Below are 55,791 nucleotides of genomic sequence, written 5' to 3'. Positions count from 1 at the left end.
CCTGCTCACCGAGCACGGCATCTATCTGCGCGAGCGCTACCTCGGCTACCGCAGCGGCGAACAGCGCTGGCCCGTCAAGGCGTTCATGCTCGGCTTCTACCGCGAGCTGAACTCCCTGGGATACCGGGCGGCCGACCTGATCACCCCGTGCAACCAGTACAACCGCCGCTGGGAGGAGCGCGGCGGCGCCGACGCCGACAGGATCCGCACGGTCTACAACGGCGTCGACCCGCACGCCTTCCCGCACGCGGGCCCCGAACCCGAGGTGCCGACCCTCACCTGGTGCGGCCGCGTCGACCCGATCAAGGACTTGGAGACCCTGCTGCACGCGTACCGCATGGTGCGCGCCGAACTGCCCGAGACCAGGCTGCGGTTGTTCGGCCCGGTACCGCCCGGCGGAGAGGCGTACCGCACCCGCCTGGAGAAGCTCGCCGCCGAGCTGGGTGTCACGGACGGGCTGACCTTCGAGGGCCGCATCAGCGAGGTGTGGCGCGCGTACGCGGCCGGACACGTGGTGATGCTCTCCTCGATCTCCGAGGGCTTCCCCTTCTCGATCATCGAGGCGATGTCCTGCGGCCGTACGACGGTGTCGACCGACGTCGGCGGAGTGCGCGAGGCGGTCGGCGACACGGGCATCGTCGTACCGCCGCGCGAACCGGAGAAGATGGCCGCGGCGGCACTGACGCTGCTGCGCGACGACGAACGGCGCCTGACTTTGGGTGAGTTGTCCCGCCAGCGGGTCATCGACCGCTTCACACTGCGCCGTTCCGTAGACGCTTTTCGGACGATCTACCAGGAGCTGGCGGGCCTGCCCGAGGTGTACGAGCCCACGCTCGAGACCGTCGCCGACTGGACCCTGGAACTGCGCGATCCCTGGTACCAGGCGGTCGCCACGGACGGGACCGACTGGTGAGCGGTTCGCTCCGGATGCCGCCCGGCACGGACGAGGACACGCTCCCGCTCGTGCCGCGGCAGCGCCAACCGCCGAGCTGGGCACAGCCGGACCCCATCGACGAACTCGCCGATCGCCTGGGTGACTTCATAGCGGCGGCCGTCCACCCCGACGAGATAGCCGCGCTCCTCGAATCCGACGGCATGTCGGACGACCGGATACGCGAGCGCTACGGCGTGAAGAACTCCTTCGCCCTCGCGCAGGAGCTGTACGAACGGGTCGAGCGCCACTACCCCGAGCCGGAGGGGCCGGTCCACGACCCATGGCAACTCGGCCTGCTCGGCTGCCTTTTGCGGGGCGTCGTCTTCGCCCTGCCGGGGCTCGGATACGTCCTGGGGGCGCCGCTCCTCGCGGGTCCGAAGGAAGACTTCGGGCTCCCGGCCGGGACGGTCCCGCTGCTCGCGGGGGCGCTGTGCGGCTGGACCTGGAACCAGGGGCTCGCCCACCGGGCGTACTCCTGGCTGGGCCTCGGCGACCGCGCGGCGGCCCGCCGCGCGCTGCTCGTCGGGGCTCCGGTGGGCGTGCTGCTCGGCTCCCTTGTCGCCCTGGCCGCGGCGGGTACGGCCCACCTCGGCGCGGTCGCCTTCGCCGCCGGACAGTCCTGCTATCTGGGCGCCGCCACCGTGCTGCTGGTCATGGGCCGCGAACGGGCCCTGCTCGCCGCCCTGCTGCCCATGGCGGCGGGCGCGGTGCCGGCTCTGGTCCACCCGGTTCCGGACCCGGCGAGAGCGGCCCTGCTGCTGGGTTCGCTGGCCGCGGTCGCACTCATCGCCCTGCTCGAAGTGGCGCCCGCGGTGCGGGGGTCGGGGGACGGGAGCTGGACGGCCGCCTTCGCGGCGCTGCTGCCGTTCGGGATGCTCGGGTCCACCCCCGAGCGCGGGCCCCGTACCGCCGCACCCTGGCTCGCCGGATCCCTGCCGTACGCCCTCTTCGGGCTCGGCAGCGGTGTCCTGGTGCTGTACGCGGCGCTCGGGGACGTACTGGCGGGCGCGCACACCACAGTGGCCGCGCCCGCCGCGGTGGCACTGACGCTCAGCATGGGCCCGGCCGAGTGGCTGCTCTTCCGGTTCCGCAGCGGCAGCCTCGCCGGACTGCGCTCCAGCAGCACGTCGAGGGACTTCTGGCGGACCACCGCGGTCACCCTCGTCCAGTGCCTCACCGGCTACCTCGCCGCACTGCTCGCGCTCAGCCTCGCCACGTCCGCGCTGTGGCCGCACGCGCCGGCGATCACCGGCGGCGTACGGCTCGCCGGGCTGCTCCTGCTGGGGGTGGTCCTGTGGACCGGGCTGCTGCTCCAGTCCTTCGGCGCCGTCACCAGCGCCGCCGTGGTCTGCGGTGTCGCCGCCCTCGCCCAGACCGTGGCACTGGCGACCCGCGCGGGCAGCCCGCACTGGGTGGGCCTGATCGTGTACGGGGCGGCGGCAGGGGTCCAGGCCGGGCTCGTCTGCGGTCTGCTGGGGAGGGCGACGGCCCACCGATGACCACACAGGGTGCCCTTTTGGTGCCGTACTACGAGCATCCGTCCGTCCGCCCCGCCGAATGGGAGGCCCTCCTCGCCGCCGCGCCCCGCCTCTACGGGGTCGTGCTGAACCCGGCCAGCGGTCCGGGCGAGCGCCCCGATCCGGCGTTCGCCGCGGTTGCCGAGCGGCTGCGCGCGGCGGACGTACGGGTGCTCGGGTACGTCGACACCGACTACGGCCGCAGACCGCGCGCCGACGTCGTACGCGAGCTGTCCCTCCACCGCGCCTGGTACGGGGCAGACGGCGCGTTCCTCGACCAAGTCGCCTCGGGAATCGCCGAGTTCGCGTACTACCAGCGGCTCGCGACGGCCGCCTGGGGCCTGGGCTGCGGCACCCTCGCCCTCAACCACGGCACGGCGCCGCACCCCTCGTACGCCCGTATCGCCGACGTGCTCGTCACGTTCGAGGGCAGCTGGGAGACGTATCGCCGACCGAGTCCTCCGCCGCGGACGGGCGCGGGTGCGCGGCTGTGCCACCTCGTCTACGGGGTGCCGGTGGGCGTCGGTGCGGCAGCTTGGGCACGAGAGCGGGGAGCCACCCTGCACTGTGCGGTGCCGGGCGTGGGCGATCATCCTTGGGGTACGTTGCCGCACGGCCTGGAGCCCGCCCCATGAAGCCAGATGCTCAAAAAGTAGGAGTGGGGGGCGTGGCGCCGGACGTGCTGAGCCCCAGGCCCGTGACCGCCGTTCCGGCGAGGCGGTCGGCCAGGGAGCGGCGGCTCGGCGAGAGTACGGGCAGCGCGTTGACGAAGAACATCACGACGGCGACGGCCCACACCAGCACCGACAGCAGGAACTGGCCCTCGATGAGCAGGACGCAGGCCACCGCGTAGACCGCGACGTCCGCCGCCGTGGTGACCGCGGCGCGCAGGGCGGCCCGGCGCGGGGCGGCCGGTGTGACCTTCAGACCCAGCAGGCCCTTGCCGATCGTGCGGCCGGCGAGAGCCAGGCACGCCCACTGGTAGAGGAAGGTGACCACGATCAGCAGCCCGAAGGCCTCCTCCACGTACAGCACCGCCTTGTTCCACAGCGAGAGCCCCAGGTGCTCCGAGGCGTTGATGACATCGCCGCGCGAGGTCAGCAGGTCGAAGCCGCTCCTCGTGGCGAGGTCGGGCACGTCGGTGACGAGCGCGGATATGCGGTGGAAGGTGAGCACGGCGAGCACCGAGGCCCCCGAGAGCACCAACGCGAAGTCGATGAACCAGGCCACGGCACGGCGAAGCTTCGGCACGGACATCCCCCGATGACGATCATGAGTTGGGCGTTCGGCGGCTCAGATTAGTCACGGGGCGGGTGCGACCGGTGAGTTCACCGGGGATCGTTTCAACCCAGTGACAGAACCACGAGTGCCGTCGTCGCCGCCGTCTCGGCGAGCCCGCCGAAGACATCGCCCGTGACCCCGCCGAAGCGGCGCGTGCAGTGCCGCAGCAGCAGTTCGGCGATCGCGCAGGCGGCGAGCACCGCCACCGCGGCGCGCACGATGTCGTACGTCCCCAGGAGCGCGCCCGCGCCCGCGGCCACGCCGACCACGGCGGCCGTCACCAGCAGGGCGCCGCGCACCGGCACGGTGCCCGCGACCGTCGCGCCCAGACCCTCGGGGCGGGCCGGGGGCACCCCGGCGCGGGCGGCCAGCGTGAGGGCCAGACGGGCCGCGGTCGCCGAGACGACGGCCGCGAGCGCGCCCCGGGCCCACGAGGTGTCGTATGCCTGGAAGAGTGCGGCCACTTGGGCGAGCAGCACGAAGAGCAGGGTGATCACGCCGAACGGGCCGATGTCCGACTGCTTCATGATCCGCAGCGCGTCCTCGGCGGGCTTGCCGCTGCCGAGTCCGTCCGCGGTGTCGGCGAGCCCGTCCAGGTGCAGGCCCCGGGTGAGCGCGGCCGGTACGGCGGCGGAGGCCACGGCCGCGAGCAGCGGGCCCGCGCCCATCGCGAGCAGCGCCACGCCCACGAGGGCCGCGCCCGCCCCGACGACCAGCCCGGCCACGGGCGCGCACAGCATCCCGCCGCGCGCGGCGTCGCGGTCCCAGCGGGTCACCTTCACGGGGAGCACGGTGAGGGTGCCGAAGGCGAAGCGGAGGCTGTCGGGCAGGGGGGTCTTGGACACCGGCGCAGAGTACCCGGGTGCCCGGAGGGCGGATACAGCGGCTGTGGATGCTGCGTTCTCCCGGGGGACAACCCCCGGACCCCCGGCCGGAGAAGCAGGTTGGCCCGACGCGACCGGCGCGAACATCGCTCGGCATACCTGGATAAAGTTCGCACATGGGTCATTGGTTGCACCGGAACATCGTCGAGCCGGGAAAGCTGCCGCTGTTGCTGGCGCTCGCCTCCTTCGTGCTGACCTTCGTGATCACCCGCGTCATCGTCCGGCTCATCCGTGCGGGCAAGGGCCCCTTCGGCAATGTGAAGGCCGGTGACCTGCACATCCACCATGTCGTCCCCGGCGTCGTGCTGACCGTGATCGGCGGCTTCGGGGCGGTGGCCAGCAGCCGGTACGGCTTCGGCGCGGCCGCGTTCGCTGTGATCTTCGGGATCGGCGCGGGTCTGGTGCTCGACGAGTTCGCGCTGATCCTGCACCTCCACGACGTCTACTGGACCGAGGAGGGGCGCAAGAGCGTCGAGGTCGTGATGGTCACGGCGGCAATCGTCGGTCTGGTGCTCGGCGGATTCGCCCCGTTCGGCGTCAACGACCTCAGCCAGGAGGAACTCCAGGACCGTGGCGGCGTGATCCTGAGCGTGTCTCTGAACTTCTTCTTCTCGCTCGTCGCCCTGAGCAAGGGCAAGGCGCGCACCGCGATCTTCGGGGTGATCGTCCCGTTCCTCGCCCTGGTCGGCGCGATCCGGCTGGCCCGCCCCGGCTCGCCGTGGGCCAAGCGCTTCTACCGCCGCCGGCCGCGCGCCCGGGCCAAGTCGAGACTGCGGTCCTACCACCACGACCGCCGCTGGGCGGGCCCCCGCCGCACGCTTCAGGACTGGATCGGCGGCAAACCGGATCCCGTCCCCGCCCGGACCCTGCCCGGCCGCCGGTGACGCACCGCGGAGATCCAGCACACCACCACGACGGCGGAGATCGCGGCGAGGTGCTCCTTGCCCGCGAGGTTCTCCTTGAGCAGCACCTCGATCACCATGGCCCCGACGACCACACCCGCGGTCAGGTACGCGCCATAGCGCCAGCCGAGGAACACGGCGAGGCCCACCACGGCCGCCGACGGGCCGGTGTCGACGACCTGCGCGTCCGACGCGGGCAGCCCCAGCGGGTTGTGCGGGCCCAGCGCGATGCCCACGCGCGCGTAGAGCGTCCCGGCCAGTGTGGCGACGTACGCGATGACGAGCGTCCGCCACCAGCCCAGACAGATCTCGGCGATCCCGAACACGAGCAGGATCTGCACGAGCGCACCCCACACCGGGAGGTCCAGCGCCGGGACGAACAGGGAGAGCGGGGTGCGCAGAAGGGCCAGCCAGAGCGGGTCCTCCGTGCGGACGGCGCCGACGTTCTGCACGAACTGATAGCCCCAGGACTGGTTCTGCACGAACTGGAAGGCGGCCGTCAGACAGACCGCCCCGATGGTCATGGGGATCGCCCGCCAGTGCCTCTTCATGAGCGCCTCGCGCGCGGTGACGTGCAGCAGTCCCCATTCCGTGCGGGCCCAGCGGGCGAGGGTACTCATCTGTGCGACTCCAGGTGCTTGCGGTGCAGCCACTTCGGCAGGCCCGGCGCCTCCAGGAACCCCTCGGCGCGCGCGGCGGCGACACCGATGCGCAGCAGGTCCGCGCTCTTCTCGAAGAGCAGGAACCGGGGCTCCCAGATGGGCCGGTACTTGGCGTTGGCGCGATACAGCGACTCGATCTGCCACCAGCGCGAGAAGAAGCTGAGGAGCGACCTCCACAGCCGCAGCACCGGTCCCGCACCGAGGCGCGCGCCACGTTCGAAGACGGATCGGAACATGGCGAAGTTGAGCGAGACCTGAGTGATTCTGATCTCCTGGGCGCGCCGAAGGAGTTCGATCACCATGAACTCCATCAGCCCGTTCTCGGAGTCGCGGTCGCGCCGCATGAGGTCGAGGGAGAGCCCGTGCGGCCCCCACGGCACGAAGGAGAGCACCGCCCTCAACTTCCCCTGGGCGTCGGTGCATTCGAGCATCACGCACTGCCCGTCGTCCGGGTCGCCGAGCCGCCCGAGCGCCATGCTGAACCCGCGCTCCGTCGCCCCGTCCCGCCAGTCGTCGGCGCGCTTGAGCAGATACGCCATCCTCTCGGCCGGAATATCCTCGTGGCGCCGGATGCGCACCTTGTACCCCGCGCGCTTGACCCGGTTGTAGGCCTGCCGGACGGTGCGCATGGCCCGTCCTTCGAGGGTGAACTCGGCGGTCTCGACGATCGCTTCGTCACCGAGCTCCAGCGCGTCCAGCCCATGCCGGGAGTAGACCGTGCCCGCCTCCTCGCTCGCGCCCATCACCGCCGGGATCCAGCCGTGCGCGCGGGCCTCGGAGAGCCAGGGGTCGATGGCGCCGGGCCACGCCTCGGGATCGCCGATCGGGTCGCCGGAGGCCAGCGAGACCCCGCCGACGACGCGGTACGCGACCGCCGCCTTGCCGGTCGGCGACCAGACCACGCTCTTCTCCCGGCGCAGCGCGAAGTAGCCGAGCGAGTCCCGGTCGCCGTTCTTGTCGAGCAGCACCCGCAGCCGCTTCTCGTCGTCCTCGGTGAGCGGGTCGACGGCGCGGCGGGAGCGGAAGGCCGCGTAGAAGACGGCGAGGACGAGCAGGGTGCTGAGCACGTTGACGGTGACGTTGACCCAGTTGGGCGTCGTGATCCCGGGGTAGTGGGAGTCGTCGGCGGCGACCGAGACGAGCCGCAGGGTGCCGTAGCGCCAGCGGTCCAGGAAGGTCGAACGGTACGCGTCGTGGGCGTTGTTGGTGACCGTCACCAGGAGCGCGGCGAGCAGCGAGGTGACCAGCAGGCCGCCGACCGCGACGGCCGCGGCGAGCTTCGGGTTCGAGCGGTCGCCCTTCGCGTAGAACTCGCGGCGGCCGATGACGAGCGACGCGACGAACGCCGCCGTCAGGACGAGCGAGATCCAGTTCTGCGCGTACTGCCGGATCTCCGGGAACGCCATCGCGACGGCGAACAGCAGCAGGAACAGCCCGCTGAGGACGAAGTTGAGGATCCACGCGGCCCGCTTGCGCCGCCGCATGGTGATGGCCAGGAACATCGTGAACACACCGGAGGCGAATCCTGCCGTCAGCAGGTACGGCGTGAAGTAGTTCTCCGTGTTGTGCCGCCGCACGTCCTGCCCGAGCGACACCCACGCGGCACTCAGAAAGTTGATGAACGTGACGGCACGCAGATACCAGACTGCGAAGGCGGCGGCCCGCCGTGAGGCAGCGGTGGACCGCCGGTCCCCGTCCCCCTGGCGGGCCGGCGCCCGTTCCTGCTCAGCGGCAATTCGGGCATCTCCCATAAAGGGCGATGATATGGGGCGGGGTGGTGTGTGCGGGGGAGGGGCGGTGCGGGTGGTGCGGGTGCGCTGCCGCTGGGCTTTGTGATGGACTCTGCGGCGCTCTGCGGCGCGCTCTTGGCGCTCCGCGCCGGCCCCCCTCGGCCTCTCGGCCCCTGCCCCCCTCGGCCTCTCGGCCCCTCGCCCATCGCTGCCAGGTCGCTGTCGCCCCTGCTGCCGGGCAAAGGGAATCCGCCGCGACGGCGCTCAGCCGAGGCGGCGGATTTCGGCGGTGCCGAACCGGTCGTACGCGATTACTCGTCCTGGTCGGAGGCCTCGGGCTCGGGCTCCGCCTCGGGGGAGGGAGCCTCCGGCAGGTCGGCTGCCAGGGCTGCCGCCGCCTGGACCAGGGGCAGGGCCAGCAGCGCGCCCGCGCCCTCGCCCACGGTCACGCCGTGGTCGAGCAGCGGCTCAAGGGCCATCCGGTCCAGCGCCTTCGTCTGCGCCGGCTCCCCGCTGTCCTGCCCGGCCAGCCACCAGTCCGGCGCCCGGAAGGCGACCCGCTGCCCGACCAGGGCGCACGCGGCCGAGACGACCCCGTCGAGAATCACCGGCATCTTCCGCACCGCGCTCTGCAGCAGGAACCCGGTCATCGCCGCGAGATCGGCCCCACCGACCGTCGCCAGCAGCTGCAACTGATCCCCGAGCACCGGCCGGGCCCGCCGCAGGGCGTCCCGGACGGCGGCGCACTTGCGCATCCACGCGAGGTCGTCGATGGCCCGCCCGCCCCGCCCGGTGACGACCGACGCGTCGGTCCCGCACAGCGCCGCGACGAGCACGGCGGCCGCCGTGGTCCCGCCGACGCTGACATCGCCGAGCACCACCAGATCCGTACCGGAGTCCGCCTCTTCGTCCGCGACGGCGACACCCGCGCGGAACGCGGCCTCCGCCTCCTCCAGGGTCATCGCGTCCTCGACGTCGATACGTCCCGAACCGCGCCGCACCCGATGACGTACGACCTCGGCGGGCAGCCCGTCCGGCTCGCAGTCGAGCGCCATGTCGATCACGCGCACCGGCACGCCGAGCCGCCGGGCGAGGATCGACGCCGGGCTGGCGCCCTCAAGGACCGCCCGCACCAACTGGTCGGCGCTGCCGGCGGGCCGCGCCGACACGCCGAGTTCGGCGACCCCGTGGTCGCCCGCGAACAGCACCACGCGCGGGTGCTCGATCGGCCGCACCGGCACGGCCGACTGCGCCGCGGCCAGCCACTCACCCAGGTCGTCGAGGCGGCCCAGTGCTCCGGGCGGCACGATCTGGCGCTCCCGGCGCGCCTCGGCGTCGCGGCGCACGCCTCCGTCGGGGCGCTCGATCAGATCGGTGAAGTCGTCGAGATTAAGCGAGCTCATTCGCCGAACAGTACCGGCAGCGATCGAACACGGCTGCGCCACGTCGTTGCGCTCGGGATCGAGATTCGATACGTACCGTTTGTATCGGATTGTCGTACGGCCCGACAGCTGCCCCGTCGCCCCCCAGGAGCACCCATGCGCCCCACCCCGCAGTCGATCGCCGAACGCCGCGCCGCCTGTCTGAGCGAACTCGCCCAGGGCACCGACCGGTTCCACGAACCGCGCCGGGCCGACTGCCCCTGGTGCGGTTCGAAGCGGCTGCGCACCCGGCTGCGTACGCCCGACCTGCGGCAGCGCAAGCCCGGTACCTTCGTCGTCGACGAGTGCGGGGACTGCGCCCACGCCTTCCAGAACCCCCGGCTCACGGCGGAGGGGCTGGCCTTCTACCACCGGGACTTCCGCGAAGGACCCGGGGTGGCCGAGGGACTCGACGGCCTCGCCGAGCGGATCCTCGGTGCCCGCGGCAGCCGCCGACGCCACCTGGCCGCGGCCCGCGCCATGCTGCCGCACCCCGAACCGGAGAGCTGGCTCGACGTCGGCACCGGGCACGGGCACTTCCCGGAGGTGGCCAAGGAGATTCACCCGTACACGGCGTTCGACGGGCTCGACCCCACCCGGCGCGTCGAGAAGGCGCGGGCGGCCGGGCGGGTCGAGGAGGCGCACCGCGGCCGGCTCGCCGACCCGGAGATCGCCGAGCGGTTGCGCGCCCGCTACGACGTCGTGAGCATGTTCCACCACCTGGAGCACACCCGCGACCCGCGCGAGGAACTGCGCGCCGCGCTGGAGGTGCTGCGCCCCGGCGGACACCTGCTCGTCGAAGTCCCGGACCCCGACTGCGCGTTCGGCGCGCTGCTGGGCAAGTGGTGGGTGTCGTACGGCCAGCCGCGCCATCTGCACCTCATGCCGCTGCCCAACCTGCTCGGCGAGCTCGAATCCCTCGGCTGCCTGGTCGTCTCGACGGACCGCCGGGAGCCGCACATCCCGTACGACCTCTCGGGCGCCCTCGCCCTGGCCCTCGGCCGCGCCCTCCCCGGCCTCGACGCGCCCTGGCGTCCCGCGCCGCCGTCCGCCCTTCAGCGCCGCCTGCGTACGGCTCTGACCCGCGCGTCCGCCCCGCTGCTCGCCTCGGCCTCCGCGCTGGATCACGGGCTCGCCCCGCTCTTCCGCCGCACCCGTTTCTCCAACGCGTTCCGCATCATTGCCCGGCGCTGACGCCGCGGTTCCTCACCCCCTCACCCCCGCAACGCCACCGCCTGCCCCGCCACCACCAGCACCACATGCTCACACTCCGCCGCGAACCCCGCGTTCAGACGCCCGAGTTCGTCGCGGTAGCGGCGGCCGGAGGCGGTGGCGGGGACGATGCCGGAGCCGACCTCGTTGGAGACGGCGACGAGGGTGCGGCGGGTGCGGCGGACGGCGGCGGTGAGTTCCTCGACCCGCGCCCGCAGCGCGCGCTCGCCGCCCCCGGACCACTCCGCGTCGTCCCAGGCGTTCACGGTGTCCATCGCGTCCGTCAGCCACAGCGAGAGACAGTCGATGAGCAGCGGAGGGCCGTCCTCCGCCAGGAGGGGGACCAGGTCGCAGGTCTCGGCGGTGCGCCAGGAACCGGGGCGCCGCTCGCGGTGGATGCTCACCCGGGACGCCCACTCGCTGTCCCCGTTGCGCGCGCCGCCCGTCGCCACGTACAGCACGTTCGGGAAGGCCTCGAGCCGCCGCTCGGCCTCGACGGACTTGCCGGAGCGCGCGCCGCCGAGCACCAGCGTGCGCCGCGGCACATCGGGCACGTCCTCGTAGACGCCCACGTCCAGCGTCGTCCCGTCCGGCACCGCCCGCGCGCCCGCCGCCGCGAGCCGCCGGCGCAACTCGGCCCCCGGCGGCACGTCATGGTCCAGATGCACCGCGATCACGTCCGTCGTCGGCCCGACCGCGCCGACCGCCCGCAGCTTCGCCAGGGCGTCCGGCCGCCCCACGACATCGGTGAGCACCATGTCGTACGGCGCGTCGCCGTTCGCCTCGAGCCCGGCGGGCGCCGCGCCCGGCGGCAGATACAGCAGCCGCTGCCCGTCCGGCCCGGTCACCGCGTACCCCGTGCCGGGCGCGTCCATCGGCACCGCCCGCACCCGGTGCCCGGTCAGCAGCGCCAACTCCCGCCCGTCCGGCACCCGGCCGGGCTGCGGCAGCCCGGCCGGGACCTCGACCGCGGGTCCGTCGTGCGGATGCGAGAGCAGCACCTGCCGTACGCCGCCCAGCGAGTGCCCGGCGCGGGCGGCCGCGAACGCCGCGCCGGGCGTGAGGTCGAGCAGCAGCGTGCCGTCCACGAGCAGCGCGGTGGCCGCCCGCGCGTTCTCGCCGAGCGCGGTCGCGCAGGCCGCGCAGGGACAGTCGGGGCGGGGCAGGCCCTCGGGGGCGCCGGTGCCGAGCAGAGTCATTTCCACGCCCTGAGTTTCCCGCGTCACCGTAGGTGGCGCGCGTTCGGGTACAACGCCCGGAGGGGCGCGGGGCCGTCCCTTCGTGCGGTTCCGCCGCGTGGGCGCGCTCAGCCACGACAACCGGCACTCGCCCCACGACCCGCAACTCGTCCCACGACTCGCGATCTTCTGTCCCCCACCCGGCGGAGCGCCTAGGCTTCGGGCAGGAGCCGGATCTTGTCCGGCTTCCGCTGTGCAGTGTGCTCATACCTGGGAGGCGTACATGGCGGCATGGACGTGGCGGTTCGAGAAGTCCGACGGGACAGAGGTCCAACCCGCGGTGCAGCCCGAGGAGTTCACCACGCAGGGGGACGCCGAGTCCTGGATCGGCGAGGTGTGGAAGGACCTCCTGGAGGGCGGCGCGGACCAGGTGTTCCTCTTCGAGGACAGCACGCAGATCTACGGGCCGATGAGCCTGCACGCCGAGCCGGAGTAGGCCGGTCGGGGTTGCCGCGGTCGAACCCCGGCAACCCCGCCGCTGTTTTTGTCCGGCGGCCACTGCCCACCCGACGTCGGATCTCGCCCGACGTCAGATCTCGCCCAACGTCACCTCGACCGTCTTCTGGGTCCCGCCCCTGGTGAACGTCACCTTCGTCTTGTCGCCCGGCTTCTCGGCGGCGAGTGCCTCGGAGAGGGAGGTGATCGTGGTGATGTCGGCGTTGCCGAGCTCGGTGATGACGTCGCCGGGCCGGATGCCCGCCTTGTCGGCCGCGCCGCCGCTCTTCACCTCGACCACGGCGACCCCCGACGCCTTGTAGTTGTCGTCGACGACCGTACGGCCCGTGATGCCGAGCGTGGCCCGCCCCGAGTCGGTGACCTTGCCGTTCCTGATGATCTGGTCGGCGATCGTCTTCACCATCGACGCGGGGATCGCGAAGCCGATGCCGGCCGCCCCACCGCCCTCGAGATCGGGTTCGGTGGCGGCGAGCGTGGGGATGCCGATGACCTGCCCGTCGAGATTCACCAGCGCGCCGCCGCTGTTGCCGGGGTTGATCGCCGCGGACGTCTGCACCATGTTCGCGATGGTGGCCCCCGTACCGCCGCCGGTACGGCCCTCACTGACGGTGCGTCCGATCGCCGAGACGATGCCCTGGGTCACGCTGGACGACAGCCCGAGCGGTGAGCCCATCGCCAGCACGATATGGCCGACCTCGACCTTCGAGGAGTCCCCGAAGGCCGCCGCCTTCAGCCCGCCGGGCACCTTGTCCAGCTTGATGACGGCGAGATCCTGGTCCGGGTACGCGTAGACGAGCGTCGCCGGCAGCTCGCCCTCGCTGTTGGCGGTCGTGACCCTGAACTTCTTCGCGTTCCCGACCACGTGCGCGTTGGTGACGATGTGTCCCTTGTCGTCGTACACCACGCCCGACCCGAGATCACTGCTCGCCTGGATCTGCACCACCGACGGCAGGACGTCCTTGATCACCCTCAGATACTCGTCCTGCAGATCGTCGGCCGCCGCCGGGACAGCGGCCTGCGTCGTCGTCGAGCCGTCCTTCTTGGACGACGAGGAGTCCGAACAGCCGGAGAGCAGAGCGGCGGAACAGGCGAGAACGACTACGGGGGCGGCGAGCCGAAAGACGCGGGAACGGGAAGCATCCATGCCTGAAGTTTCCCTTTTCGGGTGATGCCCCGACCTGCGATGCGCACCCGAACGGGTCGCTCAGCCGCGCACTCCGCACAGGTGCAGCAGCGCCGCCACCTGCCGATACGGATCCGTACGCCCCGCCCGCTCCTCGACGGCCAGCAGCGTCTCCGCATCCGGCGGAACCGGCGCCCCGTCGACCGCCGTATCCGTGAAGACCCGCACCCCGTACCAGGCGTGCAACGGCGCCCCGATGCCGGCCAGCGTCGATGTCAGCGTGGCGAGGCGGTCGGCGCGGACGTCGAGCCCGAGCCGGTTCGTGTACGCGGTGGTGTCGAAGGCGGCGAGCGCCGACGTCCAGTCGCCGGACAGCCCGGGCCGCATGGCCAGCGCGTCGGCATTGCGTACGAGCAGCGAGAGCAACCCGCCGGGCGCCAGCATCCGCGCCAGGCCCGCCAGCAGCGCGTCCGGCTCCTCGACGTACATCAGTACGCCGTGGCACAGCACCACGTCGAAGCTGCCCGGCAGGAAGTGGACGCCCGTCTCCTGGCCGTCGCCCTCGATGAGGCGTACGCGGCCGCGGATCCCCTCGGGCTCGGCGGCCAGGGCCTCCCGGGCCGCGGCGAGCATCCGCGCGTCCTGTTCGAGACCGGTCACCTGATGCCCGGCCCGGGCCAGCCGCAGCGCCTGCGTACCCTGGCCCATCCCGACGTCGAGGACCCGCAGCCGCTGCCCCACCGGGAACCGCCCGGCTATCTGCTCGTCGAGCTGCCGGGCCACCAGCTCCTGCCGTACGACATCACGCAGGCCGCCCAGCTTGTTCAGCCAGGCATCCGCCGCGCCCCCGGAGAAGGATGTTGTGCTCAGGGCCGCTCTCCGCGCTTGACCTGCGGCTTCGGCAGCCGGAGTCGACGCATCTGGAGGGTGCGCATCAGCGCGTAGGGGACCGCGCCCTTCTTGGGCAGGTCCGGGTAGCGCGTGTTCAGCTGCTTCTTCAGGCGGATCGCGATGCCGATCGAGTCGACCACGATCATCACGATCACCACGAGCCACAGCAGCAGCGCGATGTTCTGCAGCGAGCCGACCCGCACCATGCTCAGCACGAGAATGATCACGGCCAGCGGCAGGAAGAACTCCGCGATGCAAAAGCGCGAGTCCACGAAGTCGCGCGCGAACTTCCGCACCGGCCCCTTGTCACGGACAGGCAGGTAGCGCTCGTCGCCGCTGGCCAGCGCCTGGCGCTGCTTCTCCAGCTGGACACGACGATCGTCACGCTGTCGCTTGGACGCCTCCTTGCGCGACGTCGGCGTGTTGGCGACGCTACGACGCTGGGTCTGGGCCTCACTGCGCTTGGGCGTGGGGCGGCCCTTCGGGGCCTGCGGGTCACGGGTCTGCTTGGAGTCGGTCACCGGCGCCTTGTCGGCGGGGGCCTTCTCTTCCTTGGCACGGCTACGGAACACAAAACCCAAGGGTACGTGGTGCGGGGGCATGGACGTCGTTCGAGTGGGGAACGATCCGGCAACACCGCACGTCTGTAGTGGGACAGAGGGGACGTTGCGCACGGTTGGCCGGGCGGGGCGACCCCTAGGGCCACCTACTCCCTACGCCGGAGTGGGGTCGTACGCAGTCGTCCTTGGGGATGAGCGCATCCGTCCCCGAACAGTGCGGTAATGGATGCAGGGCCCGTACTGTGGGTTCTGTTGCAGTACCTGGAGCTGGAGTCCGTCAGAAGGGGGCGCGCGAAGCCCATGAGCGGTGTCATGAAGCGTATGGGGATGATCTTCCGCGCGAAGGCGAACAAGGCCCTTGACCGGGCCGAGGACCCGCGCGAAACCCTCGATTACTCGTACCAGAAGCAGCTGGAGCTGCTCCAGAAGGTGCGCCGCGGCGTCGCGGACGTGGCGACCAGCCGCAAGCGCCTCGAGCTGCAGCTGAACCAGCTCCAGAACCAGTCCACCAAGCTGGAGGACCAGGGCCGCAAGGCGCTCGCGCTCGGCCGCGAGGACCTGGCCCGTGAGGCGCTGTCGCGCCGGGCCGCGCTCCAGCAGCAGGTCACCGACCTGGAGACGCAGCACCAGACCCTCCAGGGCGAGGAGGAGAAGCTCACCCTCGCGGCGCAGCGCCTCCAGGCGAAGGTCGACGCCTTCCGCACCAAGAAGGAGACGATCAAGGCCACGTACACGGCGGCCCAGGCGCAGACCCGGATCGGGGAGGCCTTCTCCGGCATCTCCGAGGAGATGGGCGATGTCGGCATGGCGATCCAGCGTGCCGAGGACAAGACCGCGCAGCTGCAGGCGCGCGCCGGCGCCATCGACGAGCTGCTCGCCTCGGGCGCGCTCGACGACCAGTCGGGGCTGGCCAAGGACGACATCCAGAGCGAGCTGGACCGGCTCTCCGGTGGTACGGATGTAGAGCTGGAGCTGCAGCGCATGAAGGCGGAGCTGGCGGGCGGCTCCTCGCCGCAGCAGGCGATCGAGGGCGGCACGGGGCAGTCCCAGTCGCAGCAGTCCCAGGACACTCCGCGCTTCGACAAGCAGTAACCACCTGTACGACCGGGTCCCACGCCTTAGGAGGGCGACATGATCGTACGGATCATGGGGGAGGGGCAGGTGAGGCTGGCCGAGAGCCACCTCACCGCACTGAACAAGCTGGACGACGAGCTGCTCGCCGAACTGGAGAGCGGCGACGAGTCCGGCTTCCGCCGGACCCTGAGCGCCCTCCTGGACGAGGTCCGCCGCCTGGGCGCTCCGCTCCCCGACGACTCCCTCGAACCGTCGGAACTCATCCTCCCGTCCCCGGACGCGTCCCTCGCCGAGGTCCGCGAGCTGCTGAGCGACGACGGTCTGATCCCCGGCTGACCCCGCCCCTCACATGCCGGCGGGGCTGATGTCAGCCCGTCCGGCGTTTGAGGACGAGCGCGAAGCGCGATACGGGGGTCTGGCGGCGGAGCCCCCAGGTACGGGAAGGGCAGGGACGGCGGAGGCAGCACCCGTTCCGCGTCCGGCAGGGCACCCGTACCGTAAGCGGGGTGAGCACCCTAGAGCGCACGAGGTGCAGAGCCCGAGCCCACCCCGTGGCAGTGGACGCCGCCCTCGCCGCAGTCGTCCTCGCCTGCATGACCGCCGGCTCCTTCGTGGACCCGCACGGCGAGCACGGCGCGACCTGGGGCGCCCGCACCCCGAACCCCCTCAGCCTCACCCTGATGGTGCTCGGCGCGGCAGCCCTGGTCTTCCGCCGCCGCACCCCGATGACCGTCCTCGCGGCGACCGTGGCCGTCTCCCTGGTGGAGCTGGTGACCAGCGACCCCCGGGCCCCGGTGGTGATGTCCGCCGTCGTCGCCCTCTACACCGTCGCGTCGGCGACCGACCGCCCCACGACATGGCGCGTCGGACTGGTCACGATGACCGTCCTGACGGCGGTCGCGATGCTCGCGGGTCCGATGCCCTGGTACGCCCAGGAGAACCTCGGCATCTTCGCCTGGACGGGCATGGCCGCCACCGCGGGTGACGCCGTACGCAGTCGCCGCGCCTTCGTGCACGCGATCAGGGAACGCGCCGAGCGAGCCGAACGCACCCGTGAGGAAGAGGCGCGCCGCCGCGTCGCCGAGGAGCGGCTGCGGATCGCCCGCGATCTGCACGACGTCGTCGCCCATCACATCGCCCTGGTCAATGTGCAGGCCGGAGTCGCGGCGCACGTCATGGACAAGCGGCCCGACCAGGCCAAGGAGGCGCTGGCCCACGTACGGGAGGCCAGTCGCTCCGCACTCAACGAACTCCGCGCCACCGTCGGGCTGTTGAGACAGTCCGGGGATCCCGAGGCGCCCACCGAGCCCGCCCCCGGCCTGGCCCGGCTCGACGAACTCGCGGACACCTTCCGCAACGCGGGCCTCCCCGTCGAAGTCGCCCGTTCCGACCACGGCACCAGCCTGCCCGCCGCCGTCGACCTGGCCGCGTACCGCGTCATCCAGGAAGCCCTCACCAATGTGCAGAAGCACGCGGGCGCGGAGGCGAAGGCCGAGGTCAGCGTCGTACACGTGGGACCGAACGTGGAAGTGACGGTCCTCGACAACGGGCCCGGGCAGGACGACGGGCCGGAGGAGGAGGACGACGGGCCGGGGGAGGGCGGCGGGCACGGACTGCTCGGGATGCGCGAGCGGGTCACCGCGCTCGGCGGCAGCTGCACGGCCGGTCCCCGGTACGGAGGCGGCTTCCGGGTCCATGCGATCCTTCCGGTCAAGAACCGCACGCCTGCCAGGGGGGCCTCCGTATGACCATCCGTGTCCTGCTCGCCGACGATCAGGCACTGCTGCGCAGCGCCTTCCGTGTTCTCGTCGACTCCGAGCCCGACATGGAGGTCGTCGGCGAGGCTGCCGACGGCGCGGAGGCCGTGCGGCTGACGCGGGACGAGCGGGCCGACGTCGTCCTCATGGACATCCGGATGCCGGGGACCGACGGGCTGGCCGCCACGCGGCTGATCACCGCCGACCCCGGGCTCGCGCATGTACGGGTCGTCATGCTGACGACCTTCGAGGTCGACGAGTACGTGGTGCAGTCGCTCCGGGCGGGCGCGTCCGGGTTCCTCGGGAAGGGCGCCGAGCCCGAGGAGCTGCTGAATGCCATCCGGATCGCCGCCGGTGGCGAGGCGCTGCTGTCGCCGGCGGCCACCAAGGGGCTGATCGCCAAGTTCCTGGCGCAGGGCGACGGTTCGGACGAGGAGCGGGATCCCGCCCGCGCCGAGCGGCTGGAGGCGCTCACCGGACGTGAGCGCGAGGTGCTCGTCCAGGTCGCGGGCGGCCATTCGAACGACGAGATCGCCGAGCGGCTGGAAGTCAGCCCGCTGACGGTGAAGACGCACGTCAACCGGGCCATGGCGAAGCTCGGCGCGCGCGACCGGGCCCAATTGGTGGTCATCGCGTACGAGTCCGGGCTGGTCCGTCCAAGGGTGGACTGAGCTCCACGTGGGTGTACTCAGGAGCGCCGCGCGAAGAAGCGGGCGAAGAAGGCCGGGGTTCCGGCCCAGGTCTCCACGGACGCGGCGCCCGATGAACCGGAACCCGCGCAGGTCTGACCGTCCCGCACGACGAAGGGGCGCCCCTCAGCCGGAGGGGCGCCCCTTTCGTGTACGCACGACCAGGTTTACGGAAGCGCCAGCATCCGCTCAAGTGCCAGCTTCGCGAACTGTTCCGTCTCCCGGTCCACCTCGATGCGGTTGACCAGGTTGCCCTCGGCGAGGGACTCCAGGGTCCACACCAGGTGGGGCAGGTCGATGCGGTTCATCGTCGAGCAGAAGCAGACCGTCTTGTCGAGGAAGACGATCTCCTTGCCCTCGGGAGCGAAACGGTTGGCCAGGCGGCGGACCAGGTTCAGCTCCGTACCGATGGCCCACTTGGAACCGGCCGGAGCCGCCTCCAGGGCCTTGATGATGTACTCCGTGGAGCCGACGTAGTCCGCCGCGGCGACGACCTCGTTCTTGCACTCCGGGTGGACGAGCACGTTCACGCCGGGGATCCGCTCGCGGACGTCGTTCACCGAGTCCAGCGAGAAGCGGCCGTGGACCGAGCAGTGGCCCCGCCACAGGATCATCTTCGCGTCGCGCAGCTGCTCGGCGGTCAGGCCGCCGTTCGGCTTGTGCGGGTTGTAGAGGACGCAGTCCTCCAGGGACATGCCCATGTCCCGGACGGCGGTGTTGCGGCCGAGGTGCTGGTCGGGAAGGAACAGCACCTTCTCGCGCTGCTCGAAGGCCCACTCCAGCGCCCGCTGGGCGTTGGAGGAGGTGCAGATGGTGCCGCCGTGCTTGCCCGTGAACGCCTTGATGTCCGCGGAGGAGTTCATGTACGAGACGGGCACGACCTGCTCGGCAATCCCGGCCTCGGTCAGCACGTCCCAGCACTCGGCGACCTGCTCGGCGGTGGCCATGTCGGCCATCGAGCAGCCGGCCGCGAGGTCCGGCAGGACGACCTTCTGGTCGTCGCTCGTCAGGATGTCCGCCGACTCCGCCATGAAGTGCACACCGCAGAACACGATGTACTCGGCCTCCGGGCGCGCGGCCGCGTCCCGGGCCAGCTTGAAGGAGTCGCCCGTGACGTCCGCGAACTGGATGACCTCGTCGCGCTGGTAGTGGTGGCCGAGCACGAAGACCTTGTCCCCGAGCTTCTCCTTGGCCGCGCGGGCGCGCTCCACCAGGTCCGGGTCGGACGGCGAGGGCAGGTCGCCGGGACACTCGACGCCGCGCTCGCTGCGCGGGTCGGCCTCGCGGCCGAGCAGCAGCAGGGCGAGGGGCGTCGGCTGTACGTCGAGCTCCTGGGTCTGGGCGGTGGTCACGACACGCACCCTTTCTGTTCTGCGGCTCGCCGGGCTCGTAAGGAAGCGGGCCCGGCGGAACGATGCCTTTTCGTCGAATTGACGCTATCTATCATAACCGCTTCACGTCAGTTTGACGATGTCCATAGCGTCGATGTGACGTGAATCCCGGGGGTTGTCCACACGCCGCTGTCCGTGCTTTGACGCGTGTGCGAGCATGAAAGGAAGAAGCGAAGAAAGACGCTCGGCCCGGAATGAATCCGCGGCCCCGCCGGTTGCACTCGTCGGCAAGCAGTCTCCGTACAACCCGGGAGAGATGTAGATGTCCGTATCGGACGAGACCAGCACCGTCACCGACGGCATCATCCTTTCTGACGCCGCCGCGGCGAAGGTCAAGGCCCTGCTCGACCAGGAAGGCCGCGAGGACCTGGCGCTGCGCGTCGCGGTTCAGCCCGGCGGCTGCTCCGGCCTGCGCTACCAGCTCTTCTTCGACGAGCGCTCCCTCGACGGCGACGTCGTCAAGGACTTCGACGGCGTCAAGGTCGTCACCGACCGCATGAGCGCCCCCTACCTGGGCGGCGCGTCCATCGACTTCGTGGACACCATCGAGAAGCAGGGCTTCACGATCGACAACCCGAACGCGACGGGCTCCTGCGCCTGCGGCGACTCCTTCAGCTAAGTCGCGGCCCCCTGCTGAGCGCGCGGCTCGCCACTGAGCCCGCGGGCTCGCTGCCGAACGCATACGAAGGCGGCGTCCCCCTCCGACAGGGACGCCGCCTTCGCGCGTCCGCTCCACCCGCCCGAGGCGGGCTCACGGCCGTTACTGGGCCTGCTCCGGACCCGAACCCGACCCGGGGACGGTCACCTTCCCCTCCGGGATCTCCTTGCCGTCCGTCCCCACCACCTTGCGGTCGCCGAGCGGCTCGTCCAGGTGCACCGTGCGCTCGATGACCTTGGCGATCAGGATGCAGATCTTGCCCTGCCACGGCTCCTCGGTCACCGTGACCGTCACCTTGTCCGAGCTCTCGCTCGCCGAGGCCGAGTAGTCCGCGCACACCCCGCCCGTGAAGCTCACGGTCAGGTCCTTCCCGTCGACGGTGTAGCCCTGCACCGTGACGTCACGGGATGTCGGCGCCGCCGTCGGCTCGTCGCCCGGCGCGGTCGGCGACGGGCTCGGCTGCGCGGTCGGATTCTGGCTGGGCTCCGCTGAGGTCAGGTACTGCGGGTCGACCGCCGGATGCGTCACCGTGAAGCCGTCGTCCGCCCCCTGCGGCCGTACCTCGAACAGCCACGACGGCACCAGCGTCTGCCGCCCGTTCGCGACGTGCGTCGCCAGCCCGAAGGTGGCCTTCTCCACGGTCACCGACTCCGGCGTCGGCGTCGCCGTCGCGTGCTCGCACGGCACCTCGTTCCGGTCCTTCAGCGGTACGGGGCTGGCGCAGCCGCCGATGCCCTTGCGCCCGCCGCCCGATGCGGACGCCGACCCGTTCATCAGGTCCAGCGTCTTCTGTGCGCTGATCACGGGGTAGGTGTCCCCCTTCACCGGCGTCTTCAACTGACCGCTGCCGCCGATGACATGGCCCTCCACATTGATCTGGAGGCCGGTCGTCCAGCCGTACGTCGGCAGTCCGCCGACCTCCGGGTCCGCGTTCACCACCCGTACCCGGTCCATGAGTTGGCTCGCGTCCAGCTTCGCGTCGTCCTGGCCGACCGCCTTCAGTACGGGAGCGGCTGCCTTCTTGGCCGCCTCCGCGCTCACCGGACCGGGCTGCACGCCCGCCATGCCGGACCCGATGGGCCTGCAGGCCTTGCCCTTGGGGCAGTTGTCGGTCCCCGGAATGTACGAGCTGAACGTCCAGGTGCCCGGCGCGTTCCTGTTCACCCGCAGATTCGGTTCCGAACCGTCCTTCGTGGAGCCCACCGTCCAGGCGTCCCCGACGAGCCTCGGCGTGCCCTTCAGATCGAGGGCCGCGGCGAGACGCGCCACCTCGGCCTTCGTCACCTCGCCCTTCGTCCAGTACACGGGCGCGGAGTCGGGGCCGCCGGCGAGCTTGCCGTCCGCGCGGTAGGTCGCGCCGTACGGGTTGGGCTCGCCGGGCGCGATGCCGTTCGTGCCGCCCGTAGCGCCCGTCCCGCTCGTACCGCCCTCGGAGTAGCCGTCGAGGGCGAGCGGCGGGGGAGTGCCGTCGCCGCCGGGGGTCCCGCCGCGGCTGTCACCGCCGCCCGACGCGGTCGCGGCGAAGTACGCCCCGCCGCCCCCGACGAGCAGGACCGCGGCCGCGACCGAGGCGACCGCCACCGGGGAATGCCGGCGGCGCGGCTTGGCCGGCTCGGCACCCTCGGCGGGATCGGTCGCGTCCTTGTCCGGTCGCTCGGTGCTCACCGCATCGCTCCTTCGGCTCCACTGCTGTCCCTGATGACCCTGCCCCGGCAAAGAAGGGGCGCTGTGGGGTCGTATAGCGCATCCCCTTTACGGGGGACAGCGATGGGACGCAGCGGGGGAGCGCGCGGTTCCCTGCGAGCGCTCTCTCGGCTGCCTCTTCGGGGCGCCGTACCTCAGTCGCCGTAGTCGGACATCGCGTCCAGCAGCCGGGCGGAGGCGGGCGGCACGGTCACGCCGTGGATGAGGGAGGGGGAGACGGGGAGGGAAGAGACCGGGGCGGGCGCCGTCCAGTGCCGGACCATCCGCGCGCAGTCGCCGCGCAGCGACGCCAGGTCGCCTTCGAGGTCGAGCGGAGCGGAGCCGTGGACCTTGAGGTTCGTCATACCGGAACCGTATGCACCGTTGGCGTCACGAAGAAAGATCTACTATCGGGTAGTTTTGACCGCTTCAGAGGGCGCGCGTCGACCGGGTAGCGTGAACTGTCAATCCCCTCCCCTCGCAGGAGCGTGTCCTAGCCGTGCGTATCGCAGTCACCGGCTCCATCGCCACCGACCACCTCATGACCTTCCCCGGCCGTTTCGCCGACCAGCTGGTCGCGGACCAGCTGCACACGGTCTCCCTCTCCTTCCTGGTCGACAACCTCGACGTACGCCGGGGTGGGGTCGGCGCGAACATCGCCTTCGGCATGGGCCAGCTCGGCACCCGGCCGGTCCTGGTCGGGGCGGCGGGCGCCGACTTCGACGAATACCGTGCGTGGCTGGACCGCCACGGAGTGGACACCGACTCGGTGCGCATCTCCGAGACGCTGCACACGGCCCGGTTCGTCTGCACCACCGACGCCGACCACAACCAGATCGGCTCCTTCTACACCGGCGCCATGAGCGAGGCCCGCCTCATCGAGCTGAAGACCGTCGCCGACCGGGTCGGCGGCCTCGACCTCGTGCTGATCGGCGCGGACGACCCGGAGGGCATGCTCCGGCACACCGAGGAGTGCCGCTCCCGCGCGATCCCCTTCGCGGCCGACTTCTCGCAGCAGATCGCCCGGATGAACGGCGACGAGATCCGGATACTGCTGGACGGGGCGACCTATCTCTTCTCGAACGAGTACGAGAAGGGGCTCATCGAGTCCAAGACGGGCTGGAGCGACGAGGAGATCCTCTCGAAGGTCGGCCACCGTGTGACGACCCTCGGCTCGCGCGGCGTCCGTGTCGAGCGGGCCGGCGAGGAGACGATCGAGGTCGGCTGCGCGGAGGAGGAGTGCAAGGCCGATCCGACGGGCGTCGGCGACGCGTTCCGCGCGGGCTTCCTCTCCGGCCTGGCCTGGGGCGTCTCCCATGAGCGCGCGGCCCAGGTCGGCTGCATGCTCGCCACGCTGGTCATCGAGACGGTCGGCACCCAGGAGTACCAGCTGCGCCGCGCCCACTTCATGGAGCGCTTCACCAAGGCGTACGGCGACGAGGCCGCGGCGGAGGTCCAGGCCCACCTCGCGTGAGGCACGGTCGGGGGGGGGGGGGGGCCGCCCCCCCCCCCCCCCCCCCCCGGTCCGCTACGTCAACCGCCGCACCACGTAAGCCACCCCCCGCTCCACGGCCTCCTCCCCGACATACTCCTGCCCCCGCATCTCGCACCACGCCGGAATGTCCAGTCGGGCCGCCTCGTCGTCGGACAGGACGCGGATCGTGCCGCCGACCGGGACGTCCCCGATGACCTTGGCCAGCTCGATGACCGGGATGGGGCAGCGCTTGCCCAGGGCGTTCACGACGAGGGAGTCCGCGGCGGTGGGGGCTTGCGCCGGCCCGGCCGGGGCGCCCAGCTTCTCGCGGACCGAGGCGACCGCGCCCGGCAGGACCGACAGGAAGCGGTCGACGTCCTCGGACGGGGTGTGTGGGGGCAGCGAGACGCGGACGTTGCCCTCGCTCAGGACGCCCATCGCCTTCAGGACATGGCTGGGTGTCAGGGTGCTGCTCGTGCAGGAGGAGCCGGAGGAGACCGAGAAGCCCGCGAGGTCCAGTTCGTGCAGGAGTGTCTCTCCGTCGACATAGAGACAGGAGAAAGTGACGATCGAGGGCAGCCGGTGGAGCGGATCGCCGACCACCTCGACGTCCGGGACCAGTTCGGGGACGCGTCCGCGGATCCGGTCCGTCAGTTCCCGCAGCCGCGCGGCCTCCTCGGCCGCCTCCGCGCGGACGGCCCGCAGCGCCGCCGCCGCGGCCACGATCCCCGGGATGTTCTCGAACCCGGCCGCCCGCCCCGACTCCCGCTCGTCCGCGGGTCCTTGAGGAGCGAACCGGACTCCCTTGCGTACGACGAGCAGTCCGACACCCGAGGGGCCGCCCCATTTATGGGCACTTGCCGTGAGCAGGGACCAGTCGCCCTCCACCCGGCCCCAGCCCAGCGACTGCGCCGCGTCCACCAGCAGCGGCACCCCCGCCGCCCGGCACGCCTCCGCGACCTCGGCCACCGGCTGCTCCGTACCCACCTCGTGGTTGGCGGACTGCAGGCAGGCGAGCGCGGTGTCGGGGCGGAGGGCGGAGGCGTACGCAGAAGGGGACACGGTGCCCGCGCGGTCGACCGGGACCGTCGTCACCGATCCGCCCGCCGCCTCGTGGAGGTCCGCCGAATGGAGCACCGAAGAGTGTTCGACGGATGACACGATCAGGTGGCGGCCGATGCGGCGGCGACCGGCGAGGGCGCCGGCGACCCCGGAGTGCACCGCCCGTGTGCCGGACGAGGTGAAGACCAGTTCGTCCGGGCGGCAGCCCACCGCGTCGGCCGCCGCCTCACGCGCCGCGTCGAGCAGCAACCGGGCCCGCCGCCCCTCGCGGTAGAGACGGGCGGGATCGGCCCACCCCTCGTCGAGCGAGGCCTGCAGGGCCTGTCGGGCCACGGGGTGGAGAGGAGCGGCGGAAGCGGCATCGAAGTAGGACACACAGCAACGCTAAACCCCCGGTCGGAGCAGCGCCCCAAAGGGACGCGGAGCTGTGACATGTGCGGCTCCGCCGCGTGCGCGCGACAAGCCGCGACGAAGCCGCAGCCGCGATACAAGAGACCCCCCCGAGCTGCTGGGCGCCCTCCCCGCCCCCCTGTCAGATCCCCCGTCAGATCCCCCCGGAACGGCAAGTTCCACCCCTTCTGAGTGACCCGCGGCGCGTTAGGCACCCTCCCCGCGCGACCCCAAATAGCGTCCAGTAGGGTTTGGTCCGCATAAACATCCAAACCCCTGCCCGTGTGCCAGGGCGGCGAGCGACCAGCGAGAAGGGCCGTAGCCAACCAGCGCGGGCGAGACTCTCGGGAAGGCGCTACGTGAGTCCCAACGGCTCCGACCGCTCGCCGCGGCGCCCGATGCGGCGGAAGCTGCTGCAGGCAATGACTGCGGGCCTGGTCCTGGCGACCGCCACCGGTTGCACATACAAGGACTTTCCCCGCCTTGGTATGCCCACCCCGGTCACGGAGGAGGCTCCGCGGATCCTCTCTCTCTGGCAGGGCTCATGGGCGGCCGCGCTCGCCACGGGCGTGCTGGTCTGGGGCCTGATCCTGTGGGCGACCATCTTCCACCGGCGCAGCCGCACCAAGATCGAAGTTCCCCCGCAGACCCGGTACAACATGCCCATCGAGGCGCTGTACACGGTGGTCCCGCTCATCATCGTCTCGGTGCTGTTCTACTTCACCGCCCGCGACGAGACGAAGCTCCTGTCCCTCTCCCCGAAGCCCGACGTCACGGTCAACGTGGTCGGCTTCCAGTGGAGCTGGGGCTTCAACTACGTCGCGGACGTCCCCGGTTCCACCGGGAACGCGAAGACCGACAAGAACCTGGCCGCCATTCCGGACCGGTTCAAGGCGGACTTCCCGGCGAACGCCGGCGGTGTCTACGACGTCGGCACGCCCGGCACGCGGAACCCGCAGACGAACAACCCCGGCCCGACCCTCTGGCTCCCCAAGGGCAAGACGGTCCGCTTCGTCCTCACCTCGCGTGACGTCATCCACTCCTTCTGGGTGGTGCCGTTCCTGATGAAGCAGGACGTCATCCCGGGCCACACCAACTCCTTCCAGGTGACCCCCAACAAGGAGGGCACCTACCTCGGCAAGTGCGCCGAGCTGTGCGGTGTCGACCACTCCCGGATGCTCTTCAACGTGAAGGTCGTCTCCCCCGAGCGTTACGAGGCCCACCTCAAGGCGCTCGCGGCGAAGGGGCAGACCGGTTACGTCCCGGCCGGCATTGAGCAGACGAGCCACGAGAAGAACCGGGAGACGAACAACCTGTGAGCATCCTCAACGAACCTCAGGGTGCCGCCGAAGCCGAAGACTCGTACGAGAACGAGCTGCCGGTACGGCGTAAGCAGCCCGGCAATGTCGTGATCAAGTGGCTCACCACCACTGACCACAAGACGATCGGCACGCTGTACCTGGTCACGTCGTTCGCGTTCTTCTGCATCGGTGGCGTCATGGCGCTGCTGATGCGTGCCGAACTGGCGCGGCCCGGACTGCAGATCATGTCGAACGAGCAGTTCAACCAGGCGTTCACGATGCACGGCACGATCATGCTGCTGATGTTCGCGACGCCGCTGTTCGCCGGTTTCACGAACTGGATCATGCCGCTGCAGATCGGCGCGCCCGACGTGGCGTTCCCGCGGCTGAACATGTTCGCCTACTGGCTCTACCTGTTCGGCTCGACCATCGCGGTGGGTGGCTTCCTCACCCCGCAGGGTGCGGCCGACTTCGGCTGGTTCGCCTACAGCCCGCTGTCGGACGCGGTCCGCTCGCCGGGCATCGGCGCCGACATGTGGATCATGGGTCTGGCCTTCTCCGGCTTCGGCACGATCCTCGGTGCGGTCAACTTCATCACCACCATCATCTGCATGCGTGCCCCCGGCATGACGATGTTCCGCATGCCGATCTTCGTGTGGAACGTGCTGCTCACCGCGGTGCTGGTGCTGCTGGCCTTCCCCGTCCTGGCGGCGGCTCTGTTCGCGCTGGAGGCGGACCGAAAATTCGGTGCGCATGTGTTCGACGCCGCAAATGGCGGAGCCTTGCTATGGCAACACCTCTTCTGGTTCTTCGGCCATCCAGAGGTGTACATCATCGCGCTGCCGTTCTTCGGAATCATTTCCGAAGTCATCCCGGTGTTCTCCCGTAAGCCGATGTTCGGCTACATGGGCCTGATCGGCGCGACCATCGCGATCGCCGGTCTGTCCGTGACCGTGTGGGCGCACCACATGTACGTCACCGGTGGCGTACTGCTCCCGTTCTTCTCCTTCATGACGTTCCTCATCGCCGTGCCAACCGGTGTGAAGTTCTTCAACTGGATCGGAACGATGTGGAAGGGCTCCTTGTCCTTCGAGACACCGATGCTCTGGGCGACCGGCTTCCTCATCACCTTCACCTTCGGTGGTCTGACCGGCGTCATCCTGGCCTCGCCGCCGATGGACTTCCACGTGTCCGACTCGTACTTCGTGGTGGCGCACTTCCACTACGTCGTCTTCGGCACCGTGGTGTTCGCGATGTTCTCCGGCTTCCACTTCTGGTGGCCGAAGTTCACCGGCAAGATGCTCGACGAGCGCCTCGGCAAGATCACGTTCTGGACGCTGTTCGTGGGCTTCCACGGCACGTTCCTGGTGCAGCACTGGCTGGGTGCCGAGGGCATGCCGCGTCGTTACGCGGACTACCTCGCGGCCGACGGCTTCACCGCGCTGAACACGATCTCGACGATCTGCTCGTTCCTGCTCGGCCTGTCGATCCTGCCGTTCCTCTACAACGTGTGGAAGACGGCCAAGTACGGCAAGAAGGTCGAGGTCGACGACCCGTGGGGTTACGGCCGCTCGCTGGAGTGGGCGACTTCCTGCCCGCCGCCGCGGCACAACTTCCTCACCCTGCCGCGGATCCGCAGTGAATCCCCGGCGTTCGACCTGCACCACCCGGAGATCGCCGCTCTCGACCAGCTCGAGAACGCCGGTCACGGTGCGAAGGCCCTCTCTGGCGGCAAGGAGGCCGGCAAGTGAAGGTCCAAGGCAAGATGTTCATCTGGCTGGCCGTCTTCATCCTGATCATGGCCATCGTGTACGGCGTGTGGTCCAAGGAGCCGGCCGGTACCACGGCGCTGTTCCTGGGCTTCGGCCTGAGCATCATGATCGGCTACTACCTGGCCTTCACGGCCCGGCGGGTCGACCAGCTGGCGCAGGACAACAAGGAGGCCGACGTCGCGGACGAGGCCGGCGAGGTGGGCTTCTTCAGCCCGCACAGCTGGCAGCCGCTCACGCTGGGCCTCGGTGGAGCGCTCGCCTTCATGGGCGTCGTCTTCGGCTGGTGGCTGCTGTACTTCTCGGCCCCGATCATCGTGATCGGCCTGTGGGGCTGGGTCTTCGAGTACTACCACGGTGAGAACCGCACTCAGTAACACACGCTGAACGCCCGGGAGCCCGGACACTCCGTCAGGAGTGTCCGGGCTCCCTCGTTTGCCGCACGTCATGTCCCCCATACGGATCACTCACCGCGCCGCAGCTGACGGGCGTTCATAGCGTGAGGCCATGAACCACTCACCGCGAATCCGCACGGTCGTCAGCTGCACCACGCTGGTGGTCGCCCTCGGTGCGGGCGTCTCCGCCTGCGGTTCCGACGGCCACCCGCTCTCGGCGAAGCCGTACGACGCGGCAGGAGAGATCTCCTTCAACGGCCCCAGCGGCGACGGCGGGAAGGCCGACAAGGCCGACCCCGACAAGCCCCTGGAAATCACCGCCAACGGCGACGACGGGCGCATCACGGATGTGACGGCCACGGACGCGTCGGGACGGTACGTGTCGGGTGAACTCGCCGCCGACGGCAGCCGCTGGCACAGCACCTCACCGCTGGCCGCGGGTGCCCACTACACCCTGCGGGTGAGCACCGAGGACGAGGACGGCGCGCCCGGCCGCAAGGTCATCGACTTCGACACCAGCACACCCCGGACGAGGAAGCTCCTCGATGTGACCTTCGGGCCCCAGGCGGGCGAGTACGGCGTCGGCCAGCCCATCACCGCCGGACTCAGCGTCCCCGTCAAGGACAAGGCTTCCCGCGCGATCGTCGAGCGCGCCCTCAAGGTCGACTCGCAGCCCGCCGTGGACGGCGCCTGGCACTGGGTGGACGACAAGACACTGCACTACCGCCCCAAGGAGTACTGGCCCATCCACGCCACCATCCAGGCGCACAGCAACCTCGCGGGCATCAAGGTCGCCGAACGGCTCTGGGGCGGCAATGCGAAGCCTCTGAAGCTCACCACGGGCGACCGCCTCGTCGCCGTCACGGACGCCTCATCACACTCCATGACGGTCTACCGCAACGACGAGGAGATCAAGCAGATGCCCGTCACCACCGGCAAGGCCGGTTTCGAGACCCGCAACGGCGTCAAGGTCGTGCTGGGCAAGGAGTACTTCGTACGGATGCGCGGTACCACCGTCGGCATCGCCGAGGGCACCTCGGACTCGTACGACCTGCCCGTGTACTACGCCACCCGCGTCACCTGGAGCGGCGAGTACGTGCACGCCGCTCCCTGGTCGGTCGGGAGCCAGGGATACGCCAACGTCAGCCACGGCTGCACCGGGATGAGCACCGGTAACGCCGAGTGGTTCTTCGACAACGTCCGCGCGGGCGACATCGTGAAGGTCCAGAACTCCAACGGCCACACGATGGAGCCGTTCGACAACGGCTTCGGCGACTGGAACCTCGACTGGAAGAACTGGCGCAACGGCAGCGCCCTGGAGGGCGGAACCCCCGAGGGCCCGACCCAGGCGGACAAGGCCCGCCTGCGCCCCGAGTCCGTGTGAGGCTGGGCTGCCGTGACGCGCCCCGAAAGGGGCGCGGGGCTGTGGCACATACGGCTCCGCCGCGTGAGCGCGACCAGCCCAGGACGGCCCGTAGCCGCCCAAGCGCCCCAGCCCCCGAGGCCTCAGGCGCCCAAGAGGGCCTTCCTGCGCAGCAGGGAGGCCAACGCGGCGGCGAACTCCACCGGATCCACCGGCAGGGTCACCGCGGCGTCCGCACGGCTCCACGTGGCCAGCCAGGCGTCCTGAGGGCGCCCGATGAGAACCAGCACGGGCGGGCAGTTGAAGACCTCGTCCTTGATCTGGCGGCACACCCCCATGCCGCCCAACGGCACCGCCTCGCCGTCCAGCACACAGACGTCGATCCCGCCCTTGTCCAGCTCCGTGATGACGGCGGCCGGAGTCGCGCACTCGATGAACTCGACGGCGGGAACGTCCGGAGCGGGCCTGCGCCCGGTAGCGAGCCGCACCTGTGCGCGGGTGTTGGAGTCGTCGCTGTAGACCAGCACCGTGGCGGTCGGCTGCATTCTTCCTCCGAGACGTCAGCGTCGTACGGACATGAAGCGATCGGGCTGATCGGACAGGGCCCGATGCGCGGATGCTACTCCCTTGAACACCTCGTCAACACCGGTTCGGACAGGGCTTCGATGGGCCATACGGGCTGGACACACCCCGTCAACACTCCGAATGGCACCCCCCGGGGTGAGGGCGGGATAAGCGACCGACATAATGTCGGTCGTGGCGACAGCAACGACAGTAGAAACCGGGCACGCGCACCCGTCGGTCAATCGGCCGAACCTCACCAGCGTCGGAACCATCATCTGGCTGAGTTCCGAGCTGATGTTCTTCGCGGCCCTCTTCGCGATGTACTTCACCCTGCGATCGGTGACCGGGCCGGATCACTGGAAGGAAATGGCGTCCAGCCTGAACTTCCCGTTCTCGGCGACGAACACCACGATCCTGGTGCTCTCCTCCCTGACCTGCCAGCTCGGCGTCTTCGCCGCCGAGCGCGGGGACGTGAAGAAGCTCCGGATGTGGTTCACGGTCACCTTCATCATGGGTGCGATCTTCATCGGCGGTCAGGTCTTCGAGTACACCGAACTGGTCAAGAAGGACGGGCTCTCGCTCTCCTCCGACCCGTACGGCTCGGTGTTCTACCTGACCACCGGCTTCCACGGACTGCACGTGACGGGCGGCCTCATCGCCTTCCTGTTCGTCCTCGGCCGCACCTACGCGGCCCGGAGGTTCACTCATGAGCAGGCGACCGCCGCCATCGTCGTGTCCTACTACTGGCACTTCGTCGATGTGGTCTGGATCGGCCTCTTCGCCACGATCTACATGATCAAGTAATCGGGCCCACCGCCCGAAACATCCAGAAGCATCGACGCAGAAGATCCTGACACCGGGGTAATCCGTGAAAAAGCTCTCCGCACGACGACGCCATCCGCTGGCGGCGGTCGTCGTCCTACTCCTCGCGCTGGCGGCCACCGGGGGGCTGTACACCGCGTTCGCACCCGCGAGCAAGGCGCAGGCCGATACATCCGCCCAGTCCCTCGGCATTGACGAGGGCAAGAAGCTCTACTCCGTGGGCTGCGCAAGCTGCCACGGAACCGGCGGTCAGGGCACCACCGACGGGCCGAGCCTCGTGGGTGTCGGCGCCGCGGCGGTCGACTTCCAGGTCGGCACCGGCCGTATGCCGGCCCAGCAGCCGGGCGCTCAGATCCCGAGCAAGAAGGTCATCTACTCGCAGGCCGAGATCGACCAGCTCGCGGCGTACATCGCCTCGCTGGGTGCCGGTCCCTCGATCCCGACGAAGAGCCAGGTCAGCCCCGACGGCGCGGACATCGCCGCGGGTGGCGAGCTCTTCCGCACCAACTGCGCGCAGTGCCACAACTTCACCGGCAAGGGCGGCGCGTTGACGCACGGCAAGTACGCGCCCAGCCTGGAGGGTGTCGACCCGAAGCACATCTACGAGGCCATGCAGACTGGCCCGCAGAACATGCCGTCCTTCCCCGACACCACGCTGTCGTCGAAGAACAAGAAGGACATCATCGCGTACCTCGACGCGGTCAACGGTGACAACACCGAGAGCCCCGGCGGCCTCGAACTGGGCGGCCTCGGGCCGGTCAGTGAGGGTCTGTTCGGCTGGATCTTCGGCCTCGGCACCCTGGTCGCCGTCGCCGTCTGGGTCGCCGCTCGGACCGCAAAGGCCAAGAAGTCATGAGTAGCCAAGACATTCCAGAAGAGAACCTGCCAGCTGAGCAGGACGACGAGCACGGTTACGGTACGGTCGCCGTCGCGGACGAGACGAACCCGTTCGCGGACCCGGGGCTGCCGCCCCACGAGCACCGCATCCAGGACATCGACGAGCGGGCCGCCAAGCGGTCCGAGCGCGCGGTCGCCTTCCTGTTCACGCTGTCGATGCTGGCCACCGTGGCCTTCATCGCCTCGTACGTGGCGATCCCGAACGACAAGTCGATCTACCTGTTCCCGCTCGGGCACATCAGCGCGCTGAACTTCGCGCTGGGCCTGTCCCTCGGGATCGCGCTCTTCACGATCGGCGCGGGCGCGGTCCACTGGGCCCGCACCCTGATGTCCGACGTGGAGGTCGCCGACGAGCGTCACGCGATCGAGGCGCCGCCGGAGGTCAAGGCCAAGGTTCTGGCCGACTTCAAGCAGGGCGCCAAGGAGTCCGCGCTCGGCCGTCGCAAGCTGATCCGCAACACGATGTTCGGCGCGCTGGCCCTGTTCCCGCTCTCCGGCGTCATGCTGCTGCGCGACCTCGGCCCGCTGCCCGGGACCAAGCTCCGGCACACGATCTGGTCCAAGGGCAAGCTGCTCGTCAACATGAACACGAACGAGCCGCTGCGTCCCTCGGACGTCGCCGTCGGTTCGCTCACCTTCGCCAAGCCCGAGGGCCTGGAGGAGCACGACGAGGACTTCCAGACGGAGATCGCCAAGGCGGCCCTGATGATCGTCCGGCTGCAGCCTGACAACATCAAGGACAAGCAGGAACTCGCGTGGTCCCACGAGGGAATCGTGGCCTACTCGAAGATCTGCACCCACGTCGGTTGCCCGATCTCCCTGTACGAGCAGCAGACGCACCACGTCCTCTGCCCGTGCCACCAGTCCACCTTCGACCTCTCCGACGGTGCCCGAGTCATCTTCGGCCCGGCCGGTCATGCCCTGCCGCAGCTGCGCATCGGCGTGAACGATGAGGGCTACCTCGAAGCGCTCGGCGACTTCGAAGAGCCCGTCGGTCCTGCATTCTGGGAGCGCGGATGAGCACTACCACCCCCTCGACGAGCCCTTCAGGCGCCGGCGCGCCGGGGCAGTCGCGCGAGAAGGCACCCGCCGGTGAGCGGGTAGCGGACTGGGCGGACGGCCGCCTGGGGATCTACTCCCTGGCCAAGTCCAACATGCGCAAGATCTTCCCCGACCACTGGTCGTTCATGTTGGGTGAGGTCTGCCTCTACAGCTTCCTCATCATCATCCTCACGGGTGTGTATCTGACGCTGTTCTTCCACCCGTCGATGAACGAGGTGACGTACGACGGCAGCTATGTCCCGCTTCAGGGGCAGCTGATGTCGGAGGCGTTCAACTCGACCATGCACATCTCCTTCGATGTGCGCGGTGGTCTGCTGATCCGGCAGATCCACCACTGGGCGGCGCTGATCTTCCTCGCCGGCATGTTCGTGCACATGATGCGCGTGTTCTTCACGGGTGCTTTCCGCAAGCCGCGTGAGGTCAACTGGGTGTTCGGCTTCCTGCTGTTCGTCCTGGGCATGTTCACCGGCTTCACCGGTTACTCGCTCCCGGACGACCTGCTCTCCGGCACCGGTGTCCGCTTCATGGAGGGCGCGGTCCTGTCCGTGCCGATCGTGGGCACGTACCTCTCGTTCTTCCTCTTCGGCGGCCAGTTCCCGGGCGGCGACTTCGTGGCCCGCTTCTACTCGGTGCACGTGCTGCTGCTGCCGGGCATCATGCTCGGCCTGGTGGTCGGCCACCTGATCCTGGTCTTCTACCACAAGCACACGCAGTTCGCGGGCCCCGGAAAGACGAACAACAACGTCGTCGGCATGCCGCTGCTGCCGGTCTACATGGCCAAGGCCGGAGGCTTCTTCTTCCTGGTCTTCGGTGTCATCGCGGCGATCTCGGCGATCGCCTCGATCAACCCGATCTGGGCGATGGGTCCCTACCGTCCGGACATGGTGTCCACGGGCGCCCAGCCCGACTGGTACATGGGCTTCTCCGAGGGCCTGATCCGTGTCATGCCGGGCTGGGAGATCAACTTCTGGGGCCACACGCTCGTCCTGGGCGTGTTCATCCCGCTGGTGATCTTCCCGCTGGTCCTGGTCTCGATCGCGGTCTACCCGTTCATCGAGTCCTGGGTCACCGGCGACAAGCGCGAGCACCACATCCTGGACCGCCCGCGCAACGTCCCGACCCGGACCGCGTTCGGTGCCGCCTGGATCAGCTGGTACTTCGTCCTGCTCGTCGGTGGCGGCAACGACATCTGGGCCACGCACTTCCACCTGTCGATCAACTCGATCACCTGGTTCGTGCGGATCGGTTTCTTCGTCGTGCCGGTGCTGGTGTTCCTCGCCACCAAGCGGGTCTGCCTCGGCCTCCAGCGCCGGGACCGGGACAAGGTGCTGCACGGCCGCGAGTCGGGCATCATCAAGCGCCTGCCGCACGGTGAGTTCATCGAGGTGCACGAGCCGCTCAGCCAGGACGCGCTGCACACCCTCACCGCGCATGAGCAGTACCAGCCCGCCGAGATCGGCCCGCTGGTCGACGAGAACGGTGTCGAGCGCAAGGTGAGCGGCACGCAGAAGCTGCGCGCCAAGCTCAGCGAGGGCTACTACGGGGACGACAACCAGATCCCCAAGCCCACCGTCGAGGAGTACAAGGAGATCGCGAGCGGCCACGGCCACCACTGATCCCCTGAACGATCCTTATTGATCGCCACGGCAAGAGCCCTCGTCCATTGCATGGACGGGGGCTCTTTGCCGCCTCCCGGGCTGGATAGGGTGTTCCTATCTACAGGAGTCCCTTCGGGGACGGACCCAGGAGCGGCTTATGAGCGCTGTGAACCCCGCTGGAGGCGACACCGCGGCGGGCCGTTCCTGGCCCGCGCTGCTGAACGGCCTGCTGGACGGGCGCGACCTGAGCGCGGACGACACCGCCTGGGCGATGGACCTGATCATGCGCGGCGAGGCGACCGACGCGCAGATCGCCGGGTTCGTGGTGGCGCTGCGGGCCAAGGGCGAGACGGTCGAGGAGATCTCCGGGTTCGTCCGGGCGATGTACGAGCACGCCAATGTGATCGAGGTGCCGGGGGAGACCGTCGACATCGTCGGCACGGGCGGTGACGGCGCGAAGACCGTGAACATCTCCACGATGTCGTCGATCGTCGTGGCCGGCACCGGCGCCAAGGTCGTCAAGCACGGCAACCGGGCCGCGTCCTCGGCGTCCGGTTCCTCCGACGTCCTGGAGAAGCTCGGCGTCAATCTGCAGCTGACCCCGAAGCGGGTCGCCGAGGTGGCAGAGGAAGCCGGGATCACCATCTGCTTCGCGGTGAAGTTCCACCCGGCGCTGCGTCATGTGGCGGCCGCGCGTGGGCAGTTGGGGATCCGGACGACGTTCAACCTGCTCGGTCCGCTGACGAACCCGGCGCGGGTGAAGGCGCAGGCGGTCGGAGTCGCCGACCCCCGTATGGCGCCGATCGTGGCCGGCGTCTTCGCCGAGCGCGGCAACTCCTCGCTGGTCTTCCGCGGTGACGACGGCCTCGACGAGCTGACCACCACGTCGACGTCGCACGTGTGGGTCGTCCGCGACGGCAAGGTCACCGAGGAGCGCTTCGACCCGCGCGACGTCGGCATCGACCTCGTCCCGGTGGAGGCTCTGCGCGGCGCCGACGCGGCGTACAACGCGGAGGTCGCCCGGCGCGTCCTGGGCGGCGAGACCGGGCCCGTACGGGACGCGGTGTTGCTGAACTCGGCGGCGGCGCTGGTGGCCCTGTCGCCGACCGACGCCCCTCTCGCGGACCAGATCCGCGCGGGGATGGCGAAGGCGGCGGAGGCCATCGACTCGGGGGCCGCGATGAGGGCCCTCGACCGGTGGGTGGCGGCCAGCAACGCCTGAGCCGTACGTCGGCCGTACGTGAAGTGACGCAAGGAAGTGACGCAAGGCGCAGTCCGGATCCTGGACTGCGCCTTGCGCGTCGAAGCTCTTCTGGCAAGATGCTGTACCAGGTCATGAGCGACAGTCATGAGGCCCCGGCCGACTGTCCGGCAACCCTCCGTCCGTGGCGGGGTGCCCCGGGTGAAGACCAGGCCGTAGGCAGCGAGGTCTACGGCAAGCGCGGACCCCTCGCCCTCATTTGAGTGGACAGCCCAGGGGTCCTGGTCGTTCGAGGGAGCCTTCTGTGAGCAAGCGAATGCGATAGGGCGTAGCGCCCCGCTTCGGCATACCCCTTTCACCTTTTCCTGCGCTGAGCCCTCGTACCTCCGTGTACCCGCTCGCGCGGTGCTTCCGCCTGCCTCTCACAGGAGCTCGCCATGTCTGTCTCCACCGCTGCCGCCGACCAGGCCGTTTGTTCCCCGCTGCCCGTTCTGGGCCGAGATGTCACCGTCCCGCTCGTCACCGGTGGCGAGGTCACCTACGCCGCGCTCGACTACGCCGCCAGCGCTCCGGCCCTCCAGCGGGTCTGGGACGACGTGGCCGCGTACGCCCCGTACTACGGCAGCGTGCACCGGGGTGCCGGGTACCTCTCGCAGCTGTCCACGGACCTCTTCGAGAACGCCCGCAAGACCGTCGCCGAGTTCCTCGACTGCCGGGACGGCGACCAGGTCGTCTTCACCCGCTCCACCACCGACTCGCTCAACCTGCTCGCCGCCACCCTTCCGGCCGACTGCCAGGTGTTCGTCTTCGAGACCGAGCACCACGCCTCGCTGCTGCCGTGGCGGGACGCCCGGGTGACGTACCTGAACGCCCCGCGCACGCCCGACGAGGCCGTCGCGACCCTGGAGCGCGCGCTCGCCGACCGCGACCCCTACGGTCCCGCCCTGGTGTGCGTCACCGGCGCCTCGAACGTCACCGGTGAGCTGTGGCCGGTGCGTGAGCTGTCCGCCGCCGCGCACGCGCACGGCGCCCGCATCGTCCTGGACGCCGCCCAGCTCGCCCCGCACCACCCGGTGTCCGTCCGCGACCTCGACGTCGACTGGGTCGCCTTCTCCGGGCACAAGCTGTACGCGCCCTTCGGCTCCGGGGTCCTCGCGGGCCGCTCCGACTGGCTGCGCGAGGCCGAGCCGTATCTCGCGGGCGGCGGCGCCAGCCGCAAGGTCACGCGGCGTACGGACGGCGGGGTGGACGTGGAGTGGCACGAGAGCGCCGCCCGGCACGAGGCGGGCTCGCCGAACGTGATCGGCGCCTACTCGATCGCGTCGGCCTGCAAGGCGCTGACGGAAGAGGGCTTCGACAAGCTGGTCGCCCGGGAGTGCCGGCTGATCGACACGGTCCGAGCGGGTCTCGCCGAGGTGCCCGAGGTGCGGGTGCTCTCGCTCTTCGGCGATGACGCTCCGCGCGTGGGTGTCATCTCCTTCGTCGTCGAGGGCTGGAACAGCTCGCACTTCGCGGCCGCGCTGTCCGCCGAGTACGGCATCGGGGTGCGGGACGGTCTCTTCTGCGCCCATCCGCTGGTGCGCACGCTCCTTGGCACCGACCCGCAGACGCAGGGCGAGTGCGGTGCCCCTGAGGCGGCGCCCGGGGAGAAGTCCCTCAACGCGATCCGCGTCAGCTTCGGCGCAGGCACTCCCGACGAGCACGTCGAGCGCTTCGTGCGCGCGGTGAAGGAGCTCGTGCGGGACGGCGCGAAGTGGAACTACCGCACGGAGGACGGACGTTGCGTGCCGGCGGTGTGAGGTGGCCGAGGTTCCTCAAACGCCGGAGGAGGGCTTTCAGCCCGTCCGGCGTTTGAGGACGAGGCCGTTCAGGCCGATAGCGGGGGTCTGGGGGCGCAGCCCCCAGGTACGGGACGGGTAGGGGCGGCGGGGGCGAGGAACTAGCCGTCCAGCCCGATCGCGAACGCCGCCTCCAGGTCGTGCTGGGAGTACGTGCGGAACGCGACATGGGTGTCCGTGGCCTCGACGCCCTGGATCTTGCTGATCTTGCCGGGGATGACATCGGCGAGATCGTCGTGGGCCTTCACGCGGACCATCGCGATCAGGTCATAGGTACCGGTGACGGAGAAGACCTCGCTGACGCTGTCCAGCGCGGCGATCGACTCCGCGATCTCGGGAATCCGGTCCACGCTGGTCTTGATGAGGACGATCGCGGTGATCACGGCTGGTTCTCTCCCTCGGGGGCCGTCGCTGGGGCCTTCACTCTAGTCGTACGCCCGAACCGGACCCACGCGTAGACGAAGCCGAGCGAGAAGCCGACCAGGTGAGCCAGATAGGCGACCCCCGGCCCCCCGGAGTCGCGGCCCGCCGCCAGCCACTGGAGGGTCACCCAGAAAGGCAGCACCACCCAGGCCGGGAAGCGCAGCGGCAGGAAGAAGAGGAACGGGAAGAGACTGGTCACCCGGGCCTTGGGGAACAGGTACAGGAACGCGCCGAGGACCGCGGAGATCGCTCCGGAGGCGCCGACCAGAGACTGCTCCGACTCGGCGTTGGCGGCCGCGTAGCCCAGCAGGGCGAGGTAGCCGCAGCCCACATAGAAGAGGGCGAACTCCAGGTGACCCATGCGTTCCTCGGCCATCGCCCCGAAGACGTAGAAGAAGAGCATGTTGCCGAGGAGGTGGAGCCAGCTGCCGTGGATGAACAGGGCCGTGGCGGGGGTGAGCGCCGCGCCGGGGGCCCCGCCGAAGAGCTCGGCGGGCACCACGCCCCAGCGCCGGAAGTAGGCCCGCTGGGCGACCAGCAGCTCGTCCCCGCTGCCGTACACGGGATCGAGGCCCGCCGCCGGGCCGATCACGAAAATCAGGCAGCACACGGCGATCAGCCCGTACGTCACCGGCGCCGACTGACCCCGCATCGCCCTGCCGACCGCCGTACTCCACTTGCTGATCATGGAACAGAGCATGGCGTAACGGGACCGATGCGCACAGACCGCCTCGCCGCCGTGGACGGCCGAGCGTCGAGTACCCGCCAGGCCGTAGGGTTACGAGCCACACGCAGGACACTAGAAGGAGAGCGACTGCCACATGACGGTTCCCCTGCCGACCGCCGAGACCCGGTGGCGCTGCATGTTGTGCGGCAATCTCACCCGTTTCGACGTGACCCGCTCGTCGAAGGTCGTCGAGTATGTGCACCTCGACCTGGCCGGTGAGCCGAACGTCGAGGAGCGCGAGGTGGTCAGTGAGACCATCGAGTCGGTGCGCTGCCGCTGGTGCAACGCGGTGGATCAGGTGGAACTGGTGGACAGGCCGGGAGCCGGCTCCTGAGGGAGCGGGCCCCGCACAGGTATTGGGGTGACGGATGGTGGAGACCACAGGCGGGGAGCCGGACGACGGCACCGCTGAGGTGCTCGACCGTCCGCTGCCCGACGGCGTGCGCCGCCGGGTCGTACAGATCGTGTCCGACGGGTTCGGCGGGCTGACCGTCGCTGAACTGCCCGCCCAGTTGCGACAGTACGCCCGGTTCGCACCGAATCGCCGGGCGAAGTTCGCCGGCAACGCGATGGCGGCGGCCCTGGAGACGGATCCCCTCTTCAGGCAGCGCATCGCCGAGAAGCTGAGAGTGGCCCAGCCGGAGCTGGCCGGTGCCCTCGACTCGGGCGCGCCGCCCCCGGCCGCGGATCCGCTGGATGTGGCGGCCGCGGCCTATGTGCTGCGCCCCACGGGCTGGGTGAAGTTGGTGACCGCCGCGGGCGAGGAGGCCCTGCGGGCGGATGCCGAGCGTGCGGGCGAGGAGAGCCGGGTCGAGCTGGAGCGGCTGCGCGAGGAGCTCGCGGAGGCCCGCGGCCAGACGAAGGCCGAGACCGAACGGGTGCGCACGGAGCTGGAGTCGGCGAAGCGGGAAGCGGAATCGCTTCACCGCAAGCTGCGGGGGGCCCTGAGCGACGTCAAGCGCGGCGAGGCGGCCCTGCGCAAGCTCCAGGGCGAGATGGACGCCGCGCGGGCGGAGGGGCAGGCCCAGGTGTCCGCCGCCGAGAGCGAGGCCCGGCGGCTCAAGGCGCGGCTCGGCGAGGCCGAGGCGGCCCTGGAGGCCACCCGGAAGGCGGCGCGGGAAGGCCGCAGTGTCGAGGACATGCGCGTACGGCTGCTGCTCGACACCGTGCTGGACGCGGCGCAGGGGCTGCGGCGTGAACTCGCCCTGCCGCCCGTGTCGGTGCGCCCCGCCGAGACCGTCGACGCGGTCGAACCGGGACGGATGACACCAAAAGACATCGCCGCTCGCGCGTTGTCCGAGAATGATCCCGCGATCCTGGACCAGCTGCTCGCGCTGCCGCAGGCGCATCTGGTCGTCGACGGCTACAACGTCACCAAGACCGGCTACCCGCAGATGCCGCTGGAGAAGCAGCGGCTCAGGCTGCTCGGGCAGCTCTCGCAGCTCGCCGCGCAGACCGGCGCCGAGGTGACGTGTGTCTTCGACGGGGCCGAGCTGGCCGCGCCGGTGCTGCTCGCGCCGCCGCGCGGGGTGCGGGTGCTCTTCTCCAAGCCCGGTGTCACCGCCGACGAGTTGATCCGCCAGCTGGTGCGCGCCGAGCCGCCGGGGCGGCCGGTCATCGTGGTCTCCACCGACCGCGAGGTGGCCGACGGCATCGCCAAGGCGGGTGCCCGGCCGGTCGCGTCGGCCGTTCTCCTCAAGCGCTTCTCGCGCGGCTAGAGCGCTTTTCGCGCGGTGGGCAATCGGCCCGGGAATCGGCCCGGCAATCGGTCCGGGAATCGGCCCGGCAATCGTGTGGGGATCGGTGCGGCGACCAGTCCGGCGATCTGCGCCGTACGCCTCAAAGGGCCCGTACGTACCATCCGCAACATCCGGGCGTGATGCCCGAATTAGCTGGACCTTCACGCAACGTAGTGTCAAACGCGCATTACTGCATGTGAGTTGTCGGCAAAGAATGCGCTCGGTGACCGAGATTTTTCCTATGAGGATTTGAACTGATCACAGGAGGGTCACTAGGGTCAGGCCTCGAACCCCCGCTCGGGTGATCACTCATTGGGAGTGACGGCGGGGGGACACCGCCCGTCGGCGTCATCGGCAGGCGGCTGGAGGAAGAAGGAGCTCGCCTTCGTGGCGTCCCACCGTCGACCCAAGCAGCCGAGCCGCACCCGTGTGACCGTGCTCACCACCGCCGCCGCCGCTGCCGTGGCCCTCAGCGCGAACGCCGCCAACGCCGCGCCGAGCGAGAAGCCGAGCAAGGACGAGGTCAAGGCCAAGGTCGACAAGCTCTACGAGGAGGCCGAGAAGGCCACCGAGAAGCTCGACGGGGCCAAGGAGAAGCAGGACAAGCTGCAGAAGCAGATCAGCGCCCTGCAGGACAATGTCGCCCGTGGCCAGGAAGAGCTCAACACCCTGCGCGACGGCCTCGGTTCGATGGCCAGTGCCCAGTACCGCACCGGCGGCATCGACCCCTCCGTGCAGCTCTTCCTCTCCTCCGACCCGGACACCTACCTCGACAAGGCGTCCACGATGGACCAGCTGAGCAATCAGCAGGTCGAGGCGCTGAAGAAGGTCCAGGAGAAGCAGCGTTCGCTCGCCCAGCAGCGCAAGGAAGCCTCCGAGAAGCTCAAGGACCTCGCCGACACCCGGACCGAACTCGCCAAGAAGAAGAAGGAAGTCCAGAGCAAGCTCAGCGAGGCGCAGAAGCTGCTCAACAGCCTGACGGCCAAGGAGAAGGCGGCCCTCGACGCCGCTGAGCAGGAGCGCGCCACCCGCGCCAGCGAGCGCGTCGACCTCGGCAACAGCAAGGCCGCCTCCGGGCGCGCCGCGGCCGCGTTCTCCGCCGCGCAGAGCAAGATCGGCTCGCCGTACGTCTACGGTGCGTCGGGCCCCAGCTCCTTCGACTGCTCGGGTCTCACCTCGTGGGCGTACGCCCAGGCCGGTGTCTCCATACCGCGGACCTCCGAGGCGCAGGCCAACGCGGGTACGCGCATCTACTCGCAGAGCGATCTGCAGGTCGGCGACCTGGTCATTTTCTACGGCGACTACCACCACGTCGGCCTCTACGCGGGCAACGGCCAGGTGCTGCACGCTCCGCACACCGGCGCGGTCGTCCGCTACGAGGCGATCGGCAACATGACCTTCGAGTTCGGCGTCCGCATCTGACACGGACTGAGGGACCCGCCGTCGGCCTCCGGCCGGGGGACCCCCATCTCGCTTCGGTCACCAAGCCGCCCAAACGGGCGAATTGCGGTGACTCCCGCTGACCCCACGCCCCGTCGGTGACCTGCGTCTCCGGCGGGGCGTCACGTTATGTGCCCGCCGGAGTTTTTGGTCGGCGCGTGGTCGCACGGCTACTGTCTGGCGCGTTTCCCCCAACTCCGGGGGACCGTCAGCGGAAGGGAGAGCGGCTACCCGTGGGGTCCCATCGCCGCCTTGCACCGTCCGGCTTCCACCGGGGCGCCAGCGCCGCCGGTATCGCCGTCTGCGTGGTGTCCGCCGCGGCCGCGGCACTCGGCACCGTACCGGCCGCCGCAGAACCCCAGGACGACACCCGGGCCGAGGTGGACCGGCTGTTCGCGCAGGCGGAGAAGGCCACCGAGGCGTTCAACAAGGCCGACGAGCGCGCCGGCTCGCTGCGCAAGCAGGTGAGCAGCACCCAGGACGAGATCGCCCGGCAGCAGGAGCGCATCAACACGATGCGGGCCGCGCTCGGTGCGCTCGCCGGGGCCCAGTACCGGTCCGGCGGCCTCGACCCCTCGCTCGCGCTGCTGTTCTCCGACGACCCGGCCGACTACCTCGCCAAGGCCGCCGCACTCGACCGGATCACCGCCCAGCAGGCCGGCGAACTCAAGGACCTCCAGCTCGCCATGCGCGACCTCGCCCAGAAACGCGGGGAGGCCGCCGGCAAACTCGCCGACCTGGAGCGGAGCCGTAAGGCCGTCGCCAAGAACAAGCAGACCGTCGAGCGGAAACTGGCCAAGGCGCGGGAGCTCCTCAACTCGCTTCCGTACGCCGAGCGCGCCGCCTACGGCCGGGCGTCCCGCTCCGTACGCTCCGACATTCCCGACCTCGGGGGTGCCAGCCCGTCCTCGGGCCGTGCGGCCGCCGCCATCGCCGCGGCCCGCTCCGCGCTCGGCCGCCCGTACGTGTGGGGCGCCAACGGGCCCGGCGGCTTCGACTGTTCGGGCCTGATGCAGTGGTCGTACGCGCAGGCCGGAGTCGGTCTGCCGCGCACCTCGCAGGCCCAGCGGTACGCCGGACGGCAGGTGCCGCTCTCCCAGGCGCAGCCGGGCGACCTGATCACGTACCGGTCCGACGCCAGCCACATCGCGATGTACATGGGCAACGGCCAGGTGATCCACGCGCCCTACCCGGGGGCGCCCGTGCGCTACGACCCCGTGGGCATGATGCCCGTCTCGTCGGTCACGAGAGTCTGAAGGGCCCCACCCGCCGTACGATCGGGAACGTGGCTGGTCGAAGGCGTGCGTCGCGAGCGGGGCTGTCCCTGGTGCTGCTGCTCGCCGTGCTCGTCGGCTGCGGCGGCCGGGCGTCGACGGACAGCGCGACGGCCGAGGTGCAGCGGGTCCTCGACCGGCGGGCGGCGGCGGTCCTCGACCGGGACGAGCCCGCCTACCGGGCCACGGAGCAACCGGCCTCCGCCGACGCGGAGTTCGGGAATCTGCGCGGTGTTCCGCTGGCGGCCTGGTCGTACCGGGTGACCGGCCTGCAGCGCACCGGTGACCGGGCCACGGCCGACGCGGAGCTGCGCTACCGCATCAAGGGCTACGACAAGTCACCCGTCACGACCGCCCGCACCCTGCGCCTGACCCGCAGCGACGGGACGTGGCGCGTCGCCTCCGACGAACCCGCGAAGAAGGCCAGTGAGCAGCTGTGGGAGCAGGGGGCGGTGACGGTCGTACGGGGTGAGCACAGCCTCGTCCTCGGGGCCGGGCAGTCCGGCGAGCGGCTGCGCGCGTACGCGGATCTGGCGGACCGCGCCGTGCCCGCCGTGTCCGAGGCGTGGGGCGCGGACTGGGCGGGGCATGTCGTCGTGCTCGTACCGGGGTCGCTGGAGGACATGGCGGGGCTGCTCGGCGCTCCGGCGTCCGGGTACCGGGGGATCGCGGCGGTCACCACGGGCGAGGCGGGCGGCTCGGCGAAGGCGCCCGCGGACCGGATCATCGTCAACCCCGAGGCGTACGACGCCCTCGGCGACTTCGGCAAGCAGGTCGTGCTCACCCACGAGACGACGCATGTCGCCACTCGCACCCACACCACGGCCGCCACACCGCTGTGGCTCTCCGAGGGCTACGCGGACTGGGTCGGTTACCGCGGCGGCGGACGTACGGCCAAGCAGGTCGCGCCGGAGCTGCAGCGCGCCGTGGTGGAGGGGCATGTTCCGGCCGCGCTGCCGGACGACGCGGACTTCGGGTTCACCGGGGGCGCGATCCGGCTGGCGCAGGCGTACGAGGGCGGCTGGATGGCCTGCCGGCTGATCGCCGACCGCTGGGGCGAGGTCCGGCTGAACGACTTCTACCGGGCCGTGGGCGACCACAAGAAGCGGGCCGGGGCGGTCGAGGCCGCGCTGCGGGACGTGCTGCATACGACGGAGGAGAAGTTCACCGCGCAGTGGCGGGCGTACCTCAAGGCTCAACTCGTCTGATTCCTGAGTGAGTCCTTGAGTCCTTGAGTCCTTGATCCCTGAGTGATCCCTGAGCGCGATCAGCTCTCCAGGCGGGCGATGGCTTCCGCGAGCCACTTCCGCTCGGCCTCGCCGGTCGCCCGCGCCACCCGCAGGATGCCCTGCCGGAAGAGGTCGTCCGTCTCCTCCGCCTTTACGGGCTTGCCGTCCCGGTAGAAGAAGCTCGTGGGCGTCTCCAGGAACTCCTGACGTCGGCGCAGCACCGCCGCCTGCTCCCCGGGGTCGGGGAGGTGGCGCAGGAACGCCAGCAGGGTGTTGAAGCGCACCTGGTCGGTGATCTCCACCTGCTTGGGGTGGCGCAGCCGCTCCAGGAGGTCCTCGCGGCCCTTCTCGGTGAGCGACAGGATGCGGCGCGGGGCCGCGCTGCTGCCCGGCTCCGTGCGCTGCTCCAGCTTGCCCGCGGCCGCCAGGCGCGTGATCGCCGGGTAGAGCGCGCCGTCGCTGACGGGGCGGACATGGCCGCTGAGCGCCTTGATGCGCTCTTTCAACTCGTAGCCGTGCAGGGGCTCTTCGAACAGAAAACCCAGGATCGACAGCTCCAGCATCGGTTCGGCTCCTTCTTGCGGGCGGCGTACGAGCATGATACCTCTTATCGAGCTATCTCGAAACGAGGTAGCTCGTATCGAGGGAGTCAGTGTGAACGCCCACCGGAAGCAGCTCATATCTCTCGCCCGTCCCGTCTACTTCTCGCTGCTCGCCTCCGTCGCCGCCGGGATCATCAACACCGTCTGGGTCTCCCGGCTCGGCGGCGCGGCCGTGGCCGCCGTCGCCGTCGCGACGAACACCGAGAACGTGCTCCTCGGCGTCGCCCTGGTCTTCGCCTCCGGGACGACCGTCCTCGTCTCGCACGCCAGAGGGGCCCGGGATCCGGGCGCGGTCCGGGCGGCCGTACGCGGAGGATGGGCGCTGTTCGCGGTGGTCACACCGGTGGTCGCCGTGGGCGGGTATCTGCTGCGGGAGCCACTGGCCCGGCTGGTGCTCGGCGGCGACGGGCGCGCCCTGTCCCTGGCCGCCGGGTACTTCGCGGTCTCCCTGCCGGGTGTCGCCGTCTTCTTCGCGCAGAACCTCGTCGACGGGATCCTCAAGGGCACCGGCGACACCCGCACCCCGATGCGGCTCGCGCTGCTCGCCAACGGGCTGATCCTCGGGCTCGACCCGCTGCTCATCCACGCGTACGGCGTCCGGGGCGCCGCCGCCTCAACCGTGCTGTGCCGCGGTGTCGCCCTGGCCGTGGGCCTGCGCGCCCTGCGCCGGAACGCGCTGCTGCGCGAGGCGCAGGTCTGCCCGCCCACGGAGGCCACCGGCGCGGCACTCCGCCGGACCCTGACGACCGGCCTGCCGATGTCCGCCGACTTCACCGTGCGGCAGGGCGGCGCGCTGGTCCTGGTGGCGATCGTGGCGCGCCTCGGGGTGACGGCCGTGGCCGCGTACTCCATCGCCTACAAGGTCATGTACGTCGCGACCATGGCGTTCTACTCGGTCCGGCAGGCCGCCTCGATCCACACCGCGCACACCCGGGGCGCCGGGCAGGACGAGCGGGGTGCCATCGGGCGGCAGGCCGTTCTCGTCTCGGGCGCTGCCGGTCTGCTCGCCGCGTCCCTGCTCTGCGTCCTCGCCCCCTGGATCATGCGGGCCTTCGGCGCCGGACCCGCAGTCGCGCACGACGGGGTGCTGTTCCTGCGCTGCGTCGGGCCGTACCTGCTGCTGATGGCCTGCTTCATCGCGCTCGGCGGGGTCTTCGAAGGGAGCGGGGGAGCGCCGGTGCTGCTGCGGGTGACGCTGGCCGGTACGGCGGTCCAGCTCCCACTCGCGTACGCCCTGTCGGGGCTCGGGCTGCCCGGGATCTGCCTGGCGCTCGCGTTGTCCATGGTGGTGCAGTGCGCGGCCGTCGCCGTCCTCTTCCGGCGTGCCCGCCGTCAGGAGGAGGGCAGGCTCTCCTTGGTGCGGGCGGCCTGAGGAGGGAGGGCCGGGGCGGGCTCGGAGACCGTGCCGCGCCACAGTTCCCGGGCGGCGAGCAGCGTGGCGATCACCAGCAGGCCGTTGCGTATGAAGAGCAGGGTGACGCCGAGGCCGTCGCTGCCCACGACGTGCGCGAACCAGATCGGGAACTCCAGCACGGTCACGAAGGACGCGGCCAGCACCAGGCCGACGGGCAGGGTCATCCGGCTGCCGCGGAAGCAGGCGCAGACCGCGGCTGTCCCGATCAGCCACACCATGTACTGAGGGCTGATCACCCGGCTGGTGGTCGTGAACATCAGCACCGCCACGAACGCGGCGTCGGCGAGCGTGTGCGGCAGGAACCGCTTGGCGCGCAGCCGCCACAGCAGCAGCCAGCCGAACGCGACCGCGCTGAGCACCAGCGCCGCCGTGCTCACCACGTCGACGTAGTCGCCGAGGAACTCCACGGAGCCGTAGTTGAGCAGCACCTGCCCGTTCCAGCCGTGCTGCCGGGCCACGTGGAAGACGAGGGAGCCGAGCGACTCCACCTCGGTGCCGCGGTTGCGCTGGAAGGTCAGGAAGGCGAAGGCGCCGGGCATCGCCACGGAGAACAGCACCGCGATCCCGCCCGCCGTCACCGCCGCCGAGGCCCAGGCGCGACGGCGGACGGCCCCGAGGAGGAGCAGCGCCGGCCACACCTTCAGCAGCGCGCCGAAGCCCGCCAGCGCCCCCATCGCCCGCGGATGGCGCGCACCGGCCAGCAGCGCCGCCACCGCGACGGCCGTCACCATCACGTCGTACCGGGCGTAGACGGTCGGCCCGAGCAGCGGTACGCCGATCACCCACACCCAGGCGCCGCGCAGCGTCTTGCCGGAGCGCAGTCCCGCGTACTGGAGCAGCACGAACACCACGAAGTCGGCGAGGAAGGCCAGCACGAAGAAGGCCTGCGCGTAGTCGAGGAAGGGCAGCAGGGCGGGGGAGAGGATGGCGAGCGCGGCGGCCGGCGGGTACTGCCAGGTGACGTCGTCCAGCGGGAAGGTGCCGTGCTTCAGGACCTCGTACCAGCCCTGGTAGATCACGGAGACGTCGCTCGTGACGTCCGGGCCCGGGAAGATCCACACCCTGAAGACGAAGAGGAGCAGCATCAGCCTGGTCAGGCTCCAGGTTCCCAGCAGTCCGACCAGGCCGAACGGGAACCTAGCCCCCCTCGTGCCCGTCATGCCTGCCTGGCCCCTGTTCATCCGGATCTTATGTATTTCGATATTTTCGCAGATGTGTTTTCGCGGAGCCAATGCTGTCGCGCCGGGCTGTGCGGGAGCCATCAAGCTCGGCCATGCGGAGCTGTGAGTATAGGTTCGATAGTCTCGAACACGATGCACAAGACCCTGATCGTGACGAACGACTTCCCGCCCAGGCCCGGCGGCATCCAGGCGTTCCTGCACAACATGGCGCTGCGCCTGGACCCCGAGCGGCTGGTCGTCTACGCCTCCACCTGGAAGCGGAGTCGTGAGGGCGTCGAGGCGACGGCCGGCTTCGACGCCGAGCAGCCCTTCACCGTCGTACGGGACCGCACGACGATGCTGCTGCCGACCCCGGGCGCCACCCGCCGCGCCGTCGGTCTGCTGCGCGAACACGGCTGTACGTCCGTGTGGTTCGGGGCCGCGGCACCGCTCGGCCTGATGGCGCCCGCGCTGCGCCGGGCGGGCGCGCGGCAGATCGTGGCGACGACCCACGGTCACGAGGCCGGTTGGGCACAACTCCCCGCGGCGCGTGGGCTGTTGCGCAGGATCGGCGAGTCCACGGACACGATCACCTATCTCGGGGAGTACACCCGCTCGCGGATCGCCTCCGCGCTGACCCCCGAGGCGGCCGCGCGGATGGTGCAGCTGCCGCCCGGCGTCGACGAGAAGACCTTCCACCCCGGCTCGGGCGGCGACGTGGTCCGCGCCCGGCTCGGCCTCACCGACCGTCCGGTCGTCGTCTGCGTCTCGCGGCTCGTCCCGCGCAAGGGGCAGGACACACTGATCCTCGCGATGCCGCGCATCCTGGCCAAGGAGCCGGACGCGGTGCTGCTGATCGTCGGCGGCGGGCCGTACGAGAAGGAGCTGCGGGGGCTCGCGTACGAGACCGGGGTCGCCGACTCCGTCCGCTTCACCGGCGCTGTGCCCTGGTCGGAGCTGCCCGCGCACTACGGCGCCGGGGACGTCTTCGCGATGCCGTGCCGGACCCGCCGGGGCGGTCTCGACGTCGAGGGACTCGGCATCGTCTACCTGGAGGCGTCCGCGACCGGTCTGCCCGTCGTCGCCGGGAACTCGGGCGGCGCGCCTGACGCCGTCCTCGACGGCGAGACCGGCTGGGTCGTCCGCGGCGGCGCCCCGGAAGAGGCCGCCGACCGCATCGTCACCCTGCTCGGCGACTCCGAGCTGCGCCGCCGGATGGGGGAGCGGGGGCGTGAGTGGGTCGAGGAGAAGTGGCGCTGGGATCTGCTGGCTGAGCGGCTGAAGGAGCTGCTGTAGCCGCCTGGTGGGGTGTCGCTTACGGGTTTCTGGCGGCTGCGGGCTGTTGCGGGCCGGCAACGCCCACGCGGCGGAGCCGCAGATGTCACAGCCCCGCGCCCCTGAAGGGGCGCGGGGAGCTGCGCGAGCAACCACGCACGGCCGGCCAACCGCACCGAAACCCCCGCCCCTAGGGCGGGAGCGCGGCTGCTGGGGCGTCAGCCCCGATAAATCGCCTCGACCTCGTCGGCGTAATCCTTCGCCACCACATTCCGCTTGAGCTTCAGCGACGGCGTGAGGTGCCCCGACTCCTCGGTGAACTGGGAGGCGAGGATACGGAACTTGCGCACCGACTCCGCCTTCGACACCGCCGCGTTCCCGTCGTCGATCGCGTCCTGGATGGCGGCGACAAGGTCGACGTCCTCCCGCAGCGACGCCGCGGTGGAGCCGGCAGGCTTCCCGTGCTCCTCGGCCCAGCGGCCCAGGAACTCCTCGTCGATGGTGACCAGCGCGCCGACGAACGGGCGCCCGTCGCCGACCACCATGCACTCCGCGACCAGCGCGTGCGCGCGGATGCGGTCCTCGATCACGGCCGGGGCGACGTTCTTGCCGCCCGCGGTGACGATGATCTCCTTCTTGCGGCCGGTGATGCGGAGGTAGCCGTCCTCGTCGAGGGTGCCGATGTCACCGGTGTGGAACCAGCCGTCGGCCAGGGCCTCGGCGGTCGCGCCCTCGTTGTTCCAGTACTCCTTGAACAGGTGCTCGCCGTGCAGCAGCACCTCGCCGTCGTCGGCGATGCGGATCACCGAGCCGGGCAGCGGCTGGCCGACCGTGCCGATCTTCGTACGGTCCCACGGGTTGAACGCGGTGGCGGCGCAGGACTCGGTCAGGCCGTAGCCCTCCAGGACCGTGAAGCCGATGCCGCGGAAGAAGTGCCCGAGCCGCTCGCCGAGCGGGGCGCCGCCGGAGATGGCGTACTCGCCACGGCCGCCGAGGACCGCGCGCAGCTTGCTGTAGACGAGTTTGTCGAACGTCTTGTATTTGATCTTCAGGCCGAGGGACGGGCCCGACGGGGTGTCCAGGGCGCGGCTGTAGGCGATCGCCGTGTCCGCCGCCTTGTCGAAGATCTTGCCCTTGCCGTCCGCCTGCGCCTTGGCGCGCGCCGAGTTGTAGACCTTCTCGAAGACGCGCGGCACACCGAGGATCAACGTCGGCCGGAACGCGGCCAGTTCATCGGTGAGGTTCTTGATGTCCGGGACGCAGCCCAGCTTGATCGGCGCCATCATCGGCGCGACCTGCACCAGCCGCCCGAAGACGTGCGCGAGCGGCAGGAAGAGGAGCACCGAACACTCGCCGGTACGGAACAGCGGCCGCAGCCGCTCCACGATGTTGCCGCACTCCGCGAAGAAGGCGCGGTGGGTGAGGACGCACCCCTTGGGGCGCCCGGTCGTGCCGCTCGTGTAGACGATGGTCGCCGGGTCGTCGGCCTTGGCGAGCGAGCTGCGCTCCTCGACCGTCGCGTCGGAGACGTCCTTGCCCGCGCGGCCCAGCTCCTCGACCCCGCCGCCCTCGATCTGCCAGACGTGCTTCAGGGCGGGCAGCCGGTCGCGCACCGACTCCACGGAGGCCGCGTGCGTGTCCATCTCGACGATGCAGGCGGTCGCGCCCGAGTCGCCGAGGATCCACTGCACCTGCTCCGCCGAGCTGGTCTCGTACACCGGCACGGTGACCGCGCCCGCGCTCCAGATCGCGAAGTCGAGCAGCGTCCACTCGTAGCGGGTACGGGACATCAGGGCGACCCGGTCGCCGGGCTGCACGCCCGAGGCGATCAGGCCCTTGGCCGCGGCCCGCACCTCGGCGAGGAAGACGGTGGCGCTGACATCCGTCCAAGTCCCGCCCACCTTGCGGGCGATGACGGCGACTTCGGGATGCTGCGCGGCGTTTCTGCGGACGATGTCGGTGAGATTTCCGTCCGCAGGGACCTCGTACAAAGCCGGAAGGCTGAACTCGCGCAAGACTGCTGCTCCTCATAGGGCGCCGGCGCCACGACTCTGTGTGATGCGACGGTGCGGTCCAAGGCTCGGGCAGGTGCTCAAGAGATCACTTGTTGAAATCCTGAGCACTACTGGACTGCCCGGACGTTACCCACCGGTACGGCTATTTAGATAGGGGGTCCCGGTGAGATGTTCCCTGCGTCACACAGGTTGGCGTTCCTTCGCGCACAGTAGTCCAAGCGGTTACTGACTAGCCAGTAACCGCAGGTCCGACCGCCTCTATTCACGTTTGCCCCACACGCCTACGCTTGATCGTCATGGCATCCACACCAGGCGGTAACGGCACCACGCGCATTCATGTGGTCAGTGACGTGCACGGCAACGCGCGTGACCTGGCCAGAGCCGGCGACGGTGCGGACGCCCTGATCTGCCTCGGTGACCTCGTGCTCTTCCTCGACTACGCCGACCACTCGCGCGGCATCTTCCCGGACCTCTTCGGTGCCGAGAACGCCGGCCGCATCGTCGAGCTGCGCACCGCCCGCCGCTTCGAGGAGGCGCGGGAGTTCGGGGCCAGGCTGTGGGCCGGCATCGGCTCGGACCGGGCCGCCGCGATCGAGAAGGCGGTGCGCAAGCAGTACGCCGAGATGTTCGCCGCCTTCCCGACACCGACGTACGCGACATACGGCAATGTCGACATGCCGACGTTGTGGCCGGAGTACGCCGGACCCGGCACGACGGTCCTCGACGGGGACCGGGTGGAAATCGGCGGCTGGGTCTTCGGCTTCGTGGGGGGAGGGCTCAGAACCCCCATGCGGACGCCGTACGAGATCAGCGACGAGGAGTACGCGGCGAAGATCGAGGCGGTCGGCGAGGTCGACGTGCTGTGCACGCACATCCCGCCGGAGGTGCCGGAGCTGGTCTACGACACGGTGGCGCGCCGCTTCGAGCGCGGGTCCCGTGCCCTCCTGGACGCGATCCGCCGCACCCGCCCCCGCTACTCGCTCTTCGGCCACGTCCACCAGCCGCTGGCGCGCAGGATGCGGATCGGGGCGACGGAATGCGTGAATGTGGGGCACTTCGCGGGGTCGGGGAAGCCGTGGGCGCTGGAGTGGTGAACGTCGGCGGCGATGAACCCCAGGTGGGGTGATAGCGCCCGTCGCTGTGCGCGGTAGCCTTCACGCTGCACACACGTGCGCACCACCCTCCCTCACCGGACCGCATCTGGAGGAGCCACGGCGATGGCGGAACACACCAGCTCGAGCATCACGATCGAGGCGGCACCGGCTGACGTCATGGCGGTCATCGCCGACTTCGCCCGCTACCCGGACTGGACCGGCGAGGTGAAGGAGGCGGAGGTACTCGCCACGGACGAGCAGGGTCGCGCCGAGCAGGTACGCCTCGTCATGGACGCCGGCGCCATCAAGGACGACCAGACCCTCGGCTACACCTGGACCGGCGACCACGAGGTCTCCTGGACCCTGGTCAAGTCCCAGATGCTCCGCTCCCTGGACGGCTCCTACCTCCTCAAGTCCGCCGGCGCCGGCGCCACCGAGGTCACGTACCAGCTGATGGTCGACGTCAAGATCCCCATGCTCGGCATGATCAAGCGCAAGGCCGAAAAGGTCATCATCGACCGGGCGCTGGCGGGCCTGAAGAAGCGGGTGGAGTCGGGGGAGAAGTAGCAGGGGCTGATCTTTCAGCCCCGGCCGGCAATCTTTTAGCCCGTCCGGCGTTCGAGGACGAGGCCGTTCAGGCCGAAGCGGGGGTCTGGGGGCGCCGCCCCCAGGTACGGGACGGGTAGGGGCGGCGGGGGCGACAAAGGCCTGCCGGCGGCACGGAACCACCCCCGCCCAGCCCAAGGCGCCCCGCCGGCACAGGTACCGTTCACCCTCATGCGCACCATCCTGATCACAGGCCCCGGCGGCACGGGCCGTACGACCGTCGCCGCGGCCACCGCGCTGAAGGCCGCCCGCGAGGGCACCCGCACCCTGGTGCTCAGCGCCGACCGCACGGACACCCTGGGCACCGCCCTGGGCATACGGACCGGCGCGGCCCCCGTGGAGGCCGCGCCCGGCCTCACCGCCTGGCGCCCCGACGCAGCGGAACGCTTCCGAGCGGACCTCACGGCCTTCCAAGAGCGTGCGACCACCGCGCTTGACCTGCTCGGCGCCTCCCGCCTGGACGCCGAGGAAGTCACTCCCCTCCCCGGAGCCGAGGAGCTCGCCCTCCTGCGCGCCCTGCGCGACGCGGCGATGTCGGAGAGGTACGACCTCCTGGTCGTCGACCTCCCCCCGGCCCCCCAGGCGCTCGCCCTCCTCGCCCTCCCCGAGGAACTCCGCCGCTACCTGCGCCGCCTGCTCCCGCCGGAGCGCCAGGCGGCCCGCGCCCTGCGCCCCGTCCTCGGCCGTCTCGCGGGCGTCCCCATGCCCGCGGAGTGGCTGTACGAGACGGCGGCCCGCTGGGACCTGGAGCTGGCCGCCGTGGAGGCGGTCGTCGAGGACCGCGCCACGACCGTACGGCTGGTCGCCGAGCCGGGCCCGGCCGGCACCGACGCCGTACGCACCACCACCACCGCCCTCGCCCTGCGCGGCCTGACCGTCGACGCCCTGGTCGCGAGCCGCGTCCTGCCGGGCGCCACGAGCGACACCTGGCTCGCCGCCCTCGCCGCCCAGCAGCGCAAGGCACTGGACGAGTGGCAGGAGACGAACGACGTGCACGAGGTCCCGCACCTCGGACACGACCCGCGCGGCACCGACGACCTCGCAGCGCTTCCCGTGCCCGGCGTCAACGAGACGCCTCCCCCGGTCGAGTGGCCCGTCACCGACCACCTCGCCGACGAGGGCGTGCTCGTCTGGCACATCCCGCTCCCCGGCGCGATACGCGAGGAACTGGACCTCATCCGACGCGGCGACGAACTTGTCGTCACCGCGGGCCAGTTCCGCCGTATCGTTTCGCTGCCGTCGGCCCTGCGCCGCTGCACCGTGGACGGCGCAGCCCTGCGCGAGGGCGAGCTGCGGGTCCGTTTCGCGCCGGACCCGGATCTGTGGCCCCGGACACGGTGAACCGCGTACCCCCGTTCGGGTAACGTCGGAGGTACGAACCGTAGGCAGGAGTCCGCCATGAGCGAAGAGCGCCCCACGTCCGACGCCGCTCAGGAGGCGGCCGACGAGGCGCGTGCGGCGAGCGACGCCGACGCCTGGGCGAAGGCGTGTGCCGAGGATCTCGCGGCTGAGAAGGCCCGCCGCCGCGCCCAGTACGGCACGCCGCCCGGCTCGGCCGCCGAGGAACTGCGCAAGCTCGTCGACGCCGTCGCCGACAAGCTGTCCGGACTGCAGTCGCCGCTGTTCGGCGCGGTCGCCTCCGGCACGGCCCAGCAGATGGTCAACCAGGTCGTGCAGCAGGCCAAGGCCGCCGTCGAACCCGTGATAGAGCGCAATCCCGACGTCTTCGACCACCTCGCGGCCGCGGGCTCCGAGCTGCTCGCCGCCTACCGCTCGGCCGTCGAGGCACAGGAACGGCGCTGGACGACCCGGGACACCGGCCCTCGCGACGAGGACACCGGTCCCGGGGAACACATCGACTTGGACTGATGGCCCCTCGGGTACGGTTGGCCGTAGCGGGGCTCGACCGAAACTGAGGGATTCATGGGACTCACCATCGGCGTCGATATCGGCGGCACGAAGATCGCGGCCGGTGTGGTCGACGAGGAAGGCAACATCCTCTCGACCCACAAGGTGCCGACCCCCACCACGCCGCAGGCCATCGTGGACGCCATCGCCTCGGCCGTGGAGGGCGCGCGCGCCGGTCACGACATCGTTGGCGTGGGCATCGGTGCCGCCGGATACGTGAACCGCCAGCGCTCGACGGTCTACTTCGCGCCGAACATCGACTGGCGGCAGGAGCCGCTCAAGGCCGAGGTCGAAGCCCGGGTGGGCCTGCCGGTCGTCGTGGAGAACGACGCGAACGCGGCGGCGTGGGGCGAGTACAAGTTCGGCGCGGGCAAGGGCCACCGCAACGTCATCTGCATCACCCTGGGCACGGGCCTCGGCGGCGGCATCATCATCGGCAACAAGCTGCGCCGCGGGCACTTCGGCGTGGCCGCCGAGTTCGGCCACATCCGGATGGTGCCGGACGGTCTGCTGTGCGGCTGCGGTTCGCAGGGCTGCTGGGAGCAGTACGCCTCCGGGCGCGCCCTCGTCCGCTACGCCAAGCAGCGGGCCAACGCGACCCCCGAGAACGCGGAGATCCTGCTCGCGCTGGGCAACGGCACGCCCGACGGCATCGAGGGCAAGCACATCTCGGTGGCCGCGCGCCAGGGCGACCCGGTGGCGGTGGACTCCTACCGCGAGCTGGCCCGCTGGGCCGGCGCGGGCCTCGCCGACCTGGCCTCGCTCTTCGACCCGTCCGCCTTCATCGTCGGCGGCGGGCTCTCGGACGAGGGCGAGCTGGTCCTCGACCCGATCCGTAAGTCGTACAAGCGGTGGCTGGTGGGTGGCAACTGGCGCCCGGTGGCCGATGTCATCGCCGCCCAGCTGGGCAACAAGGCGGGGCTCGTCGGTGCGGCGGACCTGGCTCGGGAGCCCGACCCGATCATGTGACGCCCGCGCAGTGCGTCGTACGGCAGCGGGGGGGGGGGGGGGGGGGGGGGGGGGGGGGGGGGGGGGGGGGGGGGGGGGGAGGGGGGGGGAAGAGAAAGGGGGGGGGGGGGGGGGAGG

At 70.5% G+C, this 55,791-nt stretch carries 53 protein-coding genes and 1 riboswitch (1 of these 54 only partly in view); of the genes, 34 read left to right on the top strand and 19 right to left on the bottom strand.

Annotated elements, in window-relative coordinates; genetic code table 11:
• The 3 genes in view from pelF to ACZ4WS_RS31605 are tightly spaced (each overlapping or abutting the next) and all read left to right on the top strand, a layout consistent with a single transcriptional unit that may run on beyond the window.
• On the top strand, positions 1–913 hold the 3' portion of the coding sequence (gene pelF / locus ACZ4WS_RS31615) for a GT4 family glycosyltransferase PelF (protein ID WP_467985883.1). Its footprint begins 608 nt before the window's first position; 913 of the gene's 1,521 nt are visible here — the last part of the coding sequence; its start codon lies off the left edge, out of view; the stop codon is at positions 911–913.
• Complete coding sequence (locus ACZ4WS_RS31610; RefSeq protein ID WP_467985882.1) at positions 910–2,433, top strand: hypothetical protein; 1,524 nt, start codon at positions 910–912, stop codon at positions 2,431–2,433. Before pelF ends, ACZ4WS_RS31610 begins: the two co-directional genes overlap by 4 nt.
• On the top strand, positions 2,430–3,086 hold the full coding sequence (locus ACZ4WS_RS31605; RefSeq protein WP_467985880.1) for a spherulation-specific family 4 protein: 657 nt from the start codon (positions 2,430–2,432) through the stop codon (positions 3,084–3,086). The genes ACZ4WS_RS31610 and ACZ4WS_RS31605 overlap by 4 nt, the downstream gene beginning before the upstream one ends.
• A 10-nt stretch (positions 3,087–3,096) precedes the next feature.
• On the opposite strand, the gene ACZ4WS_RS31600 is transcribed toward ACZ4WS_RS31605, so the two are convergent.
• Both ACZ4WS_RS31600 and ACZ4WS_RS31595 read right to left on the bottom strand, forming a co-directional pair.
• Complete coding sequence (locus ACZ4WS_RS31600; RefSeq protein WP_467985878.1) at positions 3,097–3,708, bottom strand: RDD family protein; 612 nt, start codon at positions 3,706–3,708, stop codon at positions 3,097–3,099.
• Positions 3,709–3,794: 86 nt separating this feature from the next.
• Positions 3,795–4,577: an adenosylcobinamide-GDP ribazoletransferase gene (locus tag ACZ4WS_RS31595; RefSeq protein ID WP_467985876.1), complete on the bottom strand. Its 783-nt coding sequence runs from the start codon at positions 4,575–4,577 to the stop codon at positions 3,795–3,797.
• A 155-nt stretch (positions 4,578–4,732) separates the two neighbouring features.
• On the opposite strand from ACZ4WS_RS31595, the gene ACZ4WS_RS31590 reads away from it, so the two are divergent.
• Entirely contained in the window at positions 4,733–5,500 is a 768-nt protein-coding gene (locus ACZ4WS_RS31590) for a hypothetical protein (RefSeq protein WP_467985875.1), read from the top strand.
• Here ACZ4WS_RS31590 and ACZ4WS_RS31585 read toward each other — a convergent pair.
• The 3 genes from ACZ4WS_RS31585 to cobT all read right to left on the bottom strand — a co-directional run bounded on the left by ACZ4WS_RS31585 (position 5,437) and on the right by cobT (position 9,313).
• Positions 5,437–6,138, bottom strand: coding sequence for a hypothetical protein (locus ACZ4WS_RS31585; protein WP_467985874.1), 702 nt, complete (start codon positions 6,136–6,138; stop codon positions 5,437–5,439). The two genes, ACZ4WS_RS31590 and ACZ4WS_RS31585, sit on opposite strands and share 64 nt — an antisense overlap.
• Positions 6,135–7,931, bottom strand: coding sequence for a phosphatidylglycerol lysyltransferase domain-containing protein (locus ACZ4WS_RS31580; RefSeq protein WP_467985872.1), 1,797 nt, complete (start codon positions 7,929–7,931; stop codon positions 6,135–6,137). Before ACZ4WS_RS31580 ends, ACZ4WS_RS31585 begins: the two co-directional genes overlap by 4 nt.
• Positions 7,932–8,221: 290 nt before the next feature.
• A complete protein-coding gene (cobT, locus tag ACZ4WS_RS31575) occupies positions 8,222–9,313 on the bottom strand; it encodes a nicotinate-nucleotide--dimethylbenzimidazole phosphoribosyltransferase (RefSeq protein ID WP_467985870.1) in 1,092 nt (363 codons plus the stop codon).
• 135 nt (positions 9,314–9,448) lie between these two features.
• Here cobT and ACZ4WS_RS31570 point away from each other — a divergent pair, with 135 nt between their 5' ends.
• Positions 9,449–10,525, top strand: a complete 1,077-nt coding sequence (locus tag ACZ4WS_RS31570; protein ID WP_467985868.1) for a class I SAM-dependent methyltransferase — start codon at positions 9,449–9,451, stop codon at positions 10,523–10,525.
• A gap of 20 nt (positions 10,526–10,545) precedes the next feature.
• Here ACZ4WS_RS31570 and ACZ4WS_RS31565 read toward each other — a convergent pair whose 3' ends face one another.
• Positions 10,546–11,748: a bifunctional adenosylcobinamide kinase/adenosylcobinamide-phosphate guanylyltransferase gene (locus ACZ4WS_RS31565; RefSeq protein WP_467985866.1), complete on the bottom strand. Its 1,203-nt coding sequence runs from the start codon at positions 11,746–11,748 to the stop codon at positions 10,546–10,548.
• Between the two features lie 256 nt (positions 11,749–12,004).
• Between ACZ4WS_RS31565 and ACZ4WS_RS31560 the strand changes: the two genes are divergently transcribed.
• A complete protein-coding gene (locus ACZ4WS_RS31560; protein WP_099500908.1) occupies positions 12,005–12,217 on the top strand; it encodes a hypothetical protein in 213 nt (70 codons plus the stop codon).
• A 93-nt stretch (positions 12,218–12,310) separates the two neighbouring features.
• Here the strand turns inward: ACZ4WS_RS31560 and ACZ4WS_RS31555 are convergent, their stop codons facing one another.
• The 3 genes from ACZ4WS_RS31555 to ACZ4WS_RS31545 all read right to left on the bottom strand — a co-directional run bounded on the left by ACZ4WS_RS31555 (position 12,311) and on the right by ACZ4WS_RS31545 (position 14,853).
• Complete coding sequence (locus tag ACZ4WS_RS31555) at positions 12,311–13,381, bottom strand: S1C family serine protease (RefSeq protein WP_467985864.1); 1,071 nt, start codon at positions 13,379–13,381, stop codon at positions 12,311–12,313.
• A 60-nt stretch (positions 13,382–13,441) separates the two neighbouring features.
• Positions 13,442–14,143, bottom strand: a complete 702-nt coding sequence (locus tag ACZ4WS_RS31550) for a class I SAM-dependent methyltransferase (protein WP_467985863.1) — start codon at positions 14,141–14,143, stop codon at positions 13,442–13,444.
• An 83-nt stretch (positions 14,144–14,226) separates the two neighbouring features.
• Positions 14,227–14,853 carry a DUF3043 domain-containing protein gene (locus ACZ4WS_RS31545; protein ID WP_467985861.1) on the bottom strand — a complete coding sequence of 209 codons (627 nt, stop codon included), beginning with the start codon at positions 14,851–14,853 and terminating at the stop codon, positions 14,227–14,229.
• Between the two features lie 258 nt (positions 14,854–15,111).
• Here ACZ4WS_RS31545 and ACZ4WS_RS31540 point away from each other — a divergent pair, with 258 nt between their 5' ends.
• From ACZ4WS_RS31540 to ACZ4WS_RS31525, 4 genes are all read left to right on the top strand, one after another.
• Positions 15,112–15,903 carry a PspA/IM30 family protein gene (locus ACZ4WS_RS31540; RefSeq protein ID WP_467985903.1) on the top strand — a complete coding sequence of 264 codons (792 nt, stop codon included), beginning with the start codon at positions 15,112–15,114 and terminating at the stop codon, positions 15,901–15,903.
• Between the two features lie 39 nt (positions 15,904–15,942).
• Positions 15,943–16,221, top strand: a complete 279-nt coding sequence (pspAA, locus tag ACZ4WS_RS31535; RefSeq protein WP_467985859.1) for a PspA-associated protein PspAA — start codon at positions 15,943–15,945, stop codon at positions 16,219–16,221.
• Positions 16,222–16,391: 170 nt separating this feature from the next.
• Positions 16,392–17,633, top strand: a complete 1,242-nt coding sequence (locus tag ACZ4WS_RS31530) for a sensor histidine kinase (RefSeq protein ID WP_467985857.1) — start codon at positions 16,392–16,394, stop codon at positions 17,631–17,633.
• Positions 17,630–18,313 carry a response regulator gene (locus ACZ4WS_RS31525; RefSeq protein ID WP_467985856.1) on the top strand — a complete coding sequence of 228 codons (684 nt, stop codon included), beginning with the start codon at positions 17,630–17,632 and terminating at the stop codon, positions 18,311–18,313. Before ACZ4WS_RS31530 ends, ACZ4WS_RS31525 begins: the two co-directional genes overlap by 4 nt.
• Before the next feature lie 185 nt (positions 18,314–18,498).
• On the opposite strand, the gene nadA is transcribed toward ACZ4WS_RS31525, so the two are convergent.
• On the bottom strand, positions 18,499–19,683 hold the full coding sequence (gene nadA / locus ACZ4WS_RS31520) for a quinolinate synthase NadA (protein ID WP_467985854.1): 1,185 nt from the start codon (positions 19,681–19,683) through the stop codon (positions 18,499–18,501).
• A gap of 301 nt (positions 19,684–19,984) precedes the next feature.
• On the opposite strand from nadA, the gene erpA reads away from it, so the two are divergent.
• Positions 19,985–20,341, top strand: coding sequence for an iron-sulfur cluster insertion protein ErpA (erpA, locus tag ACZ4WS_RS31515; RefSeq protein ID WP_030039301.1), 357 nt, complete (start codon positions 19,985–19,987; stop codon positions 20,339–20,341).
• A 141-nt stretch (positions 20,342–20,482) separates the two neighbouring features.
• Here the strand turns inward: erpA and ACZ4WS_RS31510 are convergent, their stop codons facing one another.
• Together ACZ4WS_RS31510 and ACZ4WS_RS31505 are read right to left on the bottom strand one after the other, a co-directional pair.
• A complete protein-coding gene (locus ACZ4WS_RS31510; RefSeq protein ID WP_467985852.1) occupies positions 20,483–22,045 on the bottom strand; it encodes a hypothetical protein in 1,563 nt (520 codons plus the stop codon).
• Between the two features lie 173 nt (positions 22,046–22,218).
• Positions 22,219–22,428 carry a hypothetical protein gene (locus ACZ4WS_RS31505; RefSeq protein WP_467985850.1) on the bottom strand — a complete coding sequence of 70 codons (210 nt, stop codon included), beginning with the start codon at positions 22,426–22,428 and terminating at the stop codon, positions 22,219–22,221.
• A 134-nt stretch (positions 22,429–22,562) separates the two neighbouring features.
• On the opposite strand from ACZ4WS_RS31505, the gene ACZ4WS_RS31500 reads away from it, so the two are divergent.
• A complete protein-coding gene (locus ACZ4WS_RS31500) occupies positions 22,563–23,537 on the top strand; it encodes a carbohydrate kinase family protein (protein ID WP_467985848.1) in 975 nt (324 codons plus the stop codon).
• A 54-nt stretch (positions 23,538–23,591) separates the two neighbouring features.
• Here ACZ4WS_RS31500 and ACZ4WS_RS31495 read toward each other — a convergent pair whose 3' ends face one another.
• Positions 23,592–24,974 (bottom strand): aminotransferase class V-fold PLP-dependent enzyme, encoded by a 1,383-nt coding sequence (locus ACZ4WS_RS31495; protein ID WP_467985846.1) that lies wholly within the window; start codon positions 24,972–24,974, stop codon positions 23,592–23,594.
• Positions 24,975–25,348: 374 nt separating this feature from the next.
• Here ACZ4WS_RS31495 and ctaC point away from each other — a divergent pair, with 374 nt between their 5' ends.
• The 4 genes from ctaC to ACZ4WS_RS31475 all read left to right on the top strand — a co-directional run bounded on the left by ctaC (position 25,349) and on the right by ACZ4WS_RS31475 (position 29,838).
• The gene (ctaC, locus tag ACZ4WS_RS31490) at positions 25,349–26,308 is read left to right on the top strand and encodes an aa3-type cytochrome oxidase subunit II (RefSeq protein ID WP_467985844.1); all 960 of its coding nucleotides are present in this window, start codon (positions 25,349–25,351) and stop codon (positions 26,306–26,308) included.
• Positions 26,305–28,041 (top strand): aa3-type cytochrome oxidase subunit I, encoded by a 1,737-nt coding sequence (gene ctaD, locus ACZ4WS_RS31485; protein WP_467985842.1) that lies wholly within the window; start codon positions 26,305–26,307, stop codon positions 28,039–28,041. The genes ctaC and ctaD overlap by 4 nt, the downstream gene beginning before the upstream one ends.
• The gene (locus ACZ4WS_RS31480; RefSeq protein ID WP_467985840.1) at positions 28,038–28,436 is read left to right on the top strand and encodes a cytochrome c oxidase subunit 4; all 399 of its coding nucleotides are present in this window, start codon (positions 28,038–28,040) and stop codon (positions 28,434–28,436) included. The genes ctaD and ACZ4WS_RS31480 overlap by 4 nt, the downstream gene beginning before the upstream one ends.
• A 130-nt stretch (positions 28,437–28,566) precedes the next feature.
• Positions 28,567–29,838, top strand: a complete 1,272-nt coding sequence (locus ACZ4WS_RS31475; RefSeq protein WP_467985837.1) for a L,D-transpeptidase — start codon at positions 28,567–28,569, stop codon at positions 29,836–29,838.
• A gap of 122 nt (positions 29,839–29,960) precedes the next feature.
• Here ACZ4WS_RS31475 and ACZ4WS_RS31470 read toward each other — a convergent pair whose 3' ends face one another.
• The gene (locus tag ACZ4WS_RS31470; RefSeq protein ID WP_467985835.1) at positions 29,961–30,362 is read right to left on the bottom strand and encodes a response regulator; all 402 of its coding nucleotides are present in this window, start codon (positions 30,360–30,362) and stop codon (positions 29,961–29,963) included.
• Between the two features lie 202 nt (positions 30,363–30,564).
• On the opposite strand from ACZ4WS_RS31470, the gene ctaE reads away from it, so the two are divergent.
• The 6 genes from ctaE (at position 30,565) to ACZ4WS_RS31440 (ending at position 37,760) form a co-directional block, all read left to right on the top strand.
• Entirely contained in the window at positions 30,565–31,185 is a 621-nt protein-coding gene (gene ctaE, locus ACZ4WS_RS31465; RefSeq protein ID WP_467985833.1) for an aa3-type cytochrome oxidase subunit III, read from the top strand.
• Positions 31,186–31,249: 64 nt separating this feature from the next.
• Entirely contained in the window at positions 31,250–32,059 is an 810-nt protein-coding gene (qcrC, locus tag ACZ4WS_RS31460; protein WP_467985831.1) for a cytochrome bc1 complex diheme cytochrome c subunit, read from the top strand.
• The gene (gene qcrA, locus ACZ4WS_RS31455) at positions 32,056–33,120 is read left to right on the top strand and encodes a cytochrome bc1 complex Rieske iron-sulfur subunit (protein WP_467985830.1); all 1,065 of its coding nucleotides are present in this window, start codon (positions 32,056–32,058) and stop codon (positions 33,118–33,120) included. The genes qcrC and qcrA overlap by 4 nt, the downstream gene beginning before the upstream one ends.
• Complete coding sequence (gene qcrB, locus ACZ4WS_RS31450; RefSeq protein ID WP_467985829.1) at positions 33,117–34,778, top strand: cytochrome bc1 complex cytochrome b subunit; 1,662 nt, start codon at positions 33,117–33,119, stop codon at positions 34,776–34,778. Before qcrA ends, qcrB begins: the two co-directional genes overlap by 4 nt.
• 139 nt (positions 34,779–34,917) lie before the next feature.
• Positions 34,918–35,982, top strand: coding sequence for an anthranilate phosphoribosyltransferase (gene trpD, locus ACZ4WS_RS31445; protein ID WP_467985827.1), 1,065 nt, complete (start codon positions 34,918–34,920; stop codon positions 35,980–35,982).
• Between the two features lie 109 nt (positions 35,983–36,091).
• Positions 36,092–36,208, top strand: a riboswitch (SAM riboswitch).
• 190 nt (positions 36,209–36,398) lie between these two features.
• Positions 36,399–37,760 carry an aminotransferase class V-fold PLP-dependent enzyme gene (locus tag ACZ4WS_RS31440; RefSeq protein WP_467985825.1) on the top strand — a complete coding sequence of 454 codons (1,362 nt, stop codon included), beginning with the start codon at positions 36,399–36,401 and terminating at the stop codon, positions 37,758–37,760.
• 140 nt (positions 37,761–37,900) lie between these two features.
• On the opposite strand, the gene ACZ4WS_RS31435 is transcribed toward ACZ4WS_RS31440, so the two are convergent.
• Positions 37,901–38,182, bottom strand: coding sequence for an Lrp/AsnC family transcriptional regulator (locus ACZ4WS_RS31435; RefSeq protein ID WP_467985823.1), 282 nt, complete (start codon positions 38,180–38,182; stop codon positions 37,901–37,903).
• Positions 38,179–38,910, bottom strand: coding sequence for a rhomboid family intramembrane serine protease (locus tag ACZ4WS_RS31430; RefSeq protein ID WP_467985821.1), 732 nt, complete (start codon positions 38,908–38,910; stop codon positions 38,179–38,181). The genes ACZ4WS_RS31435 and ACZ4WS_RS31430 overlap by 4 nt, the downstream gene beginning before the upstream one ends.
• A gap of 133 nt (positions 38,911–39,043) precedes the next feature.
• Here ACZ4WS_RS31430 and ACZ4WS_RS31425 point away from each other — a divergent pair, with 133 nt between their 5' ends.
• The 5 genes from ACZ4WS_RS31425 to ACZ4WS_RS31405 all read left to right on the top strand — a co-directional run bounded on the left by ACZ4WS_RS31425 (position 39,044) and on the right by ACZ4WS_RS31405 (position 44,610).
• Positions 39,044–39,283, top strand: coding sequence for a hypothetical protein (locus ACZ4WS_RS31425; protein WP_405879258.1), 240 nt, complete (start codon positions 39,044–39,046; stop codon positions 39,281–39,283).
• 34 nt (positions 39,284–39,317) lie between these two features.
• Positions 39,318–40,667, top strand: a complete 1,350-nt coding sequence (locus ACZ4WS_RS31420; RefSeq protein ID WP_467985819.1) for an NYN domain-containing protein — start codon at positions 39,318–39,320, stop codon at positions 40,665–40,667.
• A 408-nt stretch (positions 40,668–41,075) separates the two neighbouring features.
• Positions 41,076–42,110: a C40 family peptidase gene (locus ACZ4WS_RS31415; protein WP_467985818.1), complete on the top strand. Its 1,035-nt coding sequence runs from the start codon at positions 41,076–41,078 to the stop codon at positions 42,108–42,110.
• 251 nt (positions 42,111–42,361) lie between these two features.
• Positions 42,362–43,384: a C40 family peptidase gene (locus tag ACZ4WS_RS31410; RefSeq protein ID WP_467985816.1), complete on the top strand. Its 1,023-nt coding sequence runs from the start codon at positions 42,362–42,364 to the stop codon at positions 43,382–43,384.
• Between the two features lie 29 nt (positions 43,385–43,413).
• A complete protein-coding gene (locus tag ACZ4WS_RS31405; RefSeq protein ID WP_467985814.1) occupies positions 43,414–44,610 on the top strand; it encodes a hypothetical protein in 1,197 nt (398 codons plus the stop codon).
• Positions 44,611–44,669: 59 nt separating this feature from the next.
• On the opposite strand, the gene ACZ4WS_RS31400 is transcribed toward ACZ4WS_RS31405, so the two are convergent.
• The gene (locus tag ACZ4WS_RS31400) at positions 44,670–45,194 is read right to left on the bottom strand and encodes a PadR family transcriptional regulator (RefSeq protein WP_467985812.1); all 525 of its coding nucleotides are present in this window, start codon (positions 45,192–45,194) and stop codon (positions 44,670–44,672) included.
• A gap of 91 nt (positions 45,195–45,285) precedes the next feature.
• Here ACZ4WS_RS31400 and ACZ4WS_RS31395 point away from each other — a divergent pair, with 91 nt between their 5' ends.
• Positions 45,286–46,605 (top strand): MATE family efflux transporter, encoded by a 1,320-nt coding sequence (locus tag ACZ4WS_RS31395; protein ID WP_467985811.1) that lies wholly within the window; start codon positions 45,286–45,288, stop codon positions 46,603–46,605.
• On the opposite strand, the gene ACZ4WS_RS31390 is transcribed toward ACZ4WS_RS31395, so the two are convergent.
• Complete coding sequence (locus ACZ4WS_RS31390; RefSeq protein WP_467985809.1) at positions 46,566–47,807, bottom strand: glycosyltransferase 87 family protein; 1,242 nt, start codon at positions 47,805–47,807, stop codon at positions 46,566–46,568. The genes ACZ4WS_RS31395 and ACZ4WS_RS31390 overlap by 40 nt on opposite strands.
• Positions 47,808–47,960: 153 nt before the next feature.
• On the opposite strand from ACZ4WS_RS31390, the gene ACZ4WS_RS31385 reads away from it, so the two are divergent.
• Positions 47,961–49,103: a glycosyltransferase family 4 protein gene (locus tag ACZ4WS_RS31385; RefSeq protein ID WP_467985807.1), complete on the top strand. Its 1,143-nt coding sequence runs from the start codon at positions 47,961–47,963 to the stop codon at positions 49,101–49,103.
• 197 nt (positions 49,104–49,300) lie between these two features.
• Here ACZ4WS_RS31385 and ACZ4WS_RS31380 read toward each other — a convergent pair whose 3' ends face one another.
• Positions 49,301–51,097 carry an AMP-dependent synthetase/ligase gene (locus tag ACZ4WS_RS31380; protein WP_467985806.1) on the bottom strand — a complete coding sequence of 599 codons (1,797 nt, stop codon included), beginning with the start codon at positions 51,095–51,097 and terminating at the stop codon, positions 49,301–49,303.
• 296 nt (positions 51,098–51,393) lie between these two features.
• Between ACZ4WS_RS31380 and ACZ4WS_RS31375 the strand changes: the two genes are divergently transcribed.
• The 5 genes from ACZ4WS_RS31375 (at position 51,394) to ACZ4WS_RS31355 (ending at position 55,674) form a co-directional block, all read left to right on the top strand.
• Complete coding sequence (locus ACZ4WS_RS31375) at positions 51,394–52,191, top strand: metallophosphoesterase family protein (RefSeq protein WP_467985804.1); 798 nt, start codon at positions 51,394–51,396, stop codon at positions 52,189–52,191.
• 123 nt (positions 52,192–52,314) lie between these two features.
• The gene (locus tag ACZ4WS_RS31370) at positions 52,315–52,758 is read left to right on the top strand and encodes an SRPBCC family protein (protein WP_467985802.1); all 444 of its coding nucleotides are present in this window, start codon (positions 52,315–52,317) and stop codon (positions 52,756–52,758) included.
• A gap of 210 nt (positions 52,759–52,968) precedes the next feature.
• Positions 52,969–54,138 carry an ArsA family ATPase gene (locus tag ACZ4WS_RS31365; RefSeq protein ID WP_467985800.1) on the top strand — a complete coding sequence of 390 codons (1,170 nt, stop codon included), beginning with the start codon at positions 52,969–52,971 and terminating at the stop codon, positions 54,136–54,138.
• A gap of 57 nt (positions 54,139–54,195) precedes the next feature.
• Positions 54,196–54,666: a DUF5304 domain-containing protein gene (locus ACZ4WS_RS31360; protein WP_467985798.1), complete on the top strand. Its 471-nt coding sequence runs from the start codon at positions 54,196–54,198 to the stop codon at positions 54,664–54,666.
• Between the two features lie 54 nt (positions 54,667–54,720).
• A complete protein-coding gene (locus ACZ4WS_RS31355) occupies positions 54,721–55,674 on the top strand; it encodes an ROK family glucokinase (RefSeq protein WP_467985796.1) in 954 nt (317 codons plus the stop codon).
• Positions 55,675–55,791: the final 117 nt, after the last annotated feature.

It is taken from the genome of Streptomyces sp. NPDC029292 (assembly GCF_055569295.1).
The sequence above is the reverse complement of the archived record's forward strand: the minus strand, read 5'-3'. Positions and strand labels throughout refer to the sequence as shown.

What these genes read in the sequence shown, in the direction of transcription:
- ACZ4WS_RS31605 (WP_467985880.1), top strand. Translation starts at nt 2,430, where the DNA reads ATGACCACACAGGGTGCCCTTTTGGTGCCGTACTACGAGCATCCGTCC.
- ACZ4WS_RS31600 (WP_467985878.1), bottom strand. Translation starts at nt 3,708, where the DNA reads ATGTCCGTGCCGAAGCTTCGCCGTGCCGTGGCCTGGTTCATCGACTTC.
- ACZ4WS_RS31590 (WP_467985875.1), top strand. Translation starts at nt 4,733, where the DNA reads ATGGGTCATTGGTTGCACCGGAACATCGTCGAGCCGGGAAAGCTGCCG.
- ACZ4WS_RS31585 (WP_467985874.1), bottom strand. Translation starts at nt 6,138, where the DNA reads ATGAGTACCCTCGCCCGCTGGGCCCGCACGGAATGGGGACTGCTGCAC.
- ACZ4WS_RS31580 (WP_467985872.1), bottom strand. Translation starts at nt 7,931, where the DNA reads ATGGGAGATGCCCGAATTGCCGCTGAGCAGGAACGGGCGCCGGCCCGC.
- cobT (WP_467985870.1), bottom strand. Translation starts at nt 9,313, where the DNA reads ATGAGCTCGCTTAATCTCGACGACTTCACCGATCTGATCGAGCGCCCC.
- ACZ4WS_RS31570 (WP_467985868.1), top strand. Translation starts at nt 9,449, where the DNA reads ATGCGCCCCACCCCGCAGTCGATCGCCGAACGCCGCGCCGCCTGTCTG.
- ACZ4WS_RS31560 (WP_099500908.1), top strand. Translation starts at nt 12,005, where the DNA reads ATGGCGGCATGGACGTGGCGGTTCGAGAAGTCCGACGGGACAGAGGTC.
- ACZ4WS_RS31555 (WP_467985864.1), bottom strand. Translation starts at nt 13,381, where the DNA reads ATGGATGCTTCCCGTTCCCGCGTCTTTCGGCTCGCCGCCCCCGTAGTC.
- ACZ4WS_RS31545 (WP_467985861.1), bottom strand. Translation starts at nt 14,853, where the DNA reads ATGCCCCCGCACCACGTACCCTTGGGTTTTGTGTTCCGTAGCCGTGCC.
- ACZ4WS_RS31540 (WP_467985903.1), top strand. Translation starts at nt 15,112, where the DNA reads ATGAGCGGTGTCATGAAGCGTATGGGGATGATCTTCCGCGCGAAGGCG.
- pspAA (WP_467985859.1), top strand. Translation starts at nt 15,943, where the DNA reads ATGATCGTACGGATCATGGGGGAGGGGCAGGTGAGGCTGGCCGAGAGC.
- ACZ4WS_RS31525 (WP_467985856.1), top strand. Translation starts at nt 17,630, where the DNA reads ATGACCATCCGTGTCCTGCTCGCCGACGATCAGGCACTGCTGCGCAGC.
- erpA (WP_030039301.1), top strand. Translation starts at nt 19,985, where the DNA reads ATGTCCGTATCGGACGAGACCAGCACCGTCACCGACGGCATCATCCTT.
- ACZ4WS_RS31505 (WP_467985850.1), bottom strand. Translation starts at nt 22,428, where the DNA reads ATGACGAACCTCAAGGTCCACGGCTCCGCTCCGCTCGACCTCGAAGGC.
- ACZ4WS_RS31475 (WP_467985837.1), top strand. Translation starts at nt 28,567, where the DNA reads ATGAACCACTCACCGCGAATCCGCACGGTCGTCAGCTGCACCACGCTG.
- ACZ4WS_RS31470 (WP_467985835.1), bottom strand. Translation starts at nt 30,362, where the DNA reads ATGCAGCCGACCGCCACGGTGCTGGTCTACAGCGACGACTCCAACACC.
- ctaE (WP_467985833.1), top strand. Translation starts at nt 30,565, where the DNA reads ATGTCGGTCGTGGCGACAGCAACGACAGTAGAAACCGGGCACGCGCAC.
- qcrA (WP_467985830.1), top strand. Translation starts at nt 32,056, where the DNA reads ATGAGTAGCCAAGACATTCCAGAAGAGAACCTGCCAGCTGAGCAGGAC.
- qcrB (WP_467985829.1), top strand. Translation starts at nt 33,117, where the DNA reads ATGAGCACTACCACCCCCTCGACGAGCCCTTCAGGCGCCGGCGCGCCG.
- trpD (WP_467985827.1), top strand. Translation starts at nt 34,918, where the DNA reads ATGAGCGCTGTGAACCCCGCTGGAGGCGACACCGCGGCGGGCCGTTCC.
- ACZ4WS_RS31440 (WP_467985825.1), top strand. Translation starts at nt 36,399, where the DNA reads ATGTCTGTCTCCACCGCTGCCGCCGACCAGGCCGTTTGTTCCCCGCTG.
- ACZ4WS_RS31430 (WP_467985821.1), bottom strand. Translation starts at nt 38,910, where the DNA reads ATGATCAGCAAGTGGAGTACGGCGGTCGGCAGGGCGATGCGGGGTCAG.
- ACZ4WS_RS31425 (WP_405879258.1), top strand. Translation starts at nt 39,044, where the DNA reads ATGACGGTTCCCCTGCCGACCGCCGAGACCCGGTGGCGCTGCATGTTG.
- ACZ4WS_RS31420 (WP_467985819.1), top strand. Translation starts at nt 39,318, where the DNA reads ATGGTGGAGACCACAGGCGGGGAGCCGGACGACGGCACCGCTGAGGTG.
- ACZ4WS_RS31400 (WP_467985812.1), bottom strand. Translation starts at nt 45,194, where the DNA reads ATGCTGGAGCTGTCGATCCTGGGTTTTCTGTTCGAAGAGCCCCTGCAC.
- ACZ4WS_RS31390 (WP_467985809.1), bottom strand. Translation starts at nt 47,807, where the DNA reads ATGACGGGCACGAGGGGGGCTAGGTTCCCGTTCGGCCTGGTCGGACTG.
- ACZ4WS_RS31385 (WP_467985807.1), top strand. Translation starts at nt 47,961, where the DNA reads ATGCACAAGACCCTGATCGTGACGAACGACTTCCCGCCCAGGCCCGGC.
- ACZ4WS_RS31375 (WP_467985804.1), top strand. Translation starts at nt 51,394, where the DNA reads ATGGCATCCACACCAGGCGGTAACGGCACCACGCGCATTCATGTGGTC.
- ACZ4WS_RS31370 (WP_467985802.1), top strand. Translation starts at nt 52,315, where the DNA reads ATGGCGGAACACACCAGCTCGAGCATCACGATCGAGGCGGCACCGGCT.
- ACZ4WS_RS31365 (WP_467985800.1), top strand. Translation starts at nt 52,969, where the DNA reads ATGCGCACCATCCTGATCACAGGCCCCGGCGGCACGGGCCGTACGACC.
- ACZ4WS_RS31360 (WP_467985798.1), top strand. Translation starts at nt 54,196, where the DNA reads ATGAGCGAAGAGCGCCCCACGTCCGACGCCGCTCAGGAGGCGGCCGAC.
- ACZ4WS_RS31355 (WP_467985796.1), top strand. Translation starts at nt 54,721, where the DNA reads ATGGGACTCACCATCGGCGTCGATATCGGCGGCACGAAGATCGCGGCC.